Below are 57,671 nucleotides of genomic sequence, written 5' to 3'. Positions count from 1 at the left end.
AAAATCAGAAACCGCGATTCGCGAAAGCGTTGGGGTGGTCCCGCTGGCGCTGCCACTGATGGCCGGACCGGGTGCCATCAGTTCGACCATCGTCTGGAGTACCCGCTACCACAGCTGGCTCAATCTGCTCGGGTTCAGCCTGGCGATTGCGTTGTTTGCCTTTTGCTGCTGGCTCCTGTTCCGTGCCGCGCCATTGATGGTTCGGGTACTGGGTCAGACCGGTATCAACGTCATCACCCGTATTATGGGGCTGTTGCTGATGGCGCTGGGTATTGAGTTTGTGGTCACCGGGATGAAAGCCATTTTCCCCGGTTTGCTGAATTAACAGGTTACTTATTTCAGCGGGCGAAATGAAAATGTGACGCATTATGGTGCAAACTCCGGTTTTATTGCACCATAATAAAGCAATTATTCATCCGGCTTAATAGATTCAGCCGATTATCACTTTCATTACTGGCCGACGCAATTCTCACCGCTGATGCGATTAAAATGTCATGATTTTCACATGATAATCTGCTTAATATTTACCGCTTAGCCTGACAAATCACGCCCGTTATGCTGACGGGCGTGCATTGATCGCGACTCTTTGCACTGCCTCCGAATAAGTACCAGAATGGCGCATTAACGCCGCCGTCTGCGCCTGCTAACAGAGTTTTTTATCTAAAATCTCTATTTTTCAAATCGATAAGATATTTTCTAGTTGAAAATTAACACTTCCGCTTCCAGAAAACTCATGATAAAAGAGAATTAGTTAACATTTTAGCTATTTTGCTTTGGCGCCCATTAACGGCTTCTGATAATTTTTGACGCAACGTAAAAATTTTCACCGAAAGCCCAAAGTGAGAACGCTTTTTGCTTAAGCCTATCGGGATACTTAATAAAAGGTTGGCGCTTTCGCATGACTGGGATGAAAAAATTGCAGCAGCAACGGTCAAAAATTGCATTAACGTTGTTAATCGCCTTTTCACCGGCTTACGCCGCTACGGTGCCGTCCGGAACCCCTCTGGCACCGCAGCAGCAGATCGTGATCAATAACGGCACTGAGGTGGCGTCACTTGATCCCCATAAAACCGAAGGCGTGCCCGAATCCAATATCATTCTTAACCTGCTCGATGGGTTAGTGAATACCGATAACAGCGGCAACGTGGTGCCCGGTGTCGCGAAGAGCTGGCAAAACCAGCAGGGAAGGCAGTGGACCTTTACCCTGCGTGATGACGCGAAATGGAGCAACGGCCAACCCGTCACCGCCGAAGATTTCGTCTATAGCTGGCGACGTCTGGCGGATCCCAACACCGCTTCTCCTTATTCCAGCTATTTACAGGCGGCGCACTTCGCCAACATTGACGCCATTCTGGCCGGTAAAATGTCACCCGATCAGCTCGGTGTTAAGGCGCTGGATGCTCATCATCTGCAAATTACCCTGAGCGAGCCGGTGCCTTATCTGGTGGCGATGCTGGCGCATACCGCGATGAAGCCGGTTTATGGCCCGGCGATCAAACAGTGGGGCGAGGCTTGGACGAGGCCGGGTCACTATGTCGGCAACGGCGCGTATACCCTGAGCGACTGGATAGTTAACGAAAAAATTGTGCTGAAGCGCAATCCACACTACTGGGATAACAGCCATACGGTGATTGAGCAGGGCACCTTCCTGCCGATCGCCTCTGAGAACAGCGATATCAATCGCTATCGCAGCGGTGGCACCGACATGACCAACAGCGTAATCCCGCCAGAAATGTTCGGCAAACTGCGGAAAGAGCTGGGCGAGCAGGTCAAAGTCAGTCCGCTGCTCTGCACTTTCTACTATGAAATTAATAATAAAAAGCCGCCGTTTAACGACCCGCGGGTCCGTGCCGCGATCAAGATGACCCTCGACCGTGAGGTGATAGCCAACAAGATCATGGGGCAGGGACAGATTCCGGCCTATAGCCTGACGCCACCTTTTACCGCCGGGATTAATTTAACCCCACCGGAATGGTTCAAAGAGAGCCAGGCGCAGCGCAATCAGGCAGCGAAAAAGTTACTGGCAGAGGCAGGGTTTGATGATAGCCATCCGTTAACTTTCACGCTGCTCTACAACACCTCCGATCAGAACAAACGCCAGGCGATCGCGGCTGCCTCCATGTGGCAGAAGAACCTTGGGGCGAAAGTGACGCTACAGAATCAGGAGTGGAAAACCCTGCTGGAGACCCGCCATCAGGCGCAGTATGACGTGGTTCGTGCTACCTGGTGTGCCGATTACAATGAGCCTTCGACCTTCCTCAACATGCTGATCAGCAACGCCTCGATCAATACCGCGTTTTACAGTAGCCCGGAGTTTGACCGTCTGATGGCTGAGACCCTGACTGCCGGGAGTGACGCGCAGCGCGCCAGCCTCTATCAGCAGGCTGAAACTCAACTCGACAAAGACTCACCAATTGTGCCAGTTTACTACCGCGTGAGTGTGCGCCTGGTGAAGCCCTGGGTTGGCGGCTTTACGGGCAAAGACCCGCAGGACATGACAGACCTGAAATACTATTTCATCAAACAACACTGAGCCGCACGCTTACCCGGCGAGACAGCCGGGGAGCGCGCGATCGTGCAGACCACGTAATGCGGTCACTATCCTCAGGTTAACCAGCCGGGGATCCCGAGACGGGGGACGCCGGGGCAGCTAATCGCCCCGGTGACGATAATAAAACTGGAGTGTAATAATGAACAACATCACGAAAAAAAGCCTGATTGCAGCGGGCGTCTTCGCTGCAATCAGTGCACTGGCTGGGAATGCAGCTTTAGCGGCAACGGTGCCTGCGGGCGTTGAGCTGGCCGCAAAACAGGAACTGGTTCGCGGCAATGGCGATGAGGTGCAGTCGCTTGATCCGCACAAAATTGAAGGCGTACCGGAAGATAACGTAGCGCGCGATCTTTACGAAGGTCTGCTGGTCAATGACAGCAACGGCAAACCGGTCCCCGCCGTGGCGGAAAGTTACGAAAACAAAGATTTTAAAGTGTGGACTTTCCACCTGCGCAAAAATGCGAAATGGTCCAATGGCGAGCCGGTCACTGCGCAGGACTTCGTCTACAGCTGGGAGCGCCTGGTCGATCCGAAAACCGCCTCACCTTACGCCAGCTATCCGCAATATGGTCATATCCTGAATGTCGATGAGATCATCGCCGGTAAAAAACCGATTACCGATCTGGGCGTCAAAGCCATTGATGATCACACGCTGGAAGTCACCCTGAGTGAGCCGGTTCCCTATTTTGATAAGCTGCTGATTAACTCTGTCATGTCACCGGTTTACAAACCGGCAATTGAGAAGTTTGGCGATCAGTGGACTCAGCCACAGAACTGGGTCGGCAACGGCGCTTTTAAACTGGACGCGCACGTAATTAACGAGCGTATCACCCTGGTGCGTAACCCGAACTACTGGGACAACGAACACACCGTGTTGAACAAAGTCACCTTCCTGCCAATCAGTTCTGAAGTCAGCGACGTTAACCGTTACTTCTCAGAGAACGGCAGCGACATGACCTATAACAACCTGCCGATTGAGCTGTTCAAAAAGTTACAGCGTGACAACGGTAAAGAGCTGCACGTCGATCCTTACCTCTGCACCTACTACTACGAAATTAACAACCAGAAAGCGCCATTTACCGATCCGCGCGTGCGCGCCGCCCTGAAGCTGGGTCTGGATCGTGACATCATGGTGAATAAAGTGCTGGCGCAGGGTCAGATACCCGCCTACAGCTACACGCCGCCATCCACCGACGGCATGGATATTCTGCCACCAGACTGGTTCAAATGGTCGCAGGACAAACGTAATGAAGAGGCGAAAAAGCTGTTAGCTGAAGCGGGTTACACTGCCGACAAGCCGCTGACCTTTAACCTGCTCTACAACACCTCCGATCTGCATAAGAAGCTGGCCATTGCCGCCTCGTCGATCTGGAAGAAAAACATCGGTGTGAACATCAAGCTGGAAAACCAGGAGTGGAAAACCTTCCTGGATACCCGTCATCAGGGTAACTTCGATGTTTCACGCGCGGCCTGGTGTGCGGACTACAACGAACCGACCTCCTTCCTGAATACTATGGTCTCCAACAGCAGCAGTAACACCTCGCACTATAAGAGCGACGAGTACGATAAAGTGGTGCGTGGGGCGATTAAGGCAGCCGATGAAAAAGCCCGTGCGGTGGAGTATCAGAAAGCCGAGCAGATCCTGGATAAAGACAGCACCATCGTACCGGTTTACTACTACGTGAATACACGTCTGGTGAAACCGTATGTCGGCGGTTATAACGGCAAAGATCCGCTGGATAAAACGCTCGATAAGAACTTCTACATCATTAAACACTAATAGCACACAGGCTATCGACAGTGGCGGCGCGTCTGCGCCGCCTTTACGTTTTTTTATTTGTTGTGAAGCAACAGCCTGGTAGGTACGGCAATGTTAAAATTCATCCTGCGTCGCTTGCTTGAAGCGGTCCCGACGCTGTTCGTTCTGATTACCATCTCCTTCTTTATGATGCGACTGGCACCCGGTAGTCCTTTTACCGGTGAGCGCACCCTTGCGCCGGAAGTCATGGCTAACATTGAGGCGAAATATCACCTCAACGATCCGATTGGTAAGCAGTATGTCGATTACCTGGTGCAGCTGGCGCACGGCGATTTCGGCCCCTCATTTAAATACAAAGATTATTCGGTTAACTATCTGGTTGCCCATGCGTTTCCGGTTTCAGCCAAACTCGGTCTGGCCGCCTTTCTGCTGGCGGTGGTGCTGGGGGTCACTGCCGGGGTTATTGCTGCGCTGAAACAGAACAGCCTGTGGGATTTCGCGGTGATGGGGGTGGCAATGACCGGCGTGGTGATACCGAGTTTCGTGGTGGCGCCGCTGCTGGTGCTGGTGTTCGCCATCACCCTGAAATGGCTGCCCGGCGGAGGCTGGAATGGCGGACAGTGGAACTACATGCTGTTGCCGATGGTCGCGCTGTCACTGGCCTATATCGCCAGCATCGCGCGTATTACCCGCGGATCGATGATTGAAGTGATGCACTCCAACTTTATCCGCACCGCCCGTGCAAAAGGGCTGCCGCTGCGCCGCATCGTGCTGCGGCACGCGCTGAAACCTGCGCTGCTGCCGGTCATCTCCTATATGGGACCGGCCTTTGTCGGCATTATCACCGGATCGATGGTGATTGAGTCGATCTACGGTCTACCGGGCATTGGTCAGCTGTTCGTGAACGGCGCGCTGAACCGCGACTACTCACTGGTGATGAGCCTGACCATTCTGGTGGGGTTACTGACCATTCTGTTTAACGCGATTGTTGACGTGCTGTATGCCGTCATCGATCCGAAAATTCGTTACTGATTGCGGAGTTCGCCATGATGTTAAGTAAGAAAAACAGCGAAGCTCTGGATGCGTTCAGTGAGAAGCTGGAAGTGGAAGGGCGCAGTCTGTGGCAGGACGCCCGTCGTCGGTTTATCCATAACCGTGCGGCCTCACTCAGCCTGCTGGTGCTGCTGCTGATTACGCTGTTTGTGATCATTGCGCCGATGCTGTCACAGTTCACCTACGACGACACGGACTGGGCCATGATGTCCGCTGCGCCGGATACCACGTCCGGGCACTGGTTTGGCACCGACTCCTCGGGGCGCGATCTGCTGGTCAGGGTCGCCATTGGCGGCCGGATTTCACTGATGGTCGGTGTGGCTTCCGCCTTGATCGCGGTGATCGTCGGTACCCTGTACGGTTCCGTTGCCGGCTACCTTGGCGGCAAAACCGACTCGGTGATGATGCGTATTCTGGAGATCCTCAACTCGTTCCCGTTTATGTTCTTCGTTATCCTGCTGGTGACCTTCTTTGGCCGAAATATCCTGCTGATCTTTGCCGCTATCGGCATGGTGTCGTGGCTTGATATGGCACGTATCGTGCGTGGACAGACCCTGAGCCTGAAGCGCAAAGAGTTCATTGAAGCGGCCCACGTTGGCGGCGTCTCCACCTGGAAAATCGTGCTGCGCCACATCGTGCCGAACGTGCTGGGCGTGGTGGTGGTTTACGCCTCGCTGCTGGTGCCGAGCATGATTCTGTTTGAATCCTTCCTGAGCTTCCTTGGCCTGGGGACGCAGGAGCCGCTGAGTAGCTGGGGCGCACTGCTCAGCGACGGCGCGAACTCGATGGAAGTGTCGCCGTGGTTACTGCTCTATCCGGCCGGTTTTCTGGTCGTGACGCTGTTCTGTTTCAACTTTATCGGCGATGGCCTGCGTGATGCCCTCGACCCGAAAGATCGCTAAGGAGTTTCCCGATGACCATTCATGAATTTCAGCCAGCAATGGCGGCCCGCGCGGGAAGCGATCAGTTACTGCAGGTGAAAGATTTACGTGTCACCTTCGGCACACACGACGGCGATGTCACCGCCGTCAACGATCTTAACTTTTCGCTGCGTGCCGGTGAGACGCTGGGCATTGTCGGTGAATCCGGTTCCGGCAAGTCGCAGACCGCGTTCGCCCTGATGGGGCTGCTGGCGAAAAATGGCCGCATTGGCGGCTCTGCGCTGTTCAATGGTAAAGAGATCCTGAATCTGCCCGAGAACCAGCTTAACCGGCTGCGAGCCGAGCAGATTGCGATGATCTTCCAGGACCCGATGACTTCGCTTAACCCTTACATGCGGGTCGGCGAGCAGTTAATGGAAGTGCTGAAGCTGCACAAGGGCATGAACAGCGCCCAGGCATTTGAAGAGTCGGTGAGAATGCTGGATGCGGTAAAAATGCCCGAAGCGCGTAAGCGCATGAAAATGTATCCGCATGAGTTTTCCGGCGGGATGCGCCAGCGCGTGATGATCGCCATGGCGCTGCTGTGCCGGCCAAAGCTGCTGATCGCCGATGAACCGACTACCGCGCTCGACGTGACGGTACAGGCGCAGATCATGACGCTGCTCAACGACCTCAAGCGCGAGTTCAACACCGCCATCATCATGATCACCCACGATCTGGGGGTGGTTGCCGGGATCTGCGACAAGGTGCTGGTGATGTATGCCGGACGCACCATGGAGTATGGTCGCGCCCGTGACGTCTTCTATCAGCCGGCGCATCCTTACTCTATCGGCCTGCTGAATGCGGTGCCGCGGCTGGATGCCGAAGGGGAGAGCCTGACCACCATTCCGGGTAATCCGCCGAACCTGCTGCGTCTGCCGGTGGGCTGCCCGTTCCAGCCGCGTTGTCCACACGCGATGGATATCTGTGCCAAAGCGCCGCCGCTGGAACCGTTCGGCGATGGGCGTTTACGTGCCTGCTTTAAGCCGGTGGAGGAATTAGTATGAGCGCCGTAGCGGAAAAAAGAGTGTTACTGGAAATCGCCGACCTCAAGGTGCATTTCGATATTAAAGATGGCAAGCAGTGGTTCTGGCAGCCGTCAAAGACCCTGAAAGCGGTGGATGGCGTCAGCCTGCGCCTGTATGAAGGGGAAACGCTGGGTGTGGTTGGCGAGTCAGGCTGCGGTAAATCGACGCTAGCCCGTGCCATCATCGGCCTGGTGAAAGCCACTGAGGGTCGGGTGGCGTGGCTGGGACGCGATCTGCTGGGGCAGAGCGAAGAGGAGTGGCGCAAGGCGCGCAGCGACATCCAGATGATTTTCCAGGACCCGCTGGCCTCGCTCAATCCACGCATGACTATCGGCGATATCATTGCGGAACCGCTGCGGACCTATCATCCGAAAATGGCGCGTCAGGAAGTCAAAGATCGCGTTAAAAATATGATGATGAAGGTCGGTTTGCTGCCCAACCTGATCAACCGCTATCCGCATGAGTTCTCCGGGGGCCAGTGCCAGCGTATTGGTATCGCACGTGCGCTGATTCTGGAGCCGAAGCTGATTATCTGTGATGAACCGGTGTCAGCGCTCGACGTGTCGATTCAGGCGCAGGTGGTTAATTTGCTGCAGCAGCTGCAGCGCGAGATGGGGCTGTCGTTGATCTTTATTGCCCACGACCTGGCGGTGGTAAAACATATCTCTGACCGCGTGCTGGTGATGTATCTCGGTCATGCGGTCGAGCTGGGCACCTACAGCGAGGTTTACAGCAATCCGCAGCATCCCTACACCAAAGCGCTGATGTCGGCGGTGCCGATTCCCGATCCGGATCTGGAAAAGAATAAGCAGATCCAGCTGCTGGAAGGGGAACTGCCGTCACCGATCAATCCACCGTCGGGCTGCGTATTCCGCACCCGCTGTCCGATTGCCGGTCCGGAGTGCGCCAAAACCCGGCCGCTGCTGGAAGGCAGTTTCCGCCATGCGGTCTCCTGCCTGAAAGTCGATCCGTTATAAAGCAAAACGCCGGGCAATTGCCCGGCGTTTTTTATCACGGTGACGACTATTCACGCCACAGGATATGGCACAGCTTGTGGTCTTTTTCACGGCACAGCAGCACGCGTGCAAAGACGTCGTTAATCGGCTCACCATCCGCTTCACCCAGCCCAATCACCACTTCCGCAAAAAAGTCAGGATTCAGATCGAAGTCGACGTGATCTTTCCAGTCTTCTGACGGATCGAACAGCTCGGCACCGCCGCGCTCTTCAAACTGCAGATTAAAAAGGATGATATCTGCCGGATCGAGATTATCGCCTGCCAGCTCAAGAAAAATATCGTAAGCCTGTTCCAGCGTTTCGTCTTCAGTAAGGCGGTTGTTTAAATCCATGGTCTGTCCTGTCTGCCTGAGGCCGTTTACACAATCTGGCTCGTTTTACAGTAAAGGGCTGAAGAAGTAAAACAGTCGTTCGACGATGCGCTGCCACCAGGCACGTTTTGACCAGCGCTGGCCATCCAGCAGGCGTGAACGGGCAATATAGTCATCCTGCACACAGGCCAGATCGCTGCCAAATCCGGCATCGTCTACCACCAGTGTAATCTCAAAATTGAGCCACAGGCTGCGCATATCAAGATTTACCGTGCCGACCAGGCTGAGTTGTCCATCAACCAGGACGCTTTTGGTATGCAGCAGTCCATCTTCAAATTGATAAATTTTCACGCCCGCCTCCAGCAGTTCGCTGAAGAAGGCGCGGCTGGCCCAGCCTACCAGCAGGGAGTCGTTATGGCGCGGGACAATAATACTGACATTCACCCCGCGCTGCGCTGCGGTACAGATGGCGTGCAGCAGGTCGTCGCTTGGCACGAAGTAGGGTGTGGTCATGATCAACTGCTCACGGGCGGAATAGACCGCCGTCAGCAGCGCCTGGTGGATCATATCTTCCGGGAAGCCGGGACCGGAGGCGATCACCTGCACCGTATGGCCGCTCTCCTGCTCAAACGGCATAATATTGCGATCGGGCGGCGGCGGAAGAATGCGTTTTCCGGTCTCAATCTCCCAGTCGCAGCTAAAGACAATTCCCATGGCGGTGGCGACCGGACCTTCCATTCGCGCCATCAGGTCGATCCACTGACCGACGCCCGCGCTCTGTTTGAAGAAGCGGGGGTCCACCAGGTTCATGCTGCCGGTATAGGCGATGTAGTTATCGATTAAGACAATTTTTCGATGCTGGCGCAGATCCATCCGGCGCAGGAAGACGCGCAGCAGGCTGACCTGTAACGCTTCAACCACGTCAATGCCTGCATTGCGCATCATGCCAACCCAAGGGCTGCGGAAAAAGGTCACGCTGCCGGCCGAATCGAGCAGCAGCCGGCAGTGGACACCGCGGCGTGAGGCGGCCATCAGCGACTCGGCGACTTCATCCGCCAGCCCGCCGGGATGCCAGATATAGAACACCATCTCGATATTATGCCGCGCCAGCTGGATATCCCGAATCAGCGCCTGCATTACATCATCGGCGCTGGTGAGCAGCTGCAGTTGATTACCTTTCACCCCGGCGATGCCCTGACGGTGATAGCAGAGTTCGAACAGCGAACGGGCGACATCGCTGTGTTCAGTGGCAAAGATTTCACGACACTGTTTCAGATCGGTCATCCAGCGGGCCGTCGATGGCCACATGGTACGAGCCCGTTCTGCGCGACGTTTACCCAGATGCAGTTCGCCAAACGACAGGTAGGCGATAATCCCCACCAGCGGCAGAATATAGATAATCAGCAGCCAGGCCATTGCCGAGGTCACGGCACGACGCTTCATCAGTATTCGCAGCGTGACACCGGCGATCAGCAGCCAGTAGCCAAACAGCAGTAACCAGCTGATCAGGGTGTAAAAAGTGGTCATTAAGTGGACATCCCGTTCGCGCTTTCGTCTGGCAAGTTTACGTGCAGATCACGGTCAGCGAAACCCTTTATCCTGTGCCATAACGATCAGATCCGATTTGGCATTGGCGATAAGATCTTTATAATGCGTGCGCGTGAATTCGATGTCAGAGAGGAAGTGATGAGACGAAGCAGAAATGAAGTGGCGCGCTGGAGAATGTTACGCCAGGTACAACGACGCCGTTCACGCTGGCTGGAAGGGCAGTCACGACGCTATAAACGCATTCACAGCATTCGCCATCAGCTGGCGCAGCAGCAGCGTCGCTCCATCCTGTTTATTACGCAGCATATTTAGTACTGCGCAACGGGCTGCTGCCGGCAGCGGCCCCTATTCGCCAGCGCGTTAAGACGCTGGCGGAATCAGGCTTCGAAAAATCCCAGATCGGCCAGAAAGTCGCGCGCCTGCAGATGTTCCTGTTGCGAGGCACCGCGATCGCTCACCTCACGCATCAGGCAATCCGCCGGGCTACCCAGCCCAACCGGACGGCGGCAACCGGCGCGGTCATACCACTCAAAAGACCACTTGCCCGTTTTGCGATGATAATAGATGGTTAACCAGGCAGAGCAGTTTGCCGGATAGCCACTCAACACTTCGGTTTTCGGATCGGCAATCGCCTGCACCCGTGATAACAGCTGATCGACTAAAGTTGAGGCGCCCTGAATATTATAAGTTTTATGCATAATGAGCCTGCGACTGTGCTGTAGCGTTCATTCTGAGCTTCAGAGGTGTAATAAAGAAGTCATAAATGTAGACAGCGATAAGAGATAATTCCTGTTTATCGAAAAAAAAATGTCTGATGGCGCAACATTTTTCGCTGCGTGCCGGGTCAACCTCACCGTAACGGGGCTTAATCTGGCCTTATACGCTCAGTATGGGCAAAGCTGTACAACTTTACAGTTACATAAGTGACTGTTTGGCTTTAAATTATTACCTTACCCACGGATTTAGCGTAAATTACTGGCCAAATACCTGTACAAGTAATGGTTAGTTGTATAACTTTATCGCATCGTTTATGACATCTAATGAACTCTGTGAGGGTTGACCATGCAAGCCAACGTAAGAATTCCGGTCTCAGTCTCTGATATCTCCGCTTATCTCAGCAGTGCGGCCCTGCCAGCGCAACAGGCCATTCTGGGCGCTGTGGTGACAGAGATCGTGCGTTCCGGTCGCAGTCTTAACCGTAAGGCCATCTGCACCCGACTGGTGAGCCGTTTACAGACGGTAACCAGTGCAGAAGAAGAGCATCATTATCATGCACTGATTGGGCTGCTGCTGGATCGCAACTAAACAGAGCCGCAGTCGTTGTGCGTCGCCTGAAATCAGCCGCACAGCGCGGTGATGAACGCCTCTGGCATGCTTGACAACCGCGCGGGCTTTTTATAGAAAATAGCCATCTTTCGTGATCGTTTTTCGTGGTCCAATCATTCATCCCTCACGGAAGATCGAAGCCCTGCCAGCCCGGCAGGGCTTTCGTTTTTCCCGCCCGAATCCGCACAGGATCAGTCCAGTAAATAGATGCCTGCAACAATCGCGCTGACAGACATGATATGCAGTAATTCGGTCATGACGGCCTCTCCTGTTGGGGTGATAAGTCTTTTCAGTCAAGAATACCTGAGCGATCAGGTCAAAAAAATTTACATTTTTAACCAGCGACTGAACCCTGCTGATCCCAGATTATGGCCTGTCGCCCTGTAATCAGACGAGGTATACCGGCTTGCGCTTCGGCTATTGTTTAGCGTAGCTGTATCGGTGAGGCGGAGGCAGCCTGTGGCGCTATCCGTTATTCCGTGGACTTCTGCCTGTGGGGCGAGCGTTGAGTGTCGGTGACCCTCAATTTTGCGTGTCAGGACGCTTTTAAGAACTCGCCAGATTGCCGCTTTTCAGGTCCAGGGTTAAATTTAAATCGTATACCTTTGGGAGCAGGACAATGAAAAATCTGGCAAGGTCTGGCGTCATCGCATTAACCCTCTGTTTGCTGTTCACCTCACCGGCGCTGCTGGCCAATCCAGGCAATGGTAACGGCAACGGAAACGGCAATGGAAAGGGCAATGGTCATGCACAAGGGCATGGCAATAAGGGCGAGGGGAAACACGATAAGTCACAGGGTAAAAAGAATAAGGGCGGCGATCCCTGGCGGGCAGAAGCCGACATCAGTTATTCATTCGCGCGTGATCTGGCCAGACAGCAGGGACTGACCGGCTACTCCTCTTTGCCGCCGGGAATTGCTAAAAATCTCGCGCGCGGTAAACCGTTGCCGCCTGGTATCGCTAAACGCTCGGTGCCGCGCGGTATGCTGGAGGGTCTGCCTTCTTATCCCGGTTACGAATGGAAAATGGTGGGGGATAACCTGGTACTGATTGCGCTAAGTACGGCGGTGGTCACCGCGATCATCAATAACGTCTTTGATTAACGCCATCGCTGTGCCTTACCAGTAAAAAAACCGCCGGTGGGCGGTTTTTTTAACGCGTAACGGCTGATCTCTTCAGCCCGCTGCACCAGATTCAACCCGCATCATCAGGATCATGTTCACCAGTTGCAGCACCGCTGCCAGCACAATTAACATCACAATCAGATGTTTTTTATTGCGCCAGCCCTGGCTGCGCCAAAAGTAAAGGGCGGTCGCGATAAGCCCCACGATCGGCACCAGCAGCGCCAGAATGATCATTTGCATCGTTGCTTTACCCGAAAAACAAAAAAGGCCCCGGTGCGCCGCACCGAAGCCATTTATCAGCGCGCATTCGCGATCAGAAAACGCGTTTGAACGGTTTAACGGCCACCTGTTTATAAACGCCAGCGGCAATATAGGGATCATCTTCTGCCCAGGATTGTGCCGCTTCAAGTGACGGGAACTCGGCAATCACGGTTGAACCGGTAAAGCCGGCCACGCCCGGATCGTTGCTGTCGACGGCAGGCATCGGACCCGCAATGATCAGGCGTCCTTCTTCATGCAGTAGTTTCAGGCGCGCCAGATGGGCAGGGCGCACGGCATTACGTTTTTCCAGTGAATCTGCGGTGTCTTCTGCATAAATGACGTAAAGCACTTGGGAGCTCCCATTAACTCTTCAGAATTTCGCAACACGTTAAGGGATTGCTTATCAGAGTGCAAACGAAACCTCTGACCCGTTGACGGCTCAGCATAAAGGGCTAAAAAGCGCTTTTCTTTCGGTGAGATGGCGGGAGTTATTGAAACTGATTGCTATTTGCATTTAAAATCGGCTCTTCATTTAATGACTGCGACTGTTATGACCACGCTGACTATGCCATTACCCAAACGCACGCCTGTCTCCATGTTATTGTCTGTCGCTTTGCATGGTGCCGTCATTGCCGGAATTCTTTACGCCTCATTCCATCAGGTGACTGAAGTGCCTAAGGCGTCGCAGCCTATCAGTGTCAGCCTTGTCGCTCCTGAAGTTCAGCCACAACCTGCCCCAGCCGTGGTTGAACCACCGGCGCCGCAACCTGAACCGCAGCCAGAACCGGAACCGGTCCCTGAACCTCAGCCCGCTCCGGAACCGCCTAAGGCGGAACCGGTACCGATTCCTAAGCCAGAACCTAAGCCAAAACCCAAACCGAAACCCAAGCCGGAACATAAACGTGAGCAACCTAAACGCGAGGTAAAACCGCGTCAGGAGAGCAAACCGCAGGCCGATCCGTTTAAACAGGACCTGCCGGCGACTCAGAACAAGCCGACAACTGCGCCGAAATCGACGCCGTCAGCGAGCCAGACGGCTTCAGGCGGGCCGAAAGCGCTGAGCGTCAGCAAGCCAGGCTATCCACAGCGTGCACGAGCGCTTCGCATTGAGGGTCGGGTGCGGGTGAAATTTGATGTGAACAGCGAGGGACGGGTGGAGAATATTCAGGTCCTCTCTGCGGAACCCCGCAATATGTTTGAACGGGCAGTCAAGGAGTCGATGAAGCAGTGGCGTTACCAGAGCGGTCGTCCGGGACAGGTGACCATGAACGTTGTCTTCAAGATGAGTGGCGGTGCCAGCATCGAATAAAAAAGCTGGCGGTCAGTGACACTGTGCCTGACCGCCAGATGTCCGGCTAGTCGCTGGGTTGCTGGTTAGCACGCCCGGCAGGTAGTGGACGCGAATTGCCGTCATTATCTACCGCGACATAGATAAAGACCGCTTCGGTGGCACAGTAGGTCTGACCAATCGGTTCAGACGACACCTTCTTGATCCAGACTTCGACATTGATGGTCATTGAGCTGTTACCAGTACGGATACAGCGCGCATGACAGCTAACCACGTCGCCCACCGCCACCGGTTTCAGAAAGGACATGCCATCAACCCGCACCGTCACGACCCGGCCTTCAGCAATCTCTTTAGCCAGAATGGCTCCGCCCATATCCATTTGTGACATCAGCCAGCCGCCAAAGATATCGCCGTTGGCGTTGGTGTCTGCTGGCATGGCTAACGTACGTAACACCATTTCGCCTTGCGGCAATTTATGTTTTTCGCCCATTGCTTTCATTTCTTCTGCAGGTGATCGCTAAAAAAATGCCCGGCGTACCGGGCAGAGTGATTATTTTTGTTGTTGTTGCGGCATCTGTCGCCAGATGTAGAGCCCGCTAATCAGGGTAAACAGTAAGGTGAGGCCGGTCAGACCAAACACCTTAAAGTTAACCCAAAACGCCTGAGATAACCAAAAGGCAACGTAGATATTCACCAGGCCGCAGACCAGGAAAAATAGCGCCCAGGCAGTGTTAAGCCGACGCCAGACCGGATCGGGCAACTGTAACTCTTTGCCCAGCATGCTCTGGATCAGCGTCTGCTTCATAAACCACTGGCTGTAGAGCAGCGCAACGGCAAACAGACTGTAGATCACCGTCACTTTCCACTTAATAAATTCATCGTTGTGGAACACCAGGGTCAGCGTGCCGAATACGGCGACCAGCACAAAGGTGAAAATGGTCATCTTCTCCAGCTTACGATAGAGCAACCAGCTGACCACTAAAGCCAGACCGGTCGCGACAATCAGCGCGCCTGAGGCAACAAAGATGTCGTACAGCTTGTAGAAGATGAAAAAGACCACCAAAGGGAGAAAATCGAGTAACTGCTTCATAGTCATTCCAGTCAGGGCTGAATTGGGGACCAATGCGCCCGCAGGCGCACCGCTCATCAACGTAACAGCATATAAAGCCGGTAGAGATAGATGATTAACATGGCCGAAACCAGGTTACCTGCAGCGGTAAAGATCACCGAGGAAACGTTCATCGGCAGCACGGTCAGCGATGAGAAAAACAGCATCACCACCACTTTTGCCAGCAGCCAGAGAAGAATAGCGGGCGCGATCAGCTTCGCATTCTTCCACGCCATTCGCATACTGGCACGCATGGCGGCGAACACGCCGATCTTCTCGCTCGCCAGCATCACCGGCGCCAGCGACAACAGAATCGTCAGCAGAATCCCCGGCACCACCAGAACCATAAAGCCCAGCTGCGCCACCAGCGTGATCAGGAAGGTCAGCAGTAACAGCTTTGGCAGTAAAGGCGCAGAGGCGCCAATGGCACGCAGCGCACTGACCCGCTGACCGGAAGAGACCATCGGGATCAGAGACAACATCCCGCCGAGTAACAGCGTATTACCCACCAGCGCCGCGAACGTCCCCGCCGCGGAGGCGCGCAGCAGCACCTGCTGCTGTTCAGGTGACATATTCTGCACCATCTCAAACAACGAACTGGCACTGTCATCACCCTGCTGCAGAATCGCCATCTGATCGGCGCCAGGCGTCAGCACATGGACCAGCATAACGGTGATGAAAGCGGTCAACAGCGACATCAACAGTAAGGTGACCAGCTGATGGCGGGTAAAATTTCCTGTGTCACGGTATAACGAGCTTGCCGTGATAGACATGTACACTCCTTGGAGGAACCGGGTTAATTAACCCGGCGATTGTACATGTTCTGGCAGCTCGCGGGCACCCGGCGAGAGATAACTTTCTGTCATAACAGGTAAAGATGGGTGAAAAAGGGCGGGAAGACCGTAACGGGCGCGGGCGCGATCGCAGGCGTCATTGGCAACACCCTCTTCGCCCGACATCGCAAACTCCCGACAGGGCGTTGGCCGTTGCTCATAAATGCCGCAGGAGACGCAGCCGCCAATCTCGCCCTGCAGGGCGACGCAGCGCGGCGCACGATCGTTGGTGCCGCGCATATTACGCATCAGCAGGCTCAGCGGTTCGGTTAATTCGGTTGGCACCAGGCCGCCAGCATCGTCGGCTTCAGCCCAGTAGAAAGAGACACGGAAATGGGCGCAGCAGGCGCCACAGCTGACACAAGGATTAGAGGTTTCGCTCATTTGATCACCCGCCACTCCTGAGGCATCGAACCAAAATCAACAATCAGAAACAGCAAAATAAGCCGGACAAAATTTTTCAGCAAGGGGAATTTCCCGATGTCAGCCACGGCCAAAATTGATCTAAATCAATCCATTGTTTTTTAAGTAATTTATATCAACCGAACAGAGTGCAATTTTCTGTAAATCACGTTAAATCTTTGCCAACAAAAAAATGATGACGTTGGATACATTTACCTTTAGCAAAGGAGTGATGATGAAACTGGCAAAATGCGCGATGCTGCTGGCTCTGGCTTTACCACAACTGGCAATGGCCCATGAAGCGGGCGACTTCTTTATGCGTGCCGGCAGTGCAACGGTACGTCCGACCGAAGGCTCTGATAATGTCCTTGGCATGGGGGAGTTCAGCGCCAGCAACGATACCCAGCTGGGCCTGACCTTTACCTATATGGCAACCGACAATATCGGGGTTGAACTGCTGGCTGCCACGCCGTTCCGTCATAAAGTTGGACTGGGTCCGACCGGCACCCTGGCCACGGTACGCCAGTTACCGCCGACGCTGATGGCGCAATACTATTTCTTCGACAGCAAAAGCAAAGCGCGCCCCTATGTTGGCGTCGGTATCAACTACACCACCTTTTATGATGCGGACTTTAATCAGACCGGCCGTGATGCGGGACTCACCGATCTGAGCGTCAAAGATTCATGGGGTGTCGCGGGCCAGGTCGGTCTCGATTATCAGATTAACCGCGACTGGATGCTGAATGCGTCGGTGTGGTACATGGATATCGATACTGAGGTGAAATTTAAGGCGGCAGGCGAACAGCAGAATATCAATATGCGTATCGATCCCTGGGTCTTCTTCTTCGGGGCAGGCTACCGCTTCTGATGAGAAAAAGGCCGCTGAATCAGCGGCCTTTTTGATCATCACAGCCGGTATTACTTAATCTGCATGTTGTTAACCACGGACTTCACGCCCGGCACGCTGCGCGTAACCTGTACGGCACGATTAGCCATCTGTGGCGATGAGACAAAACCGCTCAGCTGAACTTTACCTTTAAAAGTTTCTACGTTGATTTCAGTCGATTTCAGCGAGTCATCTTTCAGCAGTTCACCTTTCACTTTGGTGGTGACCACGGTGTCATCAATATAGCCACCGGTACCCTCTTTGGTCGCGGTTGGCGCACAGGCGCTCAGTGCCAGCGCAACCACACCTGCCATCAACGCACCCGCCACAACTTTAAATAATTTCATTGCTTTCTCTCCCTGTCACAAATTGGATGCGACGTTACCGTAACGGCGCTCTGACATTGTGGTGCAGATTTTGCAAAAAGGGCAAATGGCGGGATGTAAAAAAAGGAAAGAAATCATGCCTTATCGTGTGATAAGGCATGATGGCGGGATTAACGGCTGGCGGCTTTCAGGCTGCTGACGAAGTTTTTCAGTTCGCGCAGCATCACCTCAGGTTCCGCATGATTTTTTTCAATGATCCGGACGATGGCCGAGCCGGAGATGGCACCTGCGGCACCGGCGGCGATGGCTTCTTTCACCTGCGACGGTTCAGAGATACCGAATCCCTGCAGCGGCGGGGCCGCGTTGTATTCACGCAGCTTTTCGATCAGGTGCTGCAGCGGCAGGCTGGCGCGGTTGTCCGCGCCGGTAACGCCAGCCCGAGAGAGCAGGTAGGTATAGCCGCGCCCGTGTGAAGCGATTTCCCGCAGCAGCGTATCGCTGGCGTTTGGCGGGCAGATGAAGATCGGTGCCACACCATGACGCAGCGCTGCCTGACGGAACGGAGCGGACTCTTCCACCGGGACGTCAGCCACCAGCACCGAATCCACACCGGCTTCTGCGCAGCGGGCATAAAACGCATCCACGCCGTTGGTGAATACCAGATTGGCGTACATCAGTAAACCGATCGGCAGGTCCGGATATTTACGGCGAATGGTCGCCAGCATTTCAAAACACTGCTGGGTATTGGTGCCCGCCGCGAAGGCGCGCAAGGTCGCATTCTGAATCGTCGGGCCGTCAGCCAGCGGATCGGAGAAAGGAATGCCTAACTCCAGCGCATCTGCACCGCCTTCCACCAGCGCGTCAATGACCTGCAGTGAAAGCGCCGGTGACGGATCGCCGAGCGTGACGAAAGGCACAAAGGCCCCTTCGTTACGGGCTGAAAGACGTTTAAACAGTTGATCGTAACGTTCCATCAGATTTCTCCCTGCGCGGTCAGAATGTCGTGAACGGTGAAAATATCTTTATCGCCGCGGCCGGAGAGGTTAACCACCACCAGCTGCTCTTTGTCCGGCTCGGCCTGAATCATCTTCAGGGCGTGGGCCAGCGCATGTGACGACTCCAGCGCCGGAATGATCCCTTCAGCACGACACAGCTGTTTAAAGGCAGCCAGCGCCTCATCATCGGTAACCGAGACATATTCAGCGCGACCAATGCTGTTCAGGTGCGCATGTTGCGGTCCCACTGACGGAAAATCCAGCCCGGCAGAGATCGAGTAAGATTCTTCGATCTGGCCATCTTCGGTCTGCATCATCGGGGCTTTCATACCGAAATAGATGCCGACGCGGCCATGCTTCAGCGGTGCGCCATGCTCGCCGGTTTCAATGCCGTGACCCGCCGGTTCAACGCCGATCAGTTTCACGCTGGTTTCATCGATAAAGTCAGCGAACATGCCGATGGCATTCGAACCGCCACCGACGCAGGCGATGATGGCGTCGGGCAGACGACCCTCTTTTTCCAGGATCTGCTTTTTCGTCTCTTCGCCGATCATCCGCTGAAACTCCCGTACAATGGTCGGGAACGGATGGGGACCGGCGGCGGTGCCAAGCATATAGTGGGCGGTTTCGTAGCTGCCAGACCAGTCGCGCAGCGCTTCGTTACAGGCATCCTTCAGGGTCGCTGAACCACTGTGTACCGGGATCACTTCCGCGCCCATCAGACGCATACGGAATACGTTAGGAGACTGACGCTCAACGTCTTTGGCACCCATGTAGATGCGGCATTTCATGCCGAGCAGGGCGCAGGCCAGCGCTGAGGCAACACCGTGCTGTCCGGCACCGGTTTCGGCGATAATCTCGTTCTTACCCATGCGTTTGGCTAACAGCGCCTGACCCAGTACCTGATTGGTTTTGTGCGCGCCGCCGTGCAGCAGATCTTCGCGCTTCAGGTAGAGCCGGGTTTTGGTGCCTTTCGTCAGGTTCCTGCACAGCGTCAGTGCGGTAGGACGACCGGCATAGTTCTTCAGCAGGTCGGTAAATTCCGCCTGAAACTCAGGATCTTTTTGGGCATCGACAAACGCTTCTTCCAGCTGGCGCAACGCTGGCATCAGGATCTGCGGGACATACATCCCGCCAAATTCGCCAAAGTAGGGATTCAGTAACGTCATTTTTCATCTTCCTTTTTCAGGCCCGCCGTTGAGCAGGCCAGGCAAATCAGTAGGCGCGCAGTGTCTGAAACACCGCCGCGATTTTACGGGCATCTTTAATGCCGGGCGCACTTTCCACCCCGGAGTTGAAGTCGAGACCGGCACAGCCCAGCTGCGCGGCTTCAACACAGTTATCCGCGCTCAGGCCACCGGCCAGCAGCACATCATTCAGCGTCTGGCCCTGCAACAGTGACCAGTCAAAGCGCTCACCGGTCCCGCCGTCGCCGTTATCAAACACGTAGCGATCGACGTGCGGCCAGTTGCGCTCGGGTAAGACGCCTTCAATGCGCAGCGCTTTCCAGATTTCGATCCCGGCGGGCAGCGCCGCGCGCAGTTCGGTGACGAAATCTGGCGTTTCCTGACCGTGCAGCTGGACAGCTGACAGCGACAGGGCGGTCGCTTCAGTGACAACGTCACTAACGGAGCTGTTACGGAACACGCCGACGTAGCGCAGTGGTGCGCCAGCCATCACCGTCCGGGCGGTCCCGGTATCAATCTGACGCGGTGAGCCGGCGGCGAAAATCAGTCCGCCATAGATGGCACCAGCTTCATACGCGGCGCGAGCATCTTCCGCCCGGGTCAGACCGCATACTTTGTTGGCGCCGAGCGTGACCCGGCGCACCGCAGCGGTCAGATCGGGCTCTTCCATCAGGGCCGAGCCAATCAGGAAGCCGTTAGCAAAGTGGCTGAGCTCGCGAATGTCGGCGTAGCGGTTAATGCCGGATTCGCTGATCACCGTCACGCCGTGCGACAGGCGCGGAGCCAGCTGGCGGGTACGGTTCAGATCGATCGACAGATCGCGCAGATCGCGGTTGTTGATCCCGACCACTCTGGCCTGTAACGCTATGGCGCGCTCCAGCTCCTCTTCATTACTGACCTCGGTCAGGATACCCATCTTCAGGCTGTGGGCGACGGCAGCCAGCTGACGATACTGTTCATCATCCAGCACCGATAACATCAGCAGAATCGCATCTGCCTGATAGTAACGGGCCAGATAGATCTGATACGGGTCGATGATAAAGTCTTTGCACAGCACCGGCTGGGTGATAGCGGCGCTGACGATCGGCAGAAACGCGAAGTCGCCCTGAAAGTATTTCTCATCGGTCAGCACCGACACCGCGGATGCATAGTGGCGATAGACTCCGGCAATGGCGGCCGGATCGAAATCCTCACGAATAATGCCTTTTGAGGGCGACGCTTTTTTACACTCCAGAATAAACGCGGTGCGCGCGCCCTGTAGTGCATCATAAAAATGACGGCTGGCAGGTTCAATGCTGTTCTGAAAGGTAGAAAGAGGCTGCTGCTGCTGACGCGCTGCGACCCAAATCGCTTTGTCCTGCACAATTTTTTCTAACACGGTACCTTGCATGGTTATCCTCTTGCTGCCAGAGCGACCACGCGCTCGTAAGCCTGTCCACTGCGGATAGCGTTGAGCGCACGCTGTGCATTTTCACGCAGATCTTCATGACCGAAAACTTTAAGCAGCATCGCCACATTCACGGCGACCGCTTCCTCATGGGCCTGCTGGCCATTACCCTGGAGTAAAGCCGTGAGAATGTCACGATTTTCTTCCGGCGTGCCGCCAGCCAGCGCCTCCCTGGGATGGAAGCCAAAACCGAAGTCTTCTGGCGACAGCTGATAGCGGGTGATCTCCCCGTCACGCAGCTCAGCGACGTGGGTGACATCATGCAGCGCCACTTCATCCATTCCACCGCCATGCACCACGGCGGCACGCTGATAACCCAGCACTTTCAGGGTCTGCGCAATCGGCATCACCAGCTCGGGGCTGTACACGCCAATTACTGCCAGCGGCGGGCGCGCCGGATTGATCAGCGGGCCCAACACGTTAAACAGCGTCCGGGTTTTCAGCTGCTGACGCACCGGCATCGCGTGGCGAAATCCGGTGTGGTACTGCGGCGCAAACAGGAAACAGACGTTGAGATCGTCCAGCGCCTGTCTTGCCTGTTCAGCCGGCATATCCAGATTGATGCCAAACGCAGCCAGCAGATCGGAAGAGCCGGACTTGCTGGAAACGCTGCGGTTACCGTGCTTCGCCACTTTCAGGCCGCAGGTCGCCGCCACGAATGCGCTGGCGGTAGAAATATTGATGCTGTTACTGCCGTCGCCGCCGGTTCCGACGATATCGGCAAAGGTGTAGTCGGGGCGCGGGAAGGGTTTCGCATCTTCCAGCAGCGCGGTCGCCGCACCGGCAATCTCTTCCGGCGTTTCGCCCCGGACTTTCATCGCAATCAGCGCCGCCGCCAGTTGGGTCGGCTCCAGCTGACCGGTAATAATTGCGCTGAACAGCTGATGACTCTCAGCCTGATCCAGCGTCTGCGCCTGGTAAAGTTTTTCCAGTGTCTGTTGCATAGTCATTCTCCCTGTTACTTCGCCAGCGCCCAGGCCAGCGTCTGCTCAAGCAGTCGCGCGCCCTGAGTGGTCAGGATGGATTCAGGATGGAACTGGAACCCGCATACCCGGTCGGTTTCGTGACGCACCGCCATCACCATGCCGTTGTAGCTGGCATTGACGGTGAGCTCATCCGGCGTGTTGCTGCCGACCAGTGAGTGATAGCGCGCCACCGGCAGCGGATTGCTCAGGCCGGCAAACATCGCCTCGCCATCGTGAACCACCGCGGACGCTTTCCCGTGCAGGATCTCGCCAGCCTGACCAACGTGACCGCCATATTCTTCAACAATCGCCTGATGGCCGAGGCAGATACCGATAATCGGCAGACGTCCGCGCAGCGCCCGCAGCAGTTCCGGCATACAGCCAGCCTCTTTTGGCGCGCCAGGGCCTGGTGACAGCATCAGCACCGGATTTTCCATCCGTTGCAGGTGTTCGATTAACAGCGCGGCCGGCAGGTTGTTGCGGTAGATCACCACGTTATGACCAAAGGTCCGCAGTTGATCGACCAGGTTATAGGTAAATGAGTCGATGTTATCGAGCAGCAGAATATCGGCCATCAGAAGATCTCCTTGCAGTGATGGGCAGTGGCAATGGCGCGCAGCACGGCGCGGGCTTTATTGCGGCTCTCATCGGCTTCCGCCTGCGGATTCGAGTCCAGTACCACACCGGCGCCCGCCTGCACGGTCGCGACGCCGTCTTCTACATAAGCCGAGCGAATGACGATACAGGTATCGAGATCGCCATTGGCGGTAAAATAACCGACCGCACCGCCGTAACTGCCGCGGCGGGTGCCTTCGGCCGCGGCGATCAGCTGCATGGCGCGGACTTTCGGCGCACCGCTCAGCGTGCCCATGTTCATACAGGCACGATAGGCGTGCAGCACATCCAGATCCTCGCGCAGGGTGCCAACCACGCGCGACACCAGGTGCATGACAAAGGAATAGCGGTCAACTTTAGTCAGGTCTGCCACATAGCGACTGCCCGGCACACAGATACGCGCCAGATCGTTGCGCGCCAGGTCGACCAGCATCAGGTGCTCCGCCAGCTCTTTATGATCGGTGCGCATCTCCAGCTCAATGCGGCTGTCGAGATCGCGATCCAGCGAACCGTCTGGTTTACGTCCGCGTGGACGGGTACCGGCAATCGGGTAGATCTCAATCTGTCGCGAGCTGGCGTCATACTTCAGCGAACTTTCCGGAGACGCGCCAAACAGGGCGAAGTCCTGATCCTGCATGAAAAACATATAGGGGCTGGGGTTGCTGTTTTTCAGCGTGTCGTAAGCCGCCAGCGGTGAAGGACAGGGCAGTGAGAAGCGGCGCGATGGCACCACCTGGAAGATTTCGCCGATGCGAATCGCCTCCTGCATGGTGCGCACTACCTCACAATACTCCTCGTCGCTCTGGCTGGTGGTCAGGCTCATCTGATCCACCGTCTGAACCGGCAGGGCAGGCGCGGGCTGCAGCATCTGGCCATGCAGCTGCTCAATGCGGCGTTGCAGGCGCTGAAATTCACTGGTGGACGGGCAGAACAGGCTGGCCTGCAGTCGCGCGCTGCGGGTCTGGTGATCGATCACCAGCAGCGTTTCCGCCAGATAAAAGCAGTAATCCGGGCAGCGCTGCTGATTATCCAGCGCGGGCAGGGTTTCAAATCCGGCAACCAGATCATAGGCAAACAGGCCACCTAACAGCACGGCTTCCCGCTCGTCGGCGGGGGAATTAACCAGCTGGGGGATCAGACGCAAGGCATCAAACACCGACAGCGCCTGCAGACGCGCATCTTCATCCTGCTGCCCGGCGGTCGGCGGGAAAGTGAGTTCGCGGCCATCGGGACGGACCTGATTCTCCACCGAGTCCGGCAGCGCGGCGTCAAGCAGCGGCAGCAGCGCGCGACCATTTTCCGACAGCGCCTGTAAGGTCACCTTGTTGTCCAGCGCGCTGATACGCAGTGCGCTGTCGACAATCAGCAGGCTTTTGAGATTCTTTTTGCTGTCGATATCAGCAGATTCAAGCAGCAGGGTTGCCGGACGTGCGCCGCATAACTGATGAAACACTGCGGCCGGATCTTCGCGATAAGGCGCGTTGCCGGTAATCAACTTCACTGTAGGTTTCGCAATTGGCATGATGATTTCTCTGAATTTCGCTCAAAAAAAAGCCCGCTCGGTGGCGGGCTCAGGTATCTGCACAGCGTTTACGCAAAGTGTGCACGACCACGTCGCCCGTGTTCGGGAACATCGCGCCACCAACCGTTAAAATGCGTGATTACAACAGCCATGATTGAATACCCGTTACGTGTGAACTTGTGTACTAGTTAACGGGTTCAGGGCGGAAATGTCAATACACTTTTTCACTGACGGCTAAAATCGTTATCATGCTGGCCGGTTTAGTTTCCAGCAGGAGTTCTCTTGAGCGATATCGCCCGTTTCCCGGTCTATGATTTACACAGCCACACGCGGGCTTCCGATGGCTTACTGACGCCTGCGGCGCTGGTACAGCGCGCGGTTGAGATGCGCGTAGGCGTACTGGCGATCACCGATCACGACAGCGTCGCCGGCGTGGAAGAAGCGCAGCAAACGGCTATCGATCAGGCCTTGCCGATAAAGGTGCTGGCGGGCGTTGAAGTCTCCACCCTGTGGGAGAATCATGAAATTCATATCGTGGGATTAAATATTGATATCCGTCATCCGGCGCTGGTCAGCTTTCTCGCCGGACAGCACGCCTGCCGACAGGCGCGCGCGGAACAGATTGCCGAGCGGCTGGAAAAAGCGCGCATTCCGGGCGCGCTGGCGGGTGCAATGCAGCTGGCCGATGGCGGCGTCATCACCCGTGGTCACTTCGCCCGCTTTCTGGTGGAGCAGGGCAAAGCGGATAACATGGCGCAGGTATTCAAAAATTATCTGGCGCGCGGCAAAACCGGCTACGTCCCGCCACAATGGTGTACAATTAAACAAGCTATTGATGCGATTCATCATTCTGGCGGTTGCGCGGTACTGGCGCATCCCGGACGCTATGGCTTATCGGCGAAATGGTTAAAGCGACTGGTGGCCCATTTCCGTGAAGCCGGTGGCGATGCGATGGAAGTCGCCCAGTGCCAGCAGGCACCGAATGAGCGTACCCAACTGGCGCAATACGCCAGAGACAATGCGCTGGCCGCATCACAAGGTTCTGATTTTCATCAACCCTGCCCGTGGATTGAACTGGGCCGCAAGTTATGGCTGCCCGCGGCGGTTGAGCCGGTCTGGGAACGCTTCCCGGCACTGGCACCCGCTCAGCTCTCCACGGAAAGGTGACACGAGGTTTCTATGAGTCAATTGTTTCACATCCATCCCGATAACCCACAGCCACGTCTGATTAATCAGGCGGTGGACTACCTTAATAAAGGCAGCGTCATCGTCTATCCGACCGATTCCGGTTATGCGCTGGGCTGTCGACTGGAAGAGAAGGGCGCGATGGAGCGCATCTGCCGTATCCGGCAGTTAGACGGGAATCACAACTTTACCCTGATGTGCCGGGATCTCTCCGAGCTTTCCGTTTACTCTCAGGTCGGTAACTCCGCCTTTCGGTTGCTGAAAAACAACACGCCCGGTAACTACACCTTTATTCTCAAGGCGACCAAAGAGGTGCCGCGTCGTCTGATGAATGACAAGCGGAAAACCATCGGGCTGCGCGTGCCGTCAAATCCGGTGGCGCTGGCGCTGCTGGAGGCGCTGAATCAGCCAATGATGTCCACCTCGCTGATTCTGCCGGGCAATGACTTTACCGAGTCTGACCCGGAAGAGATTCAGCACAGCATCGGCAAGCTGGTCGATCTGATTATCGACGGCGGCACGCTGGGGCAACAGCCGACCACGGTGGTCGATTTAACCACCGATGCGCCGGCAATTGTGCGTGAAGGCGTAGGCGATACCCGTCCATTCCTGTAAGGCAGCGGACTCAGGCACCGCGAGTCGGTGTCTGGGCCAGATTGCTCTGCAGCCAGGCTTTAAACTGGCCGTACGGAATATAAAGTGAAACGTCTTTGAGGATCACTTTCCCGTTACGGCCATTCTTAATGGCATCAGAATAACCGACAATCACGCCGCCCAGTGTCTCATCACTGTTATAAACACCGCCGCCTGACATTCCCTGCACAACGCCTGCATTAGAGGCCATTGCCATACAGGGACTTTTATTCCAGCCATTGCGAATAGTGGTGCGGGCTAAATTAACCCCTTTAGATTCAACCGGCAGTGCGGAAATAAAACTGTATCCGTACATTTTTATCGGATCGCCAATATCGCTACTGCGGAAGCGGGTTAAGGTGCCGGGATCATTCTTATGATAAATAATCGCCAGGTCGCAATAAGGATGGTAAGACTTAACGCGCTGCACGGCGGTTTTCGCGACGTGGGCGGCGGTCAGGCTATATTCTGGGGTAAGCGGAATGCTGGTGCCAAGGGTACCCAGACCGAGGATCGTCGGAATGCCGGTCACGCTCATATCTACGTGCTGCATCGCCGTACGACTGTACTCAGTATGGCCCACGGAACACCCGGTCAACGCCAGCGCGGCAAACGCTGGGCACAGAAAGAGGTTTCTCATGATGGTATTCTTTTTTCAGGCATGTCGTGAAAATCCCTGGTGAAGACTTCTGACATGCAATCAAGGTTCATCACTGAACCGTATTAACGCAACAACTCCGGATGCGCCGGTTTATTGGATTAATCTAAAAAGGCTATTTTTTTAATGAATCATTAAAATTTAATTTTTATCGCGAGCTTATTTTACTGCCAGCTCTGCGTTTTTTATCTGCTTCAGTCACAAAGTGTACACCTATAATTTTTCTGTACAATTAATTAAAACTTATCTAATTAAAATGCCCTGAAAAATAAGGTAATAAACAAATCTGCCTTGGGGTTAAGCTACTAATTTTCATTTATCACAGGGTATATGACAGTTAAACTCAACTCTGTGGTGTTTTGTGCTGAATTGCAGAATGAACATAGATGAAACGGTGTGCCTGTAAAGTGATGGAAGTGTAAGATACCGTGAATATTTTTCCTGCTGACAGATTGCTTGGTTTTGTGGCATAGTTCAGAAAATTTAAATTTCGCCAACTATAAAGTTTTTGAAAACCCGGTTTTATTCACCACCTTTACTTATTATATCGCCCGCGATGGAGTGTCCGCCGCGGCTGGCGCAGCGGGCGGAAAGTTAACCGGAACCGACTATCCTTTATTTGACTCCGTTAACCACAAAGCGCGTTACATCAGGGGTGAATGTCTGTATAATGGGCCAAACTTTTTAAGTTAACCTATTGATTTAAAAAGATTTCCCACCCTACCGTGACGCCTGGGAAGGCGACAAAGAGGAAGCTCAATGAGCGAGAAGTTACAGAAAGTGTTAGCGCGTGCCGGTCATGGTTCGCGTCGTGAAATCGAATCGATGATTGCTGCCGGTCGCGTCAGCGTCGATGGTAAAATTGCCACCCTCGGTGACCGTGTCGAAAGCAGCAAATCCCTGAAAATCCGTATTGATGGCCATCTGGTCTCCATCGCCGAGTCGGCGGCGGAAGTATGCCGGGTGCTGGCGTATTACAAGCCGGAAGGCGAGCTTTGTACGCGTAGCGATCCGGAAGGCCGTCCAACCGTATTTGACCGTCTGCCACGCCTGCGCGGTTCGCGCTGGATTGCTGTCGGCCGTCTGGATGTGAATACCTGCGGTTTAATGCTATTCACCACCGACGGTGAACTGGCGAACCGCCTGATGCACCCAAGCCGTGAAGTTGAACGTGAATACGCGGTGCGCGTGTTTGGTCAGGTCGACGACGACAAAATTCGTCAGCTGAGTAAAGGCGTTCAGCTGGAAGATGGCCCGGCGGCGTTTAAAACCCTGCGTTTTGGCGGCGGTGAAGGCATCAACCAGTGGTACAACGTCACCCTGACAGAAGGACGTAACCGTGAGGTGCGTCGTTTATGGGAAGCTGTGGGTGTGCAGGTGAGTCGTCTGATGCGCGTGCGCTACGGTGATATTACCCTGCCAAAAGGCCTGCCTCGCGGCGGCTGGACCGAGCTGGACCTGCCGGCCGTCAACTACCTGCGCAACCTGGTTGGCATGGATGACGAAACGGTGACCAAGCTGGTGGTAGAGAAAGATCGTCGCCGCACCAAAGCTAATCAGATCCGTCGTGCGGTGAAGCGCCACAGCAAAGTGAGCAGCACGCCACGTGCGCCACGTCGCAATCCGGGCAGCAAACGTAACTCCGGTTAATTCCGATTCCGTTGCCCGATTGCTAAAAACGCAGCCCTGGGCTGCGTTTTCTTTTTCTGCTACCAGTCAATGCCCTGTTGCGCCTGAATGCCGGCATCAAAGGCGTGCTTCACCGGCCGCATTTCAGTTATGGTGTCTGCTATCTCCAGGATGCTGCGATGACAGCCGCGTCCGGTGATGATAACGCTTTGGCTGGCGGGACGCTGTTGCAGGGCAGTAAGCAGCTCCTCCAGCGGCAGGTAATCCATGCTGATCATGTAGGTGATCTCATCCAGGATCACCAGATCCAGCGACGGGTCCGCCAGCATCCGTCTGGCGTGCTGCCAGACCGCCAGACAGGCGATAGTATCGGTTTCCCGATTCTGCGTTTCCCAGGTAAAACCGGTCGCCATCACCTGAAACTCGACGCCATGCTGTTCCAGCAGGTTGCGCTCGCCGTTCGGCCAGTCCCCCTTAATAAACTGAATCGCGCCGACGCGCTTATCATGACCACAGGCGCGCAGGGCAGTACCAAAGGCGGCCGTGGTTTTGCCTTTACCGTTGCCGGTAAAGACCATCAGGATGCCACGCACCTCACTGGCCGCCGCGATGCGGGCATCGACCTGCTCTTTGAGCCGCTGCTGACGTTGCTGATGGCGATCGTCGGCCATTATTCCGCCGCTCCCGGCTTCCGGCCCGGCTGAGCATCAAAACTGATACCGGTTTTGCGCCGGCTGTCGTCGCCCATGACATAAAGGTAGAGCGGCATCAGATCGGCAGGGGTTTTCAGCTTGTCAGCATCTTCCTGTGGAAACGCACTGGCGCGCATCTTAGTGCGTGTCCCGCCGGGATTGATGCAGTTAACCCGCAGCGCGTGGTTTTTATACTCATCGGCCAGCACCTGCATCATGCCTTCGGTCGCAAACTTGGAGACCGCATAGGCGCCCCAGCCCGCGCGACCGGTGCGGCCGACGCTGGAGGTGGTAAACACCAGCGAGCCCGATTCCGATTTCAGCAGCAGCGGCAACAACGCCTGGGTCAGAAAGAAGGTGGCATCCAGATTGATTTTCATCACCTGCTGCCAGATCTGCGGGTCCAGTTCAGCCAGCGGCACAATTTCGCCCAGAATGCCGGCATTGTGCAGCACGCCATCAAGATGGGAGAACTGCTGTGCCAGCTGGTGAGCCAGTTGCTGACAGCGTTCAGGCGTGGCATCCGCCAGGTCAAACACCAGCGAATGAGCAGGGCGTTTGTTGAGTTGATTAATCGTCTGTTCGACCTGTTGCAGCTTGTCGGCGTTGCGGCCCATCAGGATCACTTCAGCGCCATAGCGGGCGTAAGTCAGCGCCGCTTCGCGCCCAATACCGTCAGACGCGCCGGTGACCAGGATAATGCGATGGTTGAGCAGGTCGCTTTTGGGTTGATAATGCACAGCGGGATCCTCCAGCGAAAACAGCATGATTCCGCTTTATGCCTGAATTTGCGAATTGGCGCAATCGCCAACCGGCGCATTCTGTGCCAGCTGCTGGCATTTCAGGCGACTGATGGGGGCAAAACCGTTAAACTAGCCCATTGTCTCTAATTCTCTGTTTACTAAGGCGACACAATGGATCTTCTTTCGAGTTATGGACTGTTTTTAGCAAAAGTGGTGACGCTGGTCATCGCGATCGCGGCAATTGTGCTGATTGTGATGAATGCCGCGTTGCGCAAACGGGGTCAGAGCGGTCAACTGCGGCTGACGCATCTGGGTGAGGACTACACCCAGATGAAAGAGGACCTGCAGCTGGCGAAGATGAAACCGCAGGCGCAAAAAGTGTGGCTGAAAAACCATAAAAAGGCAGAAAAGCTAAAAGCGAAGGCGGAAAAGCGGGCGGCGAAGCAGGGTGAAAGTGAGGTGAGTAAACCCACGCTTTACGTGCTCGATTTCAAAGGCAGCATGGATGCCAGCGAAGTCACCTCGCTGCGTGAAGAAGTTTCAGCGGTGCTGGCTGTCACCCAGCCGGGCGATGAAGTGCTGCTGCGGCTGGAAAGCCCTGGTGGCGTGGTACATGGTTACGGCCTGGCCGCATCTCAGCTGCAGCGTCTGCGCGATCACGGTCTGCACATCACCGCGGCGGTGGATAAAGTGGCGGCCAGCGGCGGCTACATGATGGCCTGCGTGGCCGATCGTATCGTGGCGGCGCCATTTTCAATTATCGGTTCGATCGGCGTTGTGGCGCAGATCCCTAACTTCAATCGCCTGTTGAAGCGCAACGACATTGATGTGGAACTGCATACCGCTGGCCAGTATAAGCGGACCCTGACCCTGTTTGGCGAAAACACCGATGAGGGCCGGGAAAAGTTTCAGGAAGATCTGAATGAAACCCATCTGCTGTTTAAGCAGTTCGTTCATCAGATGCGCCCGACGCTGGATATCGATAAAGTGGCGACCGGCGAGCACTGGTATGGTCGGCAGGCGCTGGATCTTGGCCTGATTGATGAAGTTGGCACCAGCGACGATCTGATTATTCGTCAGATGGATCGCTTTAATGTGCTGGGCGTGCATTACGCCCGTCGTCGCAAGATGATTGACCGTGTCACACACAGTGCCGGATCGGTCGCCGAGCGGCTGCTGCTGAAACTCTGGCAGCGCGGCGAGAAGCCACTGCTCTGACACCCGGCCCGGCCTGTGTCTGAGGCTCGTCAGTTAAGCGGCAGGTGATAACGCAGTCTGGTGCCGCTCAGGGGCTGGCGGTCCTCGCGCCGCTGCGCGGTACCTTCACTTCATTCGCCTGCCTGACGGACCGCCGGGGATGGCACATCCTGTGCCGCCCCGCCTTTCGCCCGCGTCCTGCGGGCTCTCCTGGCAGACTCATTCTGTTCAGCGCTGCGGATTGCCTGCCCCTGATCGGCCCCAGCCTGCTCTGAAACTTTAGTGCGTGTTGTTAAAAAGGGCACGAGCGTGAAGGCCAGAGCGCCTCTGCTGCTGAAAGGGCTATCCGCAGCGCTGAGGCGTGACGTTGGGCCAGAACGCCACGCCGGGAAGCGTGGAGAGTTCGGGGCCGGCCAGGGAAGGCCGATCCCCGAACGGTTCGTCGGCACGACGTCAAAGCCGAAGGAACCGCGCAGCGGCGCGAGGACGGCCCGGCAGCAGCAGAGGTGCTCAGGCCCGCACTCCGCCACGTCTGCCCAGACAAAAAGCGGCCACGTCTGGCCGCGACAGCCTTTGCAAATTTAACCTAACTGACGAGCATCAGGCCTCTGTGCCTGGTGTTTTATTCCAGATGGTATTGCGAAGATAATACAACGGCTAAATGTTTAAACACGTTGAACACCGCCGTGGTTCTGGCGGTGGGCAGTTCATCGGCATCCAGAAAAAACGGGCCGCGAAACACCAGCACGTTACCCTGCTGACTCACATCATCCGCCTGCATACCGGCAAAATAATCGTCGTGCTCTTTAATCAGCGCATTGGCCTTTTCCAGCAATGCCTGGCGTGAAATAGGCTGGGTTATTGTCTTCATTGTTTGCTCCTTTTTTGACAGCACCTTAATCCTTTCTATATTACTTGCGTGTCCCATTGTGTGACAAATCGACGTAACGGCTGAAAAGTTGGCGGAAATTTATCCTGAGTGCTAATTAAGTTGCGTAACAGATTTTATCAGGTAGAGTGTGGGCGATTCCGATTTCAGGGGTTTTGCACCGGGATGTGTGATTATGTCAGATGGAAAAAGCGCTCTTTATCATGCAGTTGCATAACGCCACGTCGTCTGATCTGAGATTGACCCCTCCGCCTTGAAATGTTAAACAGGCGCAGCAATATTGAACCCAATGGGTTTTTGGGCATCCAATCCTCTCCCGTTAAGCAGGATGTTTTCATTAGGTAAAGGTAAATATGGGTAAAGCACTCGTTATTGTTGAGTCCCCGGCAAAGGCTAAAACAATCAATAAATACCTCGGCAGTGACTACGTGGTTAAATCCAGCGTGGGTCATATCCGGGATCTGCCGACCAGTGGTTCAACCGCCAAAAAAAGTGCTGACGCCTCGACAGATAAAAAAGTCAAAAAAGTTAAAAAAGATGAGAAAGCGGCACTGGTCAGCCGGATGGGCGTTGATCCTTACCACGGCTGGGAAGCGGACTATCAGATCCTGCCTGGCAAAGAGAAAGTGGTTGCCGAGCTTAAAGCGTTAGCGGCCAGCGCTGACCACATCTATCTCGCAACGGACCTTGACCGCGAAGGGGAAGCCATTGCCTGGCACCTGCGGGAAGTGATCGGTGGCGACGAAAAGCGTTTCAGCCGCGTGGTGTTTAACGAAATCACCAAGAATGCGATTCGTCAGGCGTTTGAAAAGCCGGGCGAACTGAATATCGATCGGGTTAATGCTCAGCAGGCGCGTCGTTTTATGGACCGCGTGGTGGGCTATATGGTGTCTCCGCTGCTGTGGAAGAAAATCGCCCGTGGCCTCTCCGCCGGACGGGTGCAATCCGTTGCCGTGCGACTGGTGGTGGAGCGTGAGCGCGAGATCAAAGCGTTTGTACCAGAAGAATACTGGGAAATTAACGCTGCGCTGACCACGCCAAAAGGCGACGAGCTGTCAATGGACGTCAGCCACAAAGGTGACAAGCCATTCCGCCCGGTCAATCGCGACGAGACCTATGCGGCCGTTTCGCTGCTGGAAAAAGCGCGTTACGAGATTGTCGATCGTGAAGATAAGCCGACCAGCAGCAAGCCGGGCGCGCCTTATATCACCTCAACCTTGCAGCAAGCCGCCAGTACCCGTCTCGGCTTTGGCGTGAAGAAAACCATGATGATGGCGCAGCGCTTGTATGAAGCGGGCCACATTACCTATATGCGTACCGATTCGACCAATCTGAGCCAGGATGCGGTCGCCATGGCGCGCGGCTATATCGAAAGCCACTTCGGCAAGAAATATCTGCCTGAAGCGGCCAACACTTACGCCAGCAAAGAGAACTCGCAGGAAGCGCACGAAGCGATTCGTCCTTCTGATGTGGAAGTGGTGGCGGAACAGTTAAAAGATATGGAAGCGGATGCGCAAAAACTCTATCAGCTGATCTGGCGCCAGTTTGTTGCCTGTCAGATGATGCCAGCGCAGTATGATTCCAGCACCATTACCGCAGTGGCAGGTGATTTTAAGCTCAAGGCCAAAGGCCGTACGCTGCGTTTCGACGGCTGGACCAAAGTGATGCCGGCGCTGCGTAAAAACGATGAAGATCGGACGTTACCGGCCGTTAAAGTGGGCGACGTGCTGGATCTGCAGCAGTTGCAGCCGGGCCAGCACTTTACCAAACCTCCGGCGCGCTTCAGCGAAGCCTCGCTGGTACGTGAACTGGAGAAACGCGGTATTGGTCGTCCATCGACTTACGCGGCGATTACCTCAACCATCCAGGATCGCGGATATGTGCGGGTCGAGAACCGCCGTTTCTATGCGGAGAAAATGGGTGAGATTGTCACCGATCGGCTGGAAGAGAACTTCCGCGAGCTGATGAACTACGACTTCACCGCTCACATGGAAAACAGCCTCGATCAGGTCGCCAATAATCAGGCGCAGTGGAAAGCGGTACTGGACAACTTCTTCAGCGATTTCACTCAGCAGCTTGAGCGGGCAGAGAAAGATCCTGAAGAGGGCGGCATGCAGCCGAACCAGATGGTGCTGACCTCGATTGACTGCCCGACCTGCGGCCGCAAAATGGGTATTCGTACCGCCAGCACCGGGGTGTTCCTCGGCTGTTCAGGCTATGCGTTACCGCCGAAAGAGCGCTGCAAGCAGACCATCAACCTGATTCCGGAAAATGAAGTTCTGAATATTCTGGAAGGGGATGACGCTGAAACCAACGCCCTGCGCGCCCGTCGTCGTTGCCAGAAGTGTGGCACGGCCATGGACAGCTACCTGATCGATAACGAGCGTAAACTGCACGTCTGTGGTAACAACCCGGAATGTGACGGCTACGAGATCGAACAGGGTGAGTTCCGCATAAAAGGCTATGACGGCCCGGTGGTAGAGTGTGAGAAATGTGGTTCCGAGATGCACCTGAAAATGGGACGCTTCGGCAAGTACATGGCCTGTACCAACGACGAGTGTAAAAACACCCGTAAGATTCTGCGTAATGGCGAAGTGGCTCCGCCGAAAGAAGATCCGGTCCCGCTGCCTGAACTGGCGTGCGAGAAGTCGGATGCCTATTTCGTGCTGCGCGACGGTGCTGCCGGGGTCTTCCTGGCCGCTAACACCTTCCCGAAATCGCGCGAAACCCGTGCGCCGCTGGTGGAAGAGTTGCAGCGCTTCAGCGATCGTCTGCCAGAGAAGCTGAAATACCTGGCCGAGGCGCCGGCGACCGATCCGGAAGGGAATAAAACCCTGGTCCGTTTCAGCCGCAAAACCAAACAGCAGTATGTCTCCTCTGAAAAAGAGGGCAAAGCGACCGGCTGGTCTGCCTTCTATATTGATGGCAAATGGCAGGAAGCGAAGAAGTAATCCTCACAGGCCAGCGCTCGCTGGCCTTTTTCTGAGCCTTATACCAATCCGTTCTACAATCACACTTAAAATGATATAGTTGTTATAGCATTTCCGACTTTTCCTGATGCATGGCTTTTCTTCACCCTGTTAAGGCGACAATACGTCAACCGGGGATGCGACTCTGTAACTTACCGGGACGGAACAGATATGAAATTACAGCAGTTGCGCTATATCGTCGAAGTGGTTAACCACAATCTGAATGTCTCTTCGACGGCGGAAGGACTCTATACCTCGCAGCCTGGCATCAGTAAACAGGTGCGGATGCTGGAAGATGAGCTGGGCGTTCAGATCTTCGCCCGCAGCGGTAAACACCTGACGCAGGTCACGCCAGCCGGTGAAGAGATTATCCGTATTGCGCGTGAAGTGCTCTCTAAAGTGGATGCGATCAAATCGGTCGCCGGTGAACATACCTGGCCGGACAAAGGATCGCTCTATGTGGCCACCACGCATACGCAGGCACGCTATGCGCTGCCGGGCGTGATTAAAGGCTTCATTGAACGTTATCCACGGGTATCGCTGCATATGCATCAGGGCTCACCGACGCAGATTGCAGAAGCGGTGTCGAAAGGGAATGCTGATTTTGCGATCGCGACCGAGGCGCTGCATCTCTACGACGATTTAATTATGCTGCCGTGCTACCACTGGAACCGGGCGATAGTGGTGACATCTGATCATCCGCTGGCTGGAAAAGGGCAGGTGACTATTGAGGAGCTGGCGGAATATCCGCTGGTTACCTATACCTTCGGCTTTACCGGCCGCTCCGAACTGGACACGGCATTTAATCGTGCCGGTTTAACCCCACGGATTGTTTTTACGGCCACCGATGCTGACGTGATTAAAACCTACGTAAGATTAGGCCTGGGCGTGGGTGTGATTGCCAGCATGGCGGTTGACCCGGTTTCCGATCCTGATCTGATTCGTATTGAAGCGGCGGATATCTTTACCAACAGCACCACCAAGATTGGCTTCCGCCGCAGTACCTTCCTGCGCAGCTATATGTATGACTTCATTCAGCGCTTTGCACCGCACCTGACGCGGGACGTGGTCGATACCGCCGTGGCGTTACGCTCAAACGAAGACATTGAGGCAATGTTTAAAGACATCAAGCTGCCGTTTAAGTAACGTTGAAAACCAACAGGATTTTTCCGGGCTGCCTCTGGCAGCCTTTTTTATTGCTAGCGGTTAGCGCCAGATAAGATTCAAAATTTTTTATTATTTTTTTGTAAATGAAACATCGGTCACATGTTTTCGGATTGATCTTCCTTAAATGCGAATTACTACACATTTTTTACTTTGCCGCTTTGCGACTCGCCAGGAATATTCCCATACTCCAGTTAAGACCTGATGGAAAGCCGGTAGATATCAGGTTCTGTAATCCGCTCTTTAGTTTTGAATGGTCCTGATTTGAAATTAAGTCAAATTTACAATGTGATCGTTTAATTAAAAGTTTGTTCCGCGGTTAATGATTTCACACGTTATTGGGCCTTATTGATTAATAGCGTTAATCGTTTTACTCAATAAAAATAACTGGATTTTTGGCCTTAACGCGTTTAGGATTCCTCCTAAATCTTAATCGTTGTTATCAATCATTTTGTTGAGAGTGATTATCAAAAACTATGAATACACGACTGACTGTACAACCGGGCTTCCCGGCTAAAAGCACCAAGGTTGAGCGCACTGGCAATACTCGTCGTAAAGCCTGGCTGACCGTATTCGCTGCCTCAGCGCTGTTCTGGGTGGTTGTTGCATTAATGATCTGGCGTATCTGGGGCTAAAGCCATGTGGGCAAATACACTCAGCCATAAACGTTCTTTGACTGCGCGTCAGCACAAGCCGGCTACCTGCAAAGGAAAAGAGCCGCTTGCAAAGGACGAAAAAGTGTCTATCCCCGATTCCTGGGATTTGAGTGATAACCAGCGACACTTTATCGAGTCGTTCCTGGACCCTAAAACCAAATAACGCTGCTCGCTGTACCGTTTATTTTCTTTCTGCTCTTCTTACCGGTCTTTCCGGCGGGCAAATTAAAAGCCCATCTCCACACTCAGTGACACAAACGGGTTTCATCTCTATATCGGATGAACGCAGGCCTTTGTACGCCCATTCTGGCGAAGGAGTGAACGCAATGAATATCATAAAAATGTCCTGGCTTAGCGCTTATGCCTTCTGCTTCGCGTTCTGGTCCGCGGCGGTGTGGATTACCCTCTGATTTAAATTAAATCACCTCTTTCTGATGCCCTGTCTCCGGACGGGGCATTTTCGTTACGGCCGATTGTAGCAATTTGTGTTGTAATCAAAACGTTAACGAAATTGTGGTCTATCTTTAACATAAACCTTTAACTCTCTGAGGTTTAAAGACCACGATTATAAAGGAGGAGCTATGTCGTCTACCCTACGCGAGCAGAGTCAGGAAATACTGCAGGTCGACAATAAAAACTACCACATCTTCAGTCTTCCCCATGCTGCTCAACATCTCGGCAATATTGACCGCCTACCCAAATCCCTGAAAGTTTTACTGGAAAACCTGTTGCGCTGGCAGGATGGCGAATCCGTCACTGCGGAAGATATTCAGGCGCTGGTTGACTGGCAAAAAGATGCGCATGCCGATCGGGAGATTGCTTACCGTCCTGCCCGGGTATTAATGCAGGACTTTACCGGCGTGCCCGCCGTGGTTGATCTGGCGGCGATGCGCGAAGCGGTAAACCGGCTGGGCGGCGATGTCGCGAAGGTGAATCCGTTATCGCCGGTTGATCTGGTGATTGACCACTCGGTCACCGTTGACCATTTTGGCGATGATGACGCATTCGAACAGAACGTCCAGCTGGAGATGGAACGTAACCATGAACGTTACGTTTTCTTACGCTGGGGTCAGAAAGCCTTTGATAAATTCCGCGTGGTTCCGCCGGGCACCGGCATCTGCCATCAGGTCAACCTGGAATATCTCGGTAAAGCGATCTGGCATGAAACCCTGAATGGCGAAGAGTATGCCTGGCCGGACACGCTGGTTGGTACCGACTCCCACACCACCATGATCAATGCGCTGGGCGTGCTGGGCTGGGGCGTAGGCGGCATTGAAGCGGAAGCGGCGATGCTCGGTCAGCCGGTTTCGATGCTGATTCCGGATGTGGTGGGGTTCAAACTCACCGGTAAGCTCCGGGCGGGGATCACCGCAACCGACCTGGTCCTGACCGTTACCCAGATGCTGCGTAAGCACGGCGTAGTGGGTAAATTCGTCGAGTTCTACGGTGACGGGCTGGCCGATCTGCCGCTGGCCGACCGCGCCACCATTGCCAATATGGCACCGGAATATGGTGCAACCTGTGGTTTCTTCCCGGTGGATGAAGTGACCCTGAGTTACATGACGCTGACCGGACGCGAAGCTGAGCAGGTCGCGCTGGTAGAAGCCTATGCCAAAGCGCAGGGCCTGTGGCGTAATCCGGGCGATGAACCGCGTTTCACCAGTACCCTGGCGCTGGATATGAGCGAGGTTGAATCGAGCCTGGCCGGCCCGAAACGCCCGCAGGATCGCGTCTCTCTGGGCGACGTGCCGGCAGCGTTTGACGCCAGCAATGAACTGGAGGTCAATCACGCGCAGAAGTCGCACAAAACCGTCGACTATACCGACAGTGACACCGGACTCAGCCATACGCTTACCGATGGCGCAGTGGTGATCAGTGCTATTACCTCCTGCACCAACACCTCAAACCCCAGCGTGCTGATGGCTGCCGGTTTGCTGGCGAAGAAAGCCGTTGAGCGCGGCCTGAAGCGGCAGCCCTGGGTGAAAGCCTCGCTTGCGCCAGGCTCTAAGGTGGTTTCCGATTATCTCGCGGTCGCACAGCTGACCCCTTATCTGGATAAGCTGGGCTTTAATCTGGTCGGCTACGGCTGTACCACCTGTATCGGTAACTCGGGTCCGCTGAAAGATGAAATTGAATCGGCGATCAAGGAAGGCGATCTCACGGTAGGCGCGGTGCTGTCAGGCAACCGTAATTTTGAAGGCCGTATCCATCCGCTGATCAAAACCAACTGGCTGGCCTCACCGCCGCTGGTCGTGGCTTACGCGCTGGCGGGTAACATGAAGATCAACCTGCAAACTGACCCGATCGGGCACGATCGCAGTGGCCAGCCGGTCTATCTGAAAGATATCTGGCCATCACCGGAAGAGATCTCCACTGCGGTGCAGCAGGTGACCAGCGACATGTTCCACAAAGAGTACGCCGAGGTGTTTGACGGGACGCCGGAATGGCAGGAGATCAAGGTAAGTGAAGCCGCGACCTATGACTGGGACGAAGGCTCAACCTACATTCGCCTGTCGCCGTTCTTTGATGATATGGAGAAAGAGCCGAAGCCGGTGCAGGATATTCGCGGGGCACGGGTACTGGCGATGCTGGGCGACTCCGTCACCACGGACCATATCTCGCCAGCCGGCAGTATCAAGGCAGAAAGTCCGGCGGGACGTTATCTGCTGTCGCACGGCGTTGAGCGCAACGATTTCAACTCATACGGTTCTCGTCGCGGTAACCACGAAGTGATGATGCGTGGCACCTTTGCGAACATTCGTATCCGTAATGAAATGGTGCCTGGCGTGGAAGGCGGCTACACCCGTCACTATCCGAGTGGCGAGCAGCTGGCTATCTATGATGCCGCGATGAAGTATCAGGCGGAAGGCATTCCGCTGGCGGTGATTGCCGGGAAAGAGTATGGATCGGGCTCAAGCCGCGACTGGGCGGCCAAAGGACCGCGCCTGCAGGGTGTCCGGGTGGTGATTGCCGAATCCTTTGAACGTATCCACCGTTCGAACCTGATCGGCATGGGAATACTGCCGCTGGAGTTCCCACAGGGCGTAAGCCGTAAAACGCTGGGTCTGACCGGTGAAGAACATATTGACGTCGAAAACCTGAGCGCGCTGGCGCCGGGCTGCACGGTGAAAGTCACCCTGACCCGTGCCGATGGCAGTAAAGAGGAGCTGGATACCCGCTGCCGCATCGACACCGGTAACGAGCTGACCTATTACCGCAACGACGGTATTCTGCACTACGTCATCCGGAACATGCTGGACTAATAAAAAAGCCGGGGAAACCCGGCTTTTCTCTTTACGACTTCGGCAGTAAATGCCCCATCTTTTCCGCTTTAGTATCGAGATAGTGGGCATTCTTAGGATTACGACCCACCACCAGCGGCACACGCTCAACGATGTTAATGCCTGCCTCACTGAGGATCTCCACTTTGCGTGGATTGTTGGTAAGCAGACGCACTTCATTAACGCCAAGCAATTTAAACATGTCGGCACACAGCGTGAAGTCGCGCTCATCGGCGGCAAAGCCCAGTTGGTGGTTCGCTTCAACCGTGTCGTAGCCTTTATCCTGCAACGCATAGGCGCGGATCTTATTCAGCAGCCCGATGTTGCGTCCTTCCTGGCGGTGATAGAGCAGCGCGCCGCGGCCCTCTTCAGCGATGGCGTTCAACGCCGCTTCCAGCTGGAAGCCACAGTCGCAACGCAGGCTGAACAGCGCATCGCCAGTCAGGCACTCGGAATGCACGCGCGCCAGCACGGGCTCGTTGTCATTAATATCGCCAAAGACCAGCGCAACGTGGTCATGTCCGGTTGCCAATTCTTCAAAACCGACCATCAGGAAATCTCCCCATGGCGTGGGCAGTTTGGCTTCTGCCACCCGTTTAAGCTGCATGTGACTCTCCAGAACCTTCAGAGGATGCACTATCATCATGATAGCGCACAGGCCAGTGTGGCCTGACAAACGTGCAATATTGTGCCACAACCCACAGGCGGGCTGGTAATCTGTCAGAGCAATTGATGTGATAAAGCACGATTATCTAATCGATAACGGTTATGTTATTCTTTTTTAAGCTAAAGTTATGCTGTTTTTGCGATTTGTCACCGAGATAAGGGAAAAGGATGTATAAAATTTCGCGTCGCACCACCTTCGGGATGTTACTGCTATTAATCATGCCGATCGGCGTCTGGTTATCCGGCTGGCAATGGCAACCGGGCGAAAGCAACGCGATATTAAAAGGGTTGTTCTGGATGACCGAAACGGTCACCAACCCGTGGGGAATTGTCACCAGCGTGGTGCTGAGCGCCTGGGTTCTCTGGTGTCTGCGCTTTCGCCTGAAGCCAGCGATTCTGCTGTTGCTGATCATGAACGCCACTATTCTGGCGGGACAGTACACCAAATCCTTTATTAAAGAGCAGGTTCAGGAGCCTCGTCCCTATGTGATCTGGCTGGAAGAACATCACGGGCTGGATGATAAAGCATTCTATGAACTGAAACGCAAACAGCGTGGCGAGATGGTGACGGCGTTGATTGCTGATGAAACGCAGATTCCGGGCTGGCTGAAACGTCACTGGGCCTTTGAGACCGGCTTTGCGTTTCCTTCGGGCCATACCATGTTTGCCGCCAGCTGGGCACTGCTGGCGATAGGGCTGCTGTGGCCGCGCCGCCACTACAAAACCGTGGTGATCGTTTTTCTCTGGGCGATGGGCGTCATGGCCAGTCGTCTGCTACTGGGGATGCACTGGCCGCGGGATCTGGCAATGGCAACGGTTCTCTCCTGGCTACTGGTCACCCTGGCGACCTGGCTGGCACAACGTGTCTGTGGTCCGTTAACCCTGCCACCTGCCGAGCAAAAAGAGGTGGCACAGCGGGAGCCCTGATTGTAATTCACCACAAAGTCCCCATATTATTGATCGGGCTGGCGTAAAAGCGGGCCGTCCGATGCTGCTGGGAGCAGCATTTTTGCTGGAGTTTTGGCATAATTCTACTGACAACCTCACAACAGGATGCACTGTGAAATATTTGCTGATTTTTTTAGTGGTATTGGTGATTTTCATCATTTCCGTCACCTTAGGCGCGCATAACGACCAGGTTATCACCTTCAACTACCTGCTGGCGCAGGGTGAGTTCAGCATCTCGACCTTACTGGCAACGCTGTTTGGTGCCGGTTTTGTGCTCGGCTGGCTGATCTGTGGTCTGTTCTGGTTACGTACCCGCGTCTCACTGGCCAATGCCAATCGAAAAATTAAGCGCATGCAGGCGCAAATTGAGCAGAGCAGTGTGGTTGCAACCGTGCCATCGTCACCGGCTGGCCGGGAATAAACATCGATGCTTGAGCTGCTGTTTCTGTTACTGCCGGTTGCGGCTGCGTATGGCTGGTATATGGGCCGCCGCAGCGCGCAGCAGGACAAGCAACAGGAAGCTAACCGCCTGTCACGCGAATATGTCGCTGGCGTCAACTTCCTGCTCTCTAACCAGCAGGACAAAGCGGTCGACCTGTTCCTTGATATGTTGAAAGAGGACAGCGGCACCGTTGAAGCCCACCTGACGCTGGGTAATCTGTTTCGCTCACGCGGTGAAGTCGATCGCGCTATCCGCATTCACCAGGCGCTGATGGAAAGTGCCTCCCTGAGCTATGAACAACGTCTGCTGGCCATTCAGCAGTTGGGTCGCGACTACATGGCGGCCGGTCTGTACGATCGCGCAGAAGATATGTTCAAGCAACTCACCGATGAAACCGATTTCCGTATCGGCGCGCTGCAGCAGTTACTGCTGATCCATCAGGCGACCAGCGACTGGCAGCAGGCGATCGAGGTGGCGGAGCGGCTGGTCAAGCTGGGGAAAGATAAGCAGAAAATCGAGATCGCTCATTTCTACTGCGAACTGGCGTTACAGGCGATGAGCAGTGACGATCTTGACCGCGCTATGACGCTGCTGAAGAAAGGGGAGGCGGCCGATCGGCAGAGCGCGCGCATCTCGATAATGATGGGCCGGATTCTGATGGAGAAGGGTGATTACGCGAAAGCGGTCGGCCATCTGCAACGGGTGCTGGATCAGGATAAAGAGCTGGTGAGCGAAACGCTGGCGATGCTTGAAACCTGCTTTCAGCGGCTCAATCAACCGGAAGCCTGGGCTGAATTTCTGCAACGCTGTGTGGAAGAGAACACCGGTGCTGCCGCTGAACTCTATCTGTCCGATATTCTTGAGCAACAGCAGGGACCGGAAGCGGCGCAGAACTACATTAACCGCCAGCTCCAGCGCCATCCTACTATGCGGGTGTTCCATCGCCTGATGGATTTTCACCTGCACGAAGCCGAGGATGGCCGCGCCAAAGAGAGCCTGATGGTGCTGCGCGATATGGTCGGTGAACAGATTCGTACCAAACCGCGCTATCGCTGTCAGAAGTGTGGTTTCACTGCCCATGCGCTCTACTGGCACTGCCCATCGTGTCGCACCTGGTCATCCGTTAAACCGATTCGCGGTCTCGACGGCCAGTAAAAGCTGGCTGATTGTGGCTTCTCTGGGACCCTAATTAGTTACAACATACTAATGATTGCTATCAATGCATAGCTGGCATCGGCGCACTCTTTGTCAGGCAGGCAAAGAATGGCGATTGTGATGGCCGGAGGCCGCAGGTAGAATGCTTGCCGTTTGTCTATCGCGCCCGCGGGTGCCAACTGCAGAGGAAATGCCATGCCTTCACCCCACACCGTGACCGCTTCGCCGATTCTGGTGGCGCTTGATTATCACGATATCAACAGCGCGCTGCGTTTTGTCGATCAGATTGATCCTCGCAGTTGCCGGCTGAAAGTGGGCAAAGAGATGTTCACGCTGTTTGGTCCTTCGCTGATTACCACCTTGCAGCAGCGCGGTTTTGAGCTGTTTCTCGACCTCAAGTTTCACGACATTCCCAACACCACTGCCCATGCGGTGGCCGCCGCTGCCGAATTAGGCGTGTGGATGGTCAATGTTCACGCCAGCGGCGGGGCGCGCATGATGAACGCTGCACGCGAAGCGCTGCTACCCTATGGTAAAGATGCTCCGTTGCTGATTGCCGTCACGGTGCTGACCAGCATGGATCAGGAAGACCTGCTGGGGCTGGGCATTACGCTTACGCCGGCCGAACAGGCTGAACGACTGGCGAAGCTGACGCGCGACTGCGGTCTCGACGGTGTGGTCTGTTCAGCGCACGAGGCGGTCCGTTTCAAACAGGTGATCGGTCAGGATTTTGCGCTGGTTACGCCAGGTATTCGTCCGGCGGGCAGTGACGCTGGCGATCAGCGTCGTATCATGACGCCACTGCAGGCTAAGCAGGCAGGTGTGGACTATATGGTGATTGGGCGTCCGATCACCCAATCCGCCGATCCCGCTGCGGCGTTGCAGGCTATTCTGCACAGTCTGGAGGAAAATTAATGGCAAATGACAATCCACTGGTTTATTCAACCGACAGCGGACGCATCGCACAGCCGGAGCCAAAGGCTGAACGACCCAAAGGGGATGGTATTGTGCGCATTCAGCGTCAGACCAGCGGGCGTAAAGGCAAAGGTGTCTGCCTGATCAGCGGCATTGATATGGATGATGCGGCATTAACGCAACTGGCAGCTGAGTTGAAAAAGAAGTGTGGCTGCGGCGGGTCGCTGAAAGAAGGCATCATCGAAATTCAGGGCGACAAACGCGACCTGCTGAAAAGTCTGCTGGAAGCTAAAGGAATGAAAGTCAAACTGGCGGGCGGCTGAATAAAAAATCGGGCTACCGAAGTAGCCCGACTGATAAGTAGATGCTTAGCGTAGCCGATTATTGTTTTAATGCGGTCATTAATGGACCTGATGACCGATAATACCACCTACAGCAGCGCCGCCGACTGTGCCGAGTGCGCTACCGTTAGTCAATACTGAACCCCCAATCGCCCCCGCACCTGCGCCAATCGCGGTGTTGCGGTCACGTTTAGACCAGTTAGAGCAGCCGCTTAATGCGACAACTAACGTGGTAGCCAGAACTGCTGCGGTGATTCGTTTCATTGTAATTGTCATAACTTCTCCTTTGATGTGCTCACAGAGGCAACACTCTAAGTATAGCTCTGATATTTCCTCAGCCCGCTTGTGTGCCCATTATTGCCGCTTCCCTGTCGGCATCGAAACTGGCTCCACCATCGACCCACTGTCTGTAGCGGATGAGTCACAACGCAGGACCATCAGGTCCACGCATTGCCTGAGAGAATTTTATGCATTCTTCGCCAATAACGAAGATAGACAATTCTGAAATCACGACACATTTTTGCATTCACAGTTAATTCCCTCTGCGTTTATAGCGATTTGCTCCATAACCTTTTTGCGGGTTACTCCGCAAAATTTAAGGACAATTGTCAGCAGGAGAGAAGAGATGCTGGAACACCTTAAACAACAGGTTCTGGACGCGAATCTGGATCTACCCAAATACCATCTGGTGACGTTCACCTGGGGTAACGTCAGCGCGGTCGATCGCGAGCAGGGCCTGATGGTCATTAAACCCTCCGGCGTCCGTTACGAGGTGATGACGCGCGACGATATGGTGGTGGTGGAACTGGCGACCGGCAAGGTGGTGGAAGGGGATAAGCGACCGTCGTCAGATACCGCAACCCACCGCGCGCTCTATCTTGCCTGGCCGGAGGTTGGCGGTATCGTCCATACCCATTCGCGCCATGCGACGATCTGGGCGCAGGCGGGACGACCGATCCCTGCCTGGGGCACCACCCATGCCGATGATTTTTACGGCGAGATCCCCTGTACCCGGGCGATGCGCGATGAGGAAATTCAGCAGCAATATGAGTGGAACACCGGCGAGGTGATTATTGAGACGTTTGCCGGGCGTGGGCTCTCTCCTGCCGCCATTCCGGCGGTGCTGGTCAATTCGCACGGTCCGTTTGCCTGGGGTAAAGATGCGCATGCAGCGGTCCATAGCGCGGTGGTGCTGGAGGAAGTGGCTTACATGGGGCTGTTCAGTCAGCAACTGACCGCTAACCTGCCGCCGATTCAGCAAACGTTGCTCGACCTGCACTATTTGCGTAAGCATGGCGACAACGCCTGGTACGGGCAGAAGTAACTATCTGGACATCCACTGCGTTAGTGCTCGTCAGTTAAGCGACCTGTGATAATGCAGTCTGGTGCCGCTCAGGGGCTGGCGGTCCTCGCGCCGCTGCGCGGTACCTTCACGTCATTCCTCTGCCTGACGGACCGCCGGGGATGGCACATCCTGTGCCGCCCCGCCTTTCGCCCGCGTCCTGCGGGCTCTCCTGGCAGACTCATTCCGTTTAGCGCTGCGGATTGCCTGCCCCGGAGCGGCACCCGCCTGCTCTGAAGCTTCAGTGCCTGCTGTTAAAAAGGGCACGATGGTGGAGGCCAGAGCGCCTCTGCTGCTGAAAGGGCTATCCGCAGCGCTGAGGCGTGACGTTGGGCCAGAACGCCACGCCGGGAAGCGTGGAGAGTTCGGGGCCGGCCAGGGAAGGCCGATCCCCGAACGGTTCGTCGGCACGACGTCAAAGCCGAAGGGACCGCGCAGCGGCGCGAGGACGGCCAGGCAGCAGCAGCGGTGCTCAGGCCCGCACTCCGGCACGCAAGCCCACACAAAAAAGCGGCCGTTTTTGACCGTGACAGCCTTTGATAATGTAACTTTAACTGACAGGCATTACGCCCACTGCATCCCTTTTTAATTGCCAGCTTAACTGGTATGGCGATCGCGATCATATTTACCAAAACAACCTGTCAATAAAAATAAAACAGCGTTTCATTTTATCGAGGCGATCACTGTTTTCGTTACGCTGAGTCACTATTTTGCTTGCATCGCCTTCGGGCATTTTTTTGCACCTCCCTCTGGCATAGCAAAGGTGACCTTAACATGCATATCAAACGTGCAATAGACAAAATCCCTGGCGGCATGATGTTGATTCCGCTCTTTATCGGCGCGCTCTGTCATACCTTTTCGCCGGGCGCCGGAAAGTATTTTGGTTCCTTCACCAATGGCCTGATGACCGGCACGGTACCGATACTGGCGGTGTGGTTTTTCTGCATGGGGGCATCAATCAAGCTGAGCGCAACCGGCACCGTGTTACGCAAGTCCGGTACGCTGGTGCTGACTAAAATTGCCGTCGCCTGGATCGTCGCGGCCATCGCATCACGGGTAATGCCGGAGAACGGCGTTGAGGTCGGGATGTTTGCCGGCTTATCGACCCTGGCGCTGGTGGCGGCAATGGATATGACCAATGGCGGGCTCTACGCTTCGATCATGCAGCAATATGGCTCGAAAGAGGAAGCGGGCGCCTTTGTGCTGATGTCGCTGGAATCCGGTCCGTTAATGACCATGGTGATTCTGGGCACCGCCGGAATTGCCTCATTCGAGCCGCATGTGTTTGTCGGGGCGGTGCTGCCGTTTGTGGTGGGCTTTGCATTAGGGAACCTTGATCCTGAACTGCGTGAATTCTTCGGTAAAGCAGTACATACCCTGATCCCGTTTTTTGCGTTTGCGCTGGGCAACACCATCAACCTGGCGGTGATCGTCGAAACCGGGCTGCTGGGCATTATGCTGGGCGTCGCGGTGATCATCATTACCGGCATTCCGTTGATTTTTGCCGACCGGCTGATTGGCGGCGGTGACGGCACGGCGGGCGTGGCCGCTTCCAGTACCGCTGGCGCTGCGGTGGCCACACCGGTGCTGATCGCTGAAATGCTGCCGCAGTTCAAACCGATTGCACCGGCTGCTACCGCGCTGGTAGCGACCTCGGTGATTGTCACTTCGGTACTGGTGCCGATTATTACCGCACTCTACTCAAAACGCGTTAAGCGCATGCATGTCGCCATCGACCAGCGCGCAGTCATTAAGTAACCCACCTAATCAATCCCCGGCGCGCCAGTCGGGGATCACTCTGGATTTTGTGTTGTAAATCAATCTCTCATTTGGTCTTGACTCACTCTGCATTACGCTGATGTGGCGTATTTAGCGCATCAAATATAAACAGAGGATGAGACAATGACAGTTATTAACCAAGCAACGTGCAGATTATTTACCGAAGTCGGCAACACCACTCAGTTAGTCGCCTATTACGAGGAAGGCCGACGCACGATGTGGATGATGTTGCGCGCTCAGCCACGTCCCAGCTTCAACCATGAGCTGATTGAGGAGATCATGAACCTGAGCTATGCCGCGCAGCGTTCCGGTCTGCCAATCGATTTCTGGGTCACCGGCTCGCTGGTACCGCAGATGTTCAACGCCGGAGGCGATTTACGTTTCTTCGTCGAGTGCATTCGTAATAACCGGCGCGAGGCGCTGCGGGCATATGCTCGTGCCTGTGTGGACTGCATCCACTCCGCGGCGCGGGGATTCGACACCGGTGCAGTCACGCTGGCGATGATTGAAGGCAGTGCGTTAGGCGGCGGCTTTGAAGCGGCGCTGGCGCACCACTTCATTCTGGCGCAGAACAACGCGCGGATGGGCTTCCCGGAAATCGCGTTTAACCTGTTTCCTGGCATGGGCGGCTATTCACTGGTGGCGCGTCGGGCAGGAATGAAGCTGGCGGAAGAGCTGATCTGTGAAGGAGAGTCACACAGTGCGGAATGGTACGAAACCCGTGGCCTGGTCGATAAAGTGTTCCAGCCGGGCGACAGCTATCGTGCGACCCGAACCTTCATCGACACCTTACGTCCGAAACTGAATGGCGTAAGGGCGATGCTGAAAGCGCGTCAGCGCGTGCTGCAACTGTCACGCGCTGAGCTGATGGACATCACTGAGGACTGGGTGGATTACGCCTTTACCATCGAACCAAAAGATATCGCTTATATGGAACGTCTGGTGCAGTTACAAAACCGCCACAGCGCATCACTGCGTAAAGCGGGCTAGTAACCGTCATTAGCGTTACACGCGGGCAGGATGCTTAGCCAGCCAATGCCCAAATTGCTCCGCGGGCATTGGTTTTGCGTAAAGATAGCCCTGACGCCCATCCACCCCACTTTTAAGGATAAATTTCTCTTCATCGCGGGTTTCAATACCCTCGGCAATCACCTGCAGATCGAGCGCCTTGGCGACGGCGACGATGGCACGGACCAGCGATTGTGAAACCGGCTGCTTGTTAATATTGCGAATAAAACTTTGGTCGAGCTTGATCGCGTTAATCGGCACCCGCGCCAGTTGTGACAGCGAGGAGTAGCCGGTCCCGAAGTCATCGAGATGCACTTGCGCGCCCAGCTCCTGAAACTGTTTCATCAGCTTCAGCGCTTCGGTCTCATTCTCGATCAGACAACTTTCGGTCAGCTCAATGTCGATGGGACAATCATCCAGACCGGCTTCGAGCAGCGCCTGTTTCAAATCGCTGTAGATACTTTGATCGATCAGCTGACGGGCTGAGACGTTAACCGCGACCCGCAGAAACACGCCGTGCTGCCGCCAGAGGATAATCTGCTTCAGCACATTGAGCATCACCCAGCGACCCAGCGGAACAATCAGGCCCGACTCTTCGGCGTAGGGAATGAAATCGCCGGGCGAGACCAGACCGCGTTCCGGTGAAAGCCAGCGCACCAGCGCTTCGGCGCTGCGAACTTTGCCGTCACTGTCGATTTTAGGCTGGTAGTGAACGATTAAGTGGTCCAGCTCCAGCGCTTTACGCAGGTTGGTATCCAGCCACAGATATTCAAACACCCGCTGATTCATCTCAGCGGCAAAGACGCAAAACTTGCCGCGGCCATTCTCTTTAGCATGATACATCGCGGTGTCGGCGTTGCGGATCAGGCTCTCGCGATCTTCGCCATGCATCGGGGCGAGGGCGATGCCGATGGAACAGCCGCTGTAGACTTCAATCAGGCCGATGCGGAACGGCTGACGCAGTCGCTCCAGGATGCGCGAAGACATCGCCTCCAGCGCCGCCTGGCTGGTGTGTTCGGCCAGTACCACAAATTCATCACCGCCTAACCGGCCCAGCGTCTGGTCTTTACCCAGACAGCTAAGGATCGCCAGTGAGACCGCCTGCAGCAGTTGATCGCCGAACATATGACCGTAGGCGTCATTCACTTTCTTGAAATTATCGAGATCGAGGTAGACCACACCGGTCTGATCGTCACCGGCTTGCTCCAGCGCCTGGCTCATTTGCTGATGAATGGCGTTGCGGTTCGGTAATCCGGTCACCGTATCGGTGTTAGCCAGCACCCGCAGCCGTTCCTGGGCGCGGCGCTCCTCAGTTATGTCCGTGCCTGAACAGATGAGGAAAATTTCATTTTTGCCACTGCCGCTGTGAACGAACTTATTACGAAACAAGAACAGTCGCTGGCCTTTTTTGGTTTTGACCCAGCGCTCAACCTCATAGGAGTTACCATCCCGAAAGAAGCCGGCAATGTTACGTCGCGAGGAGGCCGCTTCCTGTTTGGTCATAAACAGCTGAAAGACATTCCGGCCAATCACCTCATGTTCATTCAGACCGGTATATTCTTCACTCAGACGGTTAAAACGCTGAATATTGCCGCGCTGATCGAGGATGACGATCACTGAATTGGCTTCGGAAACCACCTGTTCGGCGAATGAAAGCCCCAATGTCAAATCGCGCGCCACTGCGGCGGTGTCGCCCCAGGCTGACGCGGTTCCGGCCCATGAAGATTGGTTAACTTTGCGGCCGACCAGATGCAATGGCACCGCAACACCCTGCAACGGCAGGGTCAGATTAATGCTTGAGGTGATGACCGGCATAGCCCGGATCATCGCAGCCTGGCCGGGCGTGAGCGGCAGGGCGATATTGGTTTGTGACGACTCATCTTCGGCAAAATTCAGCGCATCGCTGTCCGCGGTCAGACGCCAATGAGGGCTGGTTGTACCAAACAAGGTGTACAACAACGTTTGCCCTTGTTCATCGGTCATGGAAACTTCCTCCGGGGAGTGCACTGCAGGCGTTATCTCATTATTTTAGCAACAGTATTCATCATCCGACGTTAGCACAAGGTACAAACCAAATATATTTCACTATCAAGATACGAATGGCACAAAAAAGCCCCAACAATGTGGGGCTTTTGCGTCTCGTCAGCAGGGGCATTTCCCCAGTTTCCCGGCCTTACCTGGGAAGCGGGCATCCAGACAATAGCGATGGAAATCCCGCTCATTCATCGGCGGCTGTGCGGGATGATGCAGTCGCATATGCTGCAGGTACGTTTGATAATCCTGCACCCCGACCATTAAGCGAAAGCACTGTTGCAGACCGCGCCACAGCGTTCGCCAGCGAAAGGGTGCCGGAGCAGGTGCCGACATAAACTGGCAGTGATGAATCTGCCAGTCGCCCTGTGGCCGACGCACCGGATGGATGGCATCAGACATGACGTACCGCCTTATTGCGCAGCGCAATGGTTGACTCATGGGTGGTGGGCAGATCGCTGCGCAGCGCTTTGCGAATCACAAAGAAGGCGGCAATCAGCATCGTCACCGCCACCAGCATAAAGAAGCCGCACAGCACGGCATTGATCTGATTGCTGAAGACGATGGTCTGCATATCAGCCACGGTTTTCGCTGGCGCAATCATCACGCCTTCATCCAGTCCTTTACGGAATTTGCTGGCCTGCGCCAGAAAACCGATCGACGGTTTCTCGTGGAAGATTTTCTGCCAGCCGGCGGTCATTGAGGTGATAAACAGCCAGATGGTTGGCAGGATGGTGACCCAGGCGTAGCGCTGTTTTTTCATTTTAAACAGCACCACGGTGCCCAGGATCAGCGCCATTGAGGCCAGCATCTGATTACCGATACCAAACAGCGGCCAGAGAGTATTAATGCCGCCCAGCGGGTCGACTACGCCCTGATAGACAAAGAAGCCCCAGCCCGCGACCGCGACCGTAGTGCCGGCCATATTGCCGAGCCACGAGCGGTTATTTGCCAGCGAAGGCACCACGGTGCCCACCAGGTCCTGCACCATAAAACGGCAGGCGCGGGTCCCGGCATCCACAGCGGTCAGGATAAACAGCGCTTCAAACAGGATGGCGAAGTGATACCAGAAGGCCATCATCGCCCGGCTGTTGAAAATGTCGGTGATGATGTGTGCCATGCCGACGGCAAACGTCGGCGCGCCACCGGCACGCGACAGAATCGAGCCTTCACCGACGTCGCGGGCGATGCCGCTCAGCATCTCAGGCGTCACCACAAAGCCCCAGCCGTTGATTACCTGTGAGGCGCTCTCAACCGTGGTACCAATCAGCGCAGCCGGTGAGTTCATGGCGAAGTAGACGCCCGGGTCCAGTACCGAGGCGCAAATCAGCGCCATGATCGCCACGAATGACTCCATCAGCATCGCGCCGTAACCGATAAAGCGAATATGACTTTCACGCTCCACCAGCTTCGGCGTGGTGCCGCTCGACACCAGCGCATGAAAGCCGGAGATAGCCCCACAGGCGATGGTAATAAACAGGAACGGGAACATCGCACCGGAGAAGACCGGGCCGCTGCCGTCGATAAATTTGGTGACTGCTGGCATTTTCATCTCTGGCATGGCGAAAACGATCCCCACCGCCAGACCAACAATCACACCGATTTTAAGAAAGGTCGAAAGGTAGTCACGCGGAGCGAGCAGCAGCCAGACCGGCAGCACCGAGGCAATAAAGCCGTAAATCACCAGCACCCAGGTCAGTGAGGTGCCTTTCAGGGTAAAAAACGGTCCCCAGTAAGGATGCTGTGCCACGTCGCCACCGTAAATGATGGCAGCCATCATCAGCACAAAGCCAATCAGCGACACTTCAGCGATTTTTCCGGGACGGATAAAGCGCATGTAAACGCCCATAAACAGCGCGATAGGAATGGTGGCGGCGATGGTGAACAGGCCCCACGGGCTGTTGGCTAACGCCTTAACCACCACCAGCGCCAGCGCGGAGAGAATGATGATCATCACCCCGAGCGCGCCGAGCATGGTGACCACACCGGCAAAGGCCCCCAGCTCCTGACGCGCCATTTCACCCAGCGAGCGACCATCGCGGCGGGTAGAGATAAACAGGATCAGAAAGTCCTGCACCGCACCGGCCAGCATCACCCCGACCAGAATCCAGATGGTGCCAGGCAGGAAACCCATTTGAGCCGCCAGAATCGGCCCGACCAGCGGACCGGCCCCGGCAATGGCGGCAAAGTGATGACCAAACAGCACCCATTTGTTGGTGGGCACATAGTCGAGGCCGTCATTCAGCCGCTCGGCGGGCGTCAGGCGGCGGTCATCCAGTTCAAAAATATTGCGGGCGATAAACAGGCTGTAAAAACGATAAGCGATGCTGTAACAGGCGACAGACGCAATTACCAGCCAGACGGCGTTAACGTGTTCGCCGCGGCTGAGTGCCAGCATGGCGAAAGCGCCCGCGCCGATTAACGCCACCACTAACCAGATCGCGCCGGTTTTGACGTTTTTCATGACTAACTCCTTGTGAGGATCGAGAGAGATGCGATCGAAAACAACGAGTCAAACTTAATGTAATGGAATGTAAGTGAAAGTTAATCGATGGAGAAGTGTGAAGCGGGGAACAAATTTAACATTTTTGCAAAGAGAGCGGGGCGGGAAGCGGCGGGATAACCGGAGTTATCCCGCCGGATTTCAGACTCAGACGGCGGGACGCGCCACGACGCTGCGGGTTTCCATGCGCACTTCAGCGATGGTCACGTCGATAACGTCAGTAACACGGTAAACCACTTCGCCTTTGATCTGTACGCTGCCATTTTCCTGGCTGCAGACCAGTTCATCACGCACCGCGTGGATAAACGGTGCCGGGATAAACGCGACCGCGCCGAACTCCAGCAGACGGACACGCATACCGCCGCGTGACACATCAATGATCTCCGCGCTGAAGCGACGATCGGTAGCGGCGAACGGCGCCAGATAACGGGCGTAGAGCCAGTCACCGACATCGCGCTCTGCCATGCGGTTGAGGCGACGGCGTTCACTCATGGTGACGGTCAGTGCCTCATCCGGACGGGCAATCTGGTCACCGCGAATGATCGCTTTCAGCAGACGATGGTTGATCATGTCGCCAAATTTACGAATCGGTGAGGTCCAGGTGGCATAGGCTTCAAGACCCAGACCAAAGTGCGGACCCGGTTCGGTGCTGATCTCGGCAAAGGTCTGGAAACGACGGATGCGGCTGTCGAGGAACTGCGTCGGCTGGGCATCCAGTTCGCGACGCAGCACGCGGAACCCTTCCAGCGTGGTAATCGCCTGCGCATCGACGCTGATGCCGTGGGTCGCCAGTACGGCGGCCGCCTGTTCAGCATTGGTGGTATCGAAACCGGCATGCACGTTGTAGATACCAAAGCCCAGCGTGTCACGCAGCACTTTTGCCGCGCAGACGTTAGCCAGAATCATCGCCTCTTCAACGATGCGGTTGGCGATGCGGCGCGGTTCAGCCACGATCTCCAGTACTTCGCCTTTCTCACCCAGCAGGAAGCGGTAATCAGGACGATCTTTAAACACCAGCGCATGGGTCTGACGCCATTCGCTGCGGGCCAGACAGAGACGGTGCAGCAGACGGATTTGCTCAGCAATCGCTTCGCTTTCTGGCTGCCAGTCACCGCTGTTTTCCAGCCAGTCTGAAACGTCGTCGTAGGCCAGTTTGGCTTTGGATTCGATCCAGGCGGCAAAGAACTGCAGATCCTCACCCGGCGTACCATCCGGCGCGACGGTGACGCGACAGGCCAGTGCCGGACGACGCGCATGTGGGCGCAGCGAGCAGACATCATCAGAGAGCTGGCGCGGCAGCATCGGAATGTTGAAGCCCGGCAGATAGTTGGTGAACGCACGCTGCGCCGCCAGTTTATCCAGCTGGCTGCCTTCCGGCACGTAGGCAGTCGGATCGGCGATCGCCACGGTCAGCCGCAGCGAGCCATCTTCCAGCGCTTCAACGTAGAGCGCATCATCCATATCTTCGGTGCTGGCGCTGTCGATGGTGACGAAATCGAGCGCGGTCAGATCTTCACGCGTCAGATTCTCATCCAGCATCTCGCCAAAGCTGACATCGGGCGCTTCACGCTCCAGGTTATGACGCGACAGCGTCACCCACCATGGCGCGAGGTGATCGTCAGCTTTAACAATGAAATCGGTCAGTTCGGCATAAAAACCGCGATCGCCTTTCAGCGGATGGCGACGCATTTCAGCGACAGCCCAGTCGCCATTCTCAAACTCGTGCGTCAGTCCGCGCACCGGACGGCACTGAATAGCGTCCCTGAGCAGCGGATGATCGGGCACAATTGACAGGCGATCGTCTTTCTTCTGGACCCGGCCAACAAAGCGGCTCAGGAACGGCTCAACCAGGGTTTCCGGCTCAGCGCTTTCACGATCTTTATCACTGTGGATCACGGCGACGATACGGTCACCGTGCATCACCTTCTTCATCTGCGGTGGCGGAATGAAGTAGCTTTTTTGCGCATCGACTTCCAGGAAGCCGAAGCCTTTTTCGGTGCCTTTAACAACGCCTTCAGCACGAGGCGTTTGCGAGTGGAGCTTCTCTTTCAGCTGCGCGAGCAGCGGGTTATCCTGGAACATAATTTTTACGTTTCGTTGCCTGATTGCGGCTGACAGTTTTACGCGAATCGACGCCGCGCGGCAAGGCAAAAAGCCGGACAGGCCGGCTTTTCAGGTGCGCTAAGTTGACCGTAATCAGGCGATGCGTTGGTCCGCCAGCGCCGACGACAGTTCCAGTTTCACCGGCACCGATTTCGAGGTCGGTGTTCCGCTGCCATCGCCGAAGCTGTTCAGCGGTACCAGCGGGTTGGTTTCCGGATAATAGGCCGCCAGATTGCCGCGCGGAATATTGTAGGGCACCAGTTTGAAACCGCTGACGCGACGGGTAATGCCATCATTCCACAGGGTTTCAATATCGACATTCTGGCCTTCGGTGAAGCCCAGGTCGGCCATATCGTCCGGGTTGATGAACACCACTTCACGCTGACCAAACACGCCACGGTAACGGTCATCAAGGCCGTAAATGGTGGTGTTGTACTGATCGTGGGAACGCAGGGTCTGCAGCGTAAAGGGCACCTCCTGATCCAGATTCGGGAACAGTGAAGACGGCAGCGCTGCTGCGCTGAACTCCGCTTTGCCACTGGCGGTATTGAAGCGCAGTTCCGCCGCCGCGTTACCGAGATAGAAACCACCCGGAATATCACATTTAGCGTTAAAGTCTGCAAAGCCCGGAATGGTGGCGGCGATGTGCTCGCGGATCAGGTTGTAATCGCCTGCCAGATCCAGCCATTTCACTTTCTCATCACCCAGCACTGCATGGGCAATACCGGCCACAATCGCGGTTTCAGAACGCTGCGTCTCCGCCAGCGGAATGCCAATCCCTTCAGAGGCGTGCACCATACTGAATGAATCTTCCACCGTGATGAACTGGTTGCCGGTCGCCTGGCGGTCACGTTCGGTCCGGCCCAGCGTCGGCAGGATCAGCCCTTCATGACCCGGCACCAGATGGCTGCGGTTCAGTTTGGTGCTGATGTGAACGGTGAGTCCACAGCGTGACAGCGCTTCTTCAGTACGCGGTGAGTCAGGCGCGGCAGCAGCCAGGTTGCCACCCAGTGCAATCAGCACTTTTACTTCGTCGCGCAGCATCGCATTCAGCGCTTCAACGGTGTTGTGACCGTGGGCGCGTGGCGGTTCGAAGTTAAAGTGGTTACCCAGCGCATCGAGAAACGCCTGCGACGGCTTCTCATCGATACCCATGGTGCGGTTGCCCTGCACGTTACTGTGACCACGAACCGGGCAGAGACCCGCCCCTTTTTTGCCCAGCTGACCAAACAGAAGTTGCAGGTTGGTGATTTCACGTACCGTATCAACCGAGTGCTTATGCTGGGTAATGCCCATCGCCCAGGTACAGATCACCCGATCGGCACTCTGGTAGATTGCCGCGGCTTCACGGATTTGCGCCTGGGTCAGCCCCGACTGCGCCACAATCTGCATCCAGTCGGTGTTATCGACGGCCTCGATATAGGCTTCGATACCGTTGGTTTTGGCATTGATAAAGGTTTGATCAAACAGACCGCTTTCACCGGCTGCCAGGCGGGCGCGATGGGTTTCCAGCAGGCATTTCACCATGCCGCGCACCGCTGCCATATCACCGCCGAGATTCGGCTGATAGTAGGAGGAGCTGATGGTGCCGGACATCGAGGTCACCACTTCCAGCGGTTTTTGTGGATCGGCAAAGCGTTCCAGACCGCGCTCACGCAGGGTGTTGAAGGTCACGATCTTCGCGCCATGATCGGCGGCGTGACGCAGGCTATGCAACATGCGCGGATGGTTAGTGCCGGGATTCTGGCCGAAGACGAAAATCGCATCGGCATGATCAAAATCATCCAGACGGATAGTGCCTTTGCCCACGCCGATGCTGCGCTTCAGGCCGGTACCGCTGGCTTCATGGCACATGTTGGAGCAGTCGGGGAAGTTGTTGGTGCCCATCAGGCGGCCAAACAGCTGATAAAGCCAGGAGGCTTCATTACTGGCACGACCAGAGGTGTAAAGCTCCATCTGATCCGGGTTATCCATCGCCTTGATGTGACGGGCGATCAGGGCAAACGCGTCGTCCCAGCTGATCGGCTCATAGTGGTCAGTTTCGGCGTTGTAGCGCAGCGGATGGGTCAGACGCCCCTGATACTCCAGGAAGTAGTCACTCTGGGTGTAGAGCGTGGTCACGCTGTGTTTAGCGAAAAAGTCGGTGTCGACCATCCGGCGTGTCGCTTCCCAGGTCACTGCCTTGGCACCGTTTTCGCAGAAGCTGAAGGTACTTTTGTTGTCATCGCCCCAGGCGCAGCCCGGACAGTCAAAACCGCGCGCTTTATTCATGC

General features: G+C 55.4%; 53 protein-coding genes, 1 pseudogene and 1 other annotated feature (2 of these 55 running past the window's edge). Of the genes and pseudogenes, 28 read left to right on the top strand and 26 right to left on the bottom strand.

What is annotated here, in order from left to right; translation table 11 throughout:
* The 7 genes from ACX3P5_RS09735 to oppF form a co-directional block, all read left to right on the top strand.
* Positions 1-325: the 3' portion of a YchE family NAAT transporter gene (locus ACX3P5_RS09735; protein WP_233988026.1), read on the top strand. It extends 323 nt beyond the left edge of the window; the window shows 325 of its 648 coding nt (coding positions 324-648); its start codon lies off the left edge, out of view; its stop codon occupies positions 323-325.
* Between the two features lie 582 nt (positions 326-907).
* A complete protein-coding gene (locus ACX3P5_RS09730; protein WP_233988027.1) occupies positions 908-2,533 on the top strand; it encodes an ABC transporter substrate-binding protein in 1,626 nt (541 codons plus the stop codon).
* Positions 2,534-2,690: 157 nt separating this feature from the next.
* A complete protein-coding gene (oppA, locus tag ACX3P5_RS09725) occupies positions 2,691-4,331 on the top strand; it encodes an oligopeptide ABC transporter substrate-binding protein OppA (protein WP_233988028.1) in 1,641 nt (546 codons plus the stop codon).
* Positions 4,332-4,421: 90 nt separating this feature from the next.
* Positions 4,422-5,342, top strand: coding sequence for an oligopeptide ABC transporter permease OppB (gene oppB / locus ACX3P5_RS09720; RefSeq protein ID WP_233988029.1), 921 nt, complete (start codon positions 4,422-4,424; stop codon positions 5,340-5,342).
* A 14-nt stretch (positions 5,343-5,356) separates the two neighbouring features.
* Complete coding sequence (gene oppC, locus ACX3P5_RS09715; RefSeq protein WP_233988030.1) at positions 5,357-6,265, top strand: oligopeptide ABC transporter permease OppC; 909 nt, start codon at positions 5,357-5,359, stop codon at positions 6,263-6,265.
* Positions 6,266-6,276: 11 nt separating this feature from the next.
* Positions 6,277-7,290: an ABC transporter ATP-binding protein gene (oppD, locus tag ACX3P5_RS09710; protein ID WP_233988031.1), complete on the top strand. Its 1,014-nt coding sequence runs from the start codon at positions 6,277-6,279 to the stop codon at positions 7,288-7,290.
* Positions 7,287-8,288, top strand: a complete 1,002-nt coding sequence (oppF, locus tag ACX3P5_RS09705) for a murein tripeptide/oligopeptide ABC transporter ATP binding protein OppF (RefSeq protein WP_233988032.1) — start codon at positions 7,287-7,289, stop codon at positions 8,286-8,288. Before oppD ends, oppF begins: the two co-directional genes overlap by 4 nt.
* Before the next feature lie 46 nt (positions 8,289-8,334).
* On the opposite strand, the gene ACX3P5_RS09700 is transcribed toward oppF, so the two are convergent.
* Positions 8,335-8,658: an HI1450 family dsDNA-mimic protein gene (locus tag ACX3P5_RS09700; RefSeq protein WP_233988033.1), complete on the bottom strand. Its 324-nt coding sequence runs from the start codon at positions 8,656-8,658 to the stop codon at positions 8,335-8,337.
* A gap of 45 nt (positions 8,659-8,703) precedes the next feature.
* Positions 8,704-10,164: a cardiolipin synthase gene (gene cls, locus ACX3P5_RS09695; protein WP_233988034.1), complete on the bottom strand. Its 1,461-nt coding sequence runs from the start codon at positions 10,162-10,164 to the stop codon at positions 8,704-8,706.
* A gap of 159 nt (positions 10,165-10,323) precedes the next feature.
* On the opposite strand from cls, the gene ACX3P5_RS09690 reads away from it, so the two are divergent.
* Positions 10,324-10,497 carry a YciY family protein gene (locus ACX3P5_RS09690; RefSeq protein ID WP_233988035.1) on the top strand — a complete coding sequence of 58 codons (174 nt, stop codon included), beginning with the start codon at positions 10,324-10,326 and terminating at the stop codon, positions 10,495-10,497.
* Positions 10,498-10,562: 65 nt separating this feature from the next.
* Here the strand turns inward: ACX3P5_RS09690 and ACX3P5_RS09685 are convergent, their stop codons facing one another.
* Positions 10,563-10,883 (bottom strand): hypothetical protein, encoded by a 321-nt coding sequence (locus ACX3P5_RS09685; protein ID WP_233988036.1) that lies wholly within the window; start codon positions 10,881-10,883, stop codon positions 10,563-10,565.
* A gap of 364 nt (positions 10,884-11,247) precedes the next feature.
* On the opposite strand from ACX3P5_RS09685, the gene ycgZ reads away from it, so the two are divergent.
* Together ycgZ and ACX3P5_RS09675 are read left to right on the top strand one after the other, a co-directional pair.
* Complete coding sequence (gene ycgZ / locus ACX3P5_RS09680; protein ID WP_458968632.1) at positions 11,248-11,490, top strand: regulatory protein YcgZ; 243 nt, start codon at positions 11,248-11,250, stop codon at positions 11,488-11,490.
* A 640-nt stretch (positions 11,491-12,130) separates the two neighbouring features.
* Positions 12,131-12,613 (top strand): anti-virulence regulator CigR family protein, encoded by a 483-nt coding sequence (locus tag ACX3P5_RS09675; RefSeq protein WP_336755320.1) that lies wholly within the window; start codon positions 12,131-12,133, stop codon positions 12,611-12,613.
* A gap of 72 nt (positions 12,614-12,685) precedes the next feature.
* On the opposite strand, the gene ACX3P5_RS09670 is transcribed toward ACX3P5_RS09675, so the two are convergent.
* Together ACX3P5_RS09670 and ACX3P5_RS09665 are read right to left on the bottom strand one after the other, a co-directional pair.
* On the bottom strand, positions 12,686-12,874 hold the full coding sequence (locus tag ACX3P5_RS09670; protein ID WP_233988039.1) for a hypothetical protein: 189 nt from the start codon (positions 12,872-12,874) through the stop codon (positions 12,686-12,688).
* A gap of 73 nt (positions 12,875-12,947) precedes the next feature.
* On the bottom strand, positions 12,948-13,244 hold the full coding sequence (locus ACX3P5_RS09665) for a YciI family protein (protein WP_233988040.1): 297 nt from the start codon (positions 13,242-13,244) through the stop codon (positions 12,948-12,950).
* A gap of 201 nt (positions 13,245-13,445) precedes the next feature.
* Here ACX3P5_RS09665 and tonB point away from each other — a divergent pair, with 201 nt between their 5' ends.
* Positions 13,446-14,204, top strand: a complete 759-nt coding sequence (tonB, locus tag ACX3P5_RS09660; protein ID WP_233988041.1) for a TonB system transport protein TonB — start codon at positions 13,446-13,448, stop codon at positions 14,202-14,204.
* Positions 14,205-14,250: 46 nt separating this feature from the next.
* Here tonB and yciA read toward each other — a convergent pair whose 3' ends face one another.
* The 4 genes from yciA to ACX3P5_RS09640 are packed head-to-tail and all read right to left on the bottom strand — an operon-like array spanning position 14,251 to position 16,508.
* Positions 14,251-14,673 carry an acyl-CoA thioester hydrolase YciA gene (gene yciA / locus ACX3P5_RS09655; protein ID WP_094120552.1) on the bottom strand — a complete coding sequence of 141 codons (423 nt, stop codon included), beginning with the start codon at positions 14,671-14,673 and terminating at the stop codon, positions 14,251-14,253.
* 60 nt (positions 14,674-14,733) lie between these two features.
* Positions 14,734-15,273, bottom strand: coding sequence for a septation protein A (locus tag ACX3P5_RS09650; RefSeq protein ID WP_233988042.1), 540 nt, complete (start codon positions 15,271-15,273; stop codon positions 14,734-14,736).
* Positions 15,274-15,329: 56 nt separating this feature from the next.
* Entirely contained in the window at positions 15,330-16,064 is a 735-nt protein-coding gene (locus ACX3P5_RS09645; protein ID WP_233988043.1) for a YciC family protein, read from the bottom strand.
* A gap of 27 nt (positions 16,065-16,091) precedes the next feature.
* Complete coding sequence (locus ACX3P5_RS09640) at positions 16,092-16,508, bottom strand: YkgJ family cysteine cluster protein (RefSeq protein WP_233988044.1); 417 nt, start codon at positions 16,506-16,508, stop codon at positions 16,092-16,094.
* A 250-nt stretch (positions 16,509-16,758) separates the two neighbouring features.
* Here ACX3P5_RS09640 and ompW point away from each other — a divergent pair, with 250 nt between their 5' ends.
* Positions 16,759-17,394 carry an outer membrane protein OmpW gene (gene ompW, locus ACX3P5_RS09635; protein ID WP_233988045.1) on the top strand — a complete coding sequence of 212 codons (636 nt, stop codon included), beginning with the start codon at positions 16,759-16,761 and terminating at the stop codon, positions 17,392-17,394.
* A gap of 50 nt (positions 17,395-17,444) precedes the next feature.
* Here the strand turns inward: ompW and ACX3P5_RS09630 are convergent, their stop codons facing one another.
* From ACX3P5_RS09630 to ACX3P5_RS09605, 6 genes and pseudogenes are all read right to left on the bottom strand, one after another.
* Positions 17,445-17,759 (bottom strand): BON domain-containing protein, encoded by a 315-nt coding sequence (locus tag ACX3P5_RS09630; protein WP_233988046.1) that lies wholly within the window; start codon positions 17,757-17,759, stop codon positions 17,445-17,447.
* Between the two features lie 149 nt (positions 17,760-17,908).
* Positions 17,909-18,712 (bottom strand): tryptophan synthase subunit alpha, encoded by an 804-nt coding sequence (gene trpA, locus ACX3P5_RS09625; RefSeq protein WP_233988048.1) that lies wholly within the window; start codon positions 18,710-18,712, stop codon positions 17,909-17,911.
* Complete coding sequence (gene trpB, locus ACX3P5_RS09620; protein WP_233988049.1) at positions 18,712-19,902, bottom strand: tryptophan synthase subunit beta; 1,191 nt, start codon at positions 19,900-19,902, stop codon at positions 18,712-18,714. Before trpB ends, trpA begins: the two co-directional genes overlap by 1 nt.
* Positions 19,903-19,948: 46 nt before the next feature.
* A complete protein-coding gene (gene trpCF / locus ACX3P5_RS09615; protein ID WP_458968631.1) occupies positions 19,949-21,310 on the bottom strand; it encodes a bifunctional indole-3-glycerol-phosphate synthase TrpC/phosphoribosylanthranilate isomerase TrpF in 1,362 nt (453 codons plus the stop codon).
* Positions 21,311-21,312: 2 nt separating this feature from the next.
* Positions 21,313-22,907, bottom strand: a pseudogene (gene trpD, locus ACX3P5_RS09610) (bifunctional anthranilate synthase glutamate amidotransferase component TrpG/anthranilate phosphoribosyltransferase TrpD).
* Positions 22,907-24,469, bottom strand: a complete 1,563-nt coding sequence (locus tag ACX3P5_RS09605) for an anthranilate synthase component 1 (RefSeq protein WP_233988051.1) — start codon at positions 24,467-24,469, stop codon at positions 22,907-22,909. The pseudogene trpD and the gene ACX3P5_RS09605 overlap by 1 nt, the downstream one beginning before the upstream one ends.
* 23 nt (positions 24,470-24,492) lie before the next feature.
* Positions 24,493-24,597, bottom strand: a sequence feature (Trp leader region).
* Between the two features lie 154 nt (positions 24,598-24,751).
* Between ACX3P5_RS09605 and rnm the strand changes: the two genes are divergently transcribed.
* Positions 24,752-25,636 carry an RNase RNM gene (gene rnm / locus ACX3P5_RS09600; protein ID WP_458968630.1) on the top strand — a complete coding sequence of 295 codons (885 nt, stop codon included), beginning with the start codon at positions 24,752-24,754 and terminating at the stop codon, positions 25,634-25,636.
* Positions 25,637-25,648: 12 nt separating this feature from the next.
* Complete coding sequence (locus ACX3P5_RS09595; RefSeq protein WP_233988053.1) at positions 25,649-26,269, top strand: L-threonylcarbamoyladenylate synthase; 621 nt, start codon at positions 25,649-25,651, stop codon at positions 26,267-26,269.
* A gap of 10 nt (positions 26,270-26,279) precedes the next feature.
* Here the strand turns inward: ACX3P5_RS09595 and ACX3P5_RS09590 are convergent, their stop codons facing one another.
* Complete coding sequence (locus ACX3P5_RS09590; protein WP_233988054.1) at positions 26,280-26,927, bottom strand: serine protease; 648 nt, start codon at positions 26,925-26,927, stop codon at positions 26,280-26,282.
* 777 nt (positions 26,928-27,704) lie between these two features.
* Here ACX3P5_RS09590 and rluB point away from each other — a divergent pair.
* Positions 27,705-28,595: a 23S rRNA pseudouridine(2605) synthase RluB gene (gene rluB, locus ACX3P5_RS09585; protein WP_094120565.1), complete on the top strand. Its 891-nt coding sequence runs from the start codon at positions 27,705-27,707 to the stop codon at positions 28,593-28,595.
* 59 nt (positions 28,596-28,654) lie between these two features.
* Here the strand turns inward: rluB and cobO are convergent, their stop codons facing one another.
* Together cobO and ACX3P5_RS09575 are read right to left on the bottom strand one after the other, a co-directional pair.
* Positions 28,655-29,245 (bottom strand): cob(I)yrinic acid a,c-diamide adenosyltransferase, encoded by a 591-nt coding sequence (gene cobO / locus ACX3P5_RS09580; protein ID WP_458968629.1) that lies wholly within the window; start codon positions 29,243-29,245, stop codon positions 28,655-28,657.
* On the bottom strand, positions 29,245-30,006 hold the full coding sequence (locus ACX3P5_RS09575) for a YciK family oxidoreductase (protein ID WP_458968628.1): 762 nt from the start codon (positions 30,004-30,006) through the stop codon (positions 29,245-29,247). Before ACX3P5_RS09575 ends, cobO begins: the two co-directional genes overlap by 1 nt.
* 174 nt (positions 30,007-30,180) lie before the next feature.
* On the opposite strand from ACX3P5_RS09575, the gene sohB reads away from it, so the two are divergent.
* Positions 30,181-31,227 carry a protease SohB gene (gene sohB, locus ACX3P5_RS09570; RefSeq protein WP_233988057.1) on the top strand — a complete coding sequence of 349 codons (1,047 nt, stop codon included), beginning with the start codon at positions 30,181-30,183 and terminating at the stop codon, positions 31,225-31,227.
* Positions 31,228-31,828: 601 nt separating this feature from the next.
* Here the strand turns inward: sohB and ACX3P5_RS09565 are convergent.
* Entirely contained in the window at positions 31,829-32,077 is a 249-nt protein-coding gene (locus ACX3P5_RS09565; protein WP_233988058.1) for a DUF2498 family protein, read from the bottom strand.
* A gap of 371 nt (positions 32,078-32,448) precedes the next feature.
* On the opposite strand from ACX3P5_RS09565, the gene topA reads away from it, so the two are divergent.
* The 4 genes from topA (at position 32,449) to acnA (ending at position 40,147) form a co-directional block, all read left to right on the top strand.
* Positions 32,449-35,046, top strand: coding sequence for a type I DNA topoisomerase (gene topA, locus ACX3P5_RS09560; protein ID WP_233988059.1), 2,598 nt, complete (start codon positions 32,449-32,451; stop codon positions 35,044-35,046).
* A gap of 189 nt (positions 35,047-35,235) precedes the next feature.
* Positions 35,236-36,210 (top strand): HTH-type transcriptional regulator CysB, encoded by a 975-nt coding sequence (cysB, locus tag ACX3P5_RS09555; protein WP_233988060.1) that lies wholly within the window; start codon positions 35,236-35,238, stop codon positions 36,208-36,210.
* A gap of 494 nt (positions 36,211-36,704) precedes the next feature.
* Positions 36,705-36,863: a YmiA family putative membrane protein gene (locus ACX3P5_RS09550; RefSeq protein WP_071778593.1), complete on the top strand. Its 159-nt coding sequence runs from the start codon at positions 36,705-36,707 to the stop codon at positions 36,861-36,863.
* A 602-nt stretch (positions 36,864-37,465) separates the two neighbouring features.
* Entirely contained in the window at positions 37,466-40,147 is a 2,682-nt protein-coding gene (acnA, locus tag ACX3P5_RS09545; RefSeq protein WP_458968627.1) for an aconitate hydratase AcnA, read from the top strand.
* A gap of 31 nt (positions 40,148-40,178) precedes the next feature.
* Here the strand turns inward: acnA and ribA are convergent, their stop codons facing one another.
* The gene (gene ribA, locus ACX3P5_RS09540; protein ID WP_010244482.1) at positions 40,179-40,772 is read right to left on the bottom strand and encodes a GTP cyclohydrolase II; all 594 of its coding nucleotides are present in this window, start codon (positions 40,770-40,772) and stop codon (positions 40,179-40,181) included.
* 227 nt (positions 40,773-40,999) lie between these two features.
* On the opposite strand from ribA, the gene pgpB reads away from it, so the two are divergent.
* The 5 genes from pgpB to yciH all read left to right on the top strand — a co-directional run bounded on the left by pgpB (position 41,000) and on the right by yciH (position 44,614).
* A complete protein-coding gene (pgpB, locus tag ACX3P5_RS09535; protein WP_336755313.1) occupies positions 41,000-41,758 on the top strand; it encodes a phosphatidylglycerophosphatase B in 759 nt (252 codons plus the stop codon).
* Between the two features lie 133 nt (positions 41,759-41,891).
* Entirely contained in the window at positions 41,892-42,200 is a 309-nt protein-coding gene (locus ACX3P5_RS09530) for a LapA family protein (RefSeq protein WP_233988064.1), read from the top strand.
* Between the two features lie 6 nt (positions 42,201-42,206).
* Complete coding sequence (gene lapB / locus ACX3P5_RS09525) at positions 42,207-43,376, top strand: lipopolysaccharide assembly protein LapB (protein ID WP_458968626.1); 1,170 nt, start codon at positions 42,207-42,209, stop codon at positions 43,374-43,376.
* A 195-nt stretch (positions 43,377-43,571) separates the two neighbouring features.
* On the top strand, positions 43,572-44,291 hold the full coding sequence (pyrF, locus tag ACX3P5_RS09520) for an orotidine-5'-phosphate decarboxylase (RefSeq protein WP_336755310.1): 720 nt from the start codon (positions 43,572-43,574) through the stop codon (positions 44,289-44,291).
* Entirely contained in the window at positions 44,291-44,614 is a 324-nt protein-coding gene (yciH, locus tag ACX3P5_RS09515; protein ID WP_233988067.1) for a stress response translation initiation inhibitor YciH, read from the top strand. The genes pyrF and yciH overlap by 1 nt, the downstream gene beginning before the upstream one ends.
* Positions 44,615-44,692: 78 nt before the next feature.
* Here the strand turns inward: yciH and osmB are convergent, their stop codons facing one another.
* Entirely contained in the window at positions 44,693-44,908 is a 216-nt protein-coding gene (gene osmB / locus ACX3P5_RS09510) for an osmotically-inducible lipoprotein OsmB (protein ID WP_031374546.1), read from the bottom strand.
* A 349-nt stretch (positions 44,909-45,257) separates the two neighbouring features.
* Between osmB and araD the strand changes: the two genes are divergently transcribed.
* The 3 genes from araD to ACX3P5_RS09495 all read left to right on the top strand — a co-directional run bounded on the left by araD (position 45,258) and on the right by ACX3P5_RS09495 (position 48,743).
* The gene (araD, locus tag ACX3P5_RS09505; protein WP_458968625.1) at positions 45,258-45,956 is read left to right on the top strand and encodes an L-ribulose-5-phosphate 4-epimerase; all 699 of its coding nucleotides are present in this window, start codon (positions 45,258-45,260) and stop codon (positions 45,954-45,956) included.
* A gap of 792 nt (positions 45,957-46,748) precedes the next feature.
* On the top strand, positions 46,749-47,732 hold the full coding sequence (kdgT, locus tag ACX3P5_RS09500; RefSeq protein WP_233988069.1) for a 2-keto-3-deoxygluconate transporter: 984 nt from the start codon (positions 46,749-46,751) through the stop codon (positions 47,730-47,732).
* Between the two features lie 144 nt (positions 47,733-47,876).
* The gene (locus tag ACX3P5_RS09495; protein ID WP_031374543.1) at positions 47,877-48,743 is read left to right on the top strand and encodes a crotonase/enoyl-CoA hydratase family protein; all 867 of its coding nucleotides are present in this window, start codon (positions 47,877-47,879) and stop codon (positions 48,741-48,743) included.
* Positions 48,744-48,758: 15 nt separating this feature from the next.
* On the opposite strand, the gene pdeR is transcribed toward ACX3P5_RS09495, so the two are convergent.
* The 5 genes from pdeR to ACX3P5_RS09470 form a co-directional block, all read right to left on the bottom strand.
* On the bottom strand, positions 48,759-50,744 hold the full coding sequence (gene pdeR, locus ACX3P5_RS09490) for a cyclic di-GMP phosphodiesterase (protein WP_458968624.1): 1,986 nt from the start codon (positions 50,742-50,744) through the stop codon (positions 48,759-48,761).
* 159 nt (positions 50,745-50,903) lie between these two features.
* A complete protein-coding gene (locus tag ACX3P5_RS09485; protein WP_233988071.1) occupies positions 50,904-51,194 on the bottom strand; it encodes a YbdD/YjiX family protein in 291 nt (96 codons plus the stop codon).
* On the bottom strand, positions 51,187-53,256 hold the full coding sequence (locus tag ACX3P5_RS09480; protein WP_233988072.1) for a carbon starvation CstA family protein: 2,070 nt from the start codon (positions 53,254-53,256) through the stop codon (positions 51,187-51,189). The genes ACX3P5_RS09485 and ACX3P5_RS09480 overlap by 8 nt, the downstream gene beginning before the upstream one ends.
* Positions 53,257-53,442: 186 nt before the next feature.
* On the bottom strand, positions 53,443-55,377 hold the full coding sequence (locus tag ACX3P5_RS09475; RefSeq protein ID WP_233988073.1) for an exoribonuclease II: 1,935 nt from the start codon (positions 55,375-55,377) through the stop codon (positions 53,443-53,445).
* A 114-nt stretch (positions 55,378-55,491) separates the two neighbouring features.
* Positions 55,492-57,671: the 3' portion of an FdhF/YdeP family oxidoreductase gene (locus tag ACX3P5_RS09470; protein WP_458968623.1), read on the bottom strand. It continues 124 nt past the right edge of the window; the window shows 2,180 of its 2,304 coding nt (coding positions 125-2,304); its start codon lies off the right edge, out of view; the stop codon is at positions 55,492-55,494.

It is taken from the genome of Pantoea sp. S-LA4, from assembly GCF_054482835.1.
This window is presented reverse-complemented; position numbering and strand designations above follow the sequence as displayed.

Bases quoted from the DNA above. Each gene is read 5' to 3' on its own strand.
- ACX3P5_RS09730 (WP_233988027.1), top strand. From the start codon at position 908: ATGAAAAAATTGCAGCAGCAACGGTCAAAAATTGCATTAACGTTGTTA.
- oppA (WP_233988028.1), top strand. From the start codon at position 2,691: ATGAACAACATCACGAAAAAAAGCCTGATTGCAGCGGGCGTCTTCGCT.
- oppB (WP_233988029.1), top strand. From the start codon at position 4,422: ATGTTAAAATTCATCCTGCGTCGCTTGCTTGAAGCGGTCCCGACGCTG.
- oppC (WP_233988030.1), top strand. From the start codon at position 5,357: ATGATGTTAAGTAAGAAAAACAGCGAAGCTCTGGATGCGTTCAGTGAG.
- oppD (WP_233988031.1), top strand. From the start codon at position 6,277: ATGACCATTCATGAATTTCAGCCAGCAATGGCGGCCCGCGCGGGAAGC.
- oppF (WP_233988032.1), top strand. From the start codon at position 7,287: ATGAGCGCCGTAGCGGAAAAAAGAGTGTTACTGGAAATCGCCGACCTC.
- ACX3P5_RS09700 (WP_233988033.1), bottom strand. From the start codon at position 8,658: ATGGATTTAAACAACCGCCTTACTGAAGACGAAACGCTGGAACAGGCT.
- cls (WP_233988034.1), bottom strand. From the start codon at position 10,164: ATGACCACTTTTTACACCCTGATCAGCTGGTTACTGCTGTTTGGCTAC.
- ACX3P5_RS09690 (WP_233988035.1), top strand. From the start codon at position 10,324: ATGAGACGAAGCAGAAATGAAGTGGCGCGCTGGAGAATGTTACGCCAG.
- ACX3P5_RS09685 (WP_233988036.1), bottom strand. From the start codon at position 10,883: ATGCATAAAACTTATAATATTCAGGGCGCCTCAACTTTAGTCGATCAG.
- ycgZ (WP_458968632.1), top strand. From the start codon at position 11,248: ATGCAAGCCAACGTAAGAATTCCGGTCTCAGTCTCTGATATCTCCGCT.
- ACX3P5_RS09675 (WP_336755320.1), top strand. From the start codon at position 12,131: ATGAAAAATCTGGCAAGGTCTGGCGTCATCGCATTAACCCTCTGTTTG.
- ACX3P5_RS09670 (WP_233988039.1), bottom strand. From the start codon at position 12,874: ATGCAAATGATCATTCTGGCGCTGCTGGTGCCGATCGTGGGGCTTATC.
- tonB (WP_233988041.1), top strand. From the start codon at position 13,446: ATGACCACGCTGACTATGCCATTACCCAAACGCACGCCTGTCTCCATG.
- yciA (WP_094120552.1), bottom strand. From the start codon at position 14,673: ATGGGCGAAAAACATAAATTGCCGCAAGGCGAAATGGTGTTACGTACG.
- ACX3P5_RS09650 (WP_233988042.1), bottom strand. From the start codon at position 15,273: ATGAAGCAGTTACTCGATTTTCTCCCTTTGGTGGTCTTTTTCATCTTC.
- ACX3P5_RS09645 (WP_233988043.1), bottom strand. From the start codon at position 16,064: ATGTCTATCACGGCAAGCTCGTTATACCGTGACACAGGAAATTTTACC.
- ACX3P5_RS09640 (WP_233988044.1), bottom strand. From the start codon at position 16,508: ATGAGCGAAACCTCTAATCCTTGTGTCAGCTGTGGCGCCTGCTGCGCC.
- ompW (WP_233988045.1), top strand. From the start codon at position 16,759: ATGATGAAACTGGCAAAATGCGCGATGCTGCTGGCTCTGGCTTTACCA.
- ACX3P5_RS09630 (WP_233988046.1), bottom strand. From the start codon at position 17,759: ATGAAATTATTTAAAGTTGTGGCGGGTGCGTTGATGGCAGGTGTGGTT.
- trpA (WP_233988048.1), bottom strand. From the start codon at position 18,712: ATGGAACGTTACGATCAACTGTTTAAACGTCTTTCAGCCCGTAACGAA.
- trpB (WP_233988049.1), bottom strand. From the start codon at position 19,902: ATGACGTTACTGAATCCCTACTTTGGCGAATTTGGCGGGATGTATGTC.
- trpCF (WP_458968631.1), bottom strand. From the start codon at position 21,310: ATGCAAGGTACCGTGTTAGAAAAAATTGTGCAGGACAAAGCGATTTGG.
- ACX3P5_RS09605 (WP_233988051.1), bottom strand. From the start codon at position 24,469: ATGCCAATTGCGAAACCTACAGTGAAGTTGATTACCGGCAACGCGCCT.
- ACX3P5_RS09595 (WP_233988053.1), top strand. From the start codon at position 25,649: ATGAGTCAATTGTTTCACATCCATCCCGATAACCCACAGCCACGTCTG.
- ACX3P5_RS09590 (WP_233988054.1), bottom strand. From the start codon at position 26,927: ATGAGAAACCTCTTTCTGTGCCCAGCGTTTGCCGCGCTGGCGTTGACC.
- rluB (WP_094120565.1), top strand. From the start codon at position 27,705: ATGAGCGAGAAGTTACAGAAAGTGTTAGCGCGTGCCGGTCATGGTTCG.
- cobO (WP_458968629.1), bottom strand. From the start codon at position 29,245: ATGGCCGACGATCGCCATCAGCAACGTCAGCAGCGGCTCAAAGAGCAG.
- sohB (WP_233988057.1), top strand. From the start codon at position 30,181: ATGGATCTTCTTTCGAGTTATGGACTGTTTTTAGCAAAAGTGGTGACG.
- ACX3P5_RS09565 (WP_233988058.1), bottom strand. From the start codon at position 32,077: ATGAAGACAATAACCCAGCCTATTTCACGCCAGGCATTGCTGGAAAAG.
- topA (WP_233988059.1), top strand. From the start codon at position 32,449: ATGGGTAAAGCACTCGTTATTGTTGAGTCCCCGGCAAAGGCTAAAACA.
- cysB (WP_233988060.1), top strand. From the start codon at position 35,236: ATGAAATTACAGCAGTTGCGCTATATCGTCGAAGTGGTTAACCACAAT.
- ACX3P5_RS09550 (WP_071778593.1), top strand. From the start codon at position 36,705: ATGAATACACGACTGACTGTACAACCGGGCTTCCCGGCTAAAAGCACC.
- acnA (WP_458968627.1), top strand. From the start codon at position 37,466: ATGTCGTCTACCCTACGCGAGCAGAGTCAGGAAATACTGCAGGTCGAC.
- ribA (WP_010244482.1), bottom strand. From the start codon at position 40,772: ATGCAGCTTAAACGGGTGGCAGAAGCCAAACTGCCCACGCCATGGGGA.
- pgpB (WP_336755313.1), top strand. From the start codon at position 41,000: ATGTATAAAATTTCGCGTCGCACCACCTTCGGGATGTTACTGCTATTA.
- lapB (WP_458968626.1), top strand. From the start codon at position 42,207: ATGCTTGAGCTGCTGTTTCTGTTACTGCCGGTTGCGGCTGCGTATGGC.
- pyrF (WP_336755310.1), top strand. From the start codon at position 43,572: ATGCCTTCACCCCACACCGTGACCGCTTCGCCGATTCTGGTGGCGCTT.
- yciH (WP_233988067.1), top strand. From the start codon at position 44,291: ATGGCAAATGACAATCCACTGGTTTATTCAACCGACAGCGGACGCATC.
- osmB (WP_031374546.1), bottom strand. From the start codon at position 44,908: ATGACAATTACAATGAAACGAATCACCGCAGCAGTTCTGGCTACCACG.
- araD (WP_458968625.1), top strand. From the start codon at position 45,258: ATGCTGGAACACCTTAAACAACAGGTTCTGGACGCGAATCTGGATCTA.
- kdgT (WP_233988069.1), top strand. From the start codon at position 46,749: ATGCATATCAAACGTGCAATAGACAAAATCCCTGGCGGCATGATGTTG.
- ACX3P5_RS09495 (WP_031374543.1), top strand. From the start codon at position 47,877: ATGACAGTTATTAACCAAGCAACGTGCAGATTATTTACCGAAGTCGGC.
- pdeR (WP_458968624.1), bottom strand. From the start codon at position 50,744: ATGACCGATGAACAAGGGCAAACGTTGTTGTACACCTTGTTTGGTACA.
- ACX3P5_RS09485 (WP_233988071.1), bottom strand. From the start codon at position 51,194: ATGTCTGATGCCATCCATCCGGTGCGTCGGCCACAGGGCGACTGGCAG.
- ACX3P5_RS09480 (WP_233988072.1), bottom strand. From the start codon at position 53,256: ATGAAAAACGTCAAAACCGGCGCGATCTGGTTAGTGGTGGCGTTAATC.
- ACX3P5_RS09475 (WP_233988073.1), bottom strand. From the start codon at position 55,377: ATGTTCCAGGATAACCCGCTGCTCGCGCAGCTGAAAGAGAAGCTCCAC.